This window comes from Streptomyces sp. NPDC003032 (assembly GCF_053591415.1).
The window spans coordinates 112,298-169,342 of record NZ_JBSFTT010000016.1 but is presented as its reverse complement, the minus strand read 5'-3'; the positions used below and the strand labels follow the sequence as shown (position 1 = coordinate 169,342).

The 57,045-nt window shown below is 69.9% G+C and carries 49 protein-coding genes and 1 pseudogene (2 of these 50 only partly in view); 19 read left to right on the top strand and 31 right to left on the bottom strand.

The window, feature by feature from the left end; all coding sequences use genetic code 11:
- Positions 1-773, bottom strand: the 5' end (the start) of a protein-coding gene (locus ACWDZ7_RS23370; RefSeq protein ID WP_451799447.1) for an MFS transporter. 964 nt of this gene lie to the left of the window's left edge; 773 of the gene's 1,737 nt are visible here — the first part of the coding sequence; its start codon is at positions 771-773; its stop codon lies beyond the left edge, outside the window.
- Positions 774-838: 65 nt separating this feature from the next.
- Positions 839-2,491, bottom strand: a complete 1,653-nt coding sequence (locus ACWDZ7_RS23365) for an MFS transporter (RefSeq protein WP_451799446.1) — start codon at positions 2,489-2,491, stop codon at positions 839-841.
- Positions 2,492-2,617: 126 nt separating this feature from the next.
- Here ACWDZ7_RS23365 and ACWDZ7_RS23360 point away from each other — a divergent pair, with 126 nt between their 5' ends.
- Both ACWDZ7_RS23360 and ACWDZ7_RS23355 read left to right on the top strand, forming a co-directional pair.
- Positions 2,618-3,184, top strand: a complete 567-nt coding sequence (locus ACWDZ7_RS23360) for a nitroreductase family protein (RefSeq protein ID WP_451799445.1) — start codon at positions 2,618-2,620, stop codon at positions 3,182-3,184.
- Positions 3,177-3,470, top strand: coding sequence for a DUF6092 family protein (locus ACWDZ7_RS23355; RefSeq protein ID WP_451799443.1), 294 nt, complete (start codon positions 3,177-3,179; stop codon positions 3,468-3,470). The genes ACWDZ7_RS23360 and ACWDZ7_RS23355 overlap by 8 nt, the downstream gene beginning before the upstream one ends.
- 31 nt (positions 3,471-3,501) lie before the next feature.
- Here ACWDZ7_RS23355 and ACWDZ7_RS23350 read toward each other — a convergent pair whose 3' ends face one another.
- Positions 3,502-4,614, bottom strand: a complete 1,113-nt coding sequence (locus tag ACWDZ7_RS23350) for an agmatinase family protein (protein ID WP_451799442.1) — start codon at positions 4,612-4,614, stop codon at positions 3,502-3,504.
- Positions 4,615-4,853: 239 nt separating this feature from the next.
- On the opposite strand from ACWDZ7_RS23350, the gene ACWDZ7_RS23345 reads away from it, so the two are divergent.
- Positions 4,854-6,302, top strand: coding sequence for an NAD(P)/FAD-dependent oxidoreductase (locus ACWDZ7_RS23345; protein WP_451799440.1), 1,449 nt, complete (start codon positions 4,854-4,856; stop codon positions 6,300-6,302).
- Here ACWDZ7_RS23345 and ACWDZ7_RS23340 read toward each other — a convergent pair.
- Complete coding sequence (locus ACWDZ7_RS23340; protein ID WP_451799438.1) at positions 6,271-7,560, bottom strand: hypothetical protein; 1,290 nt, start codon at positions 7,558-7,560, stop codon at positions 6,271-6,273. The genes ACWDZ7_RS23345 and ACWDZ7_RS23340 overlap by 32 nt on opposite strands.
- 106 nt (positions 7,561-7,666) lie before the next feature.
- On the bottom strand, positions 7,667-8,062 hold the full coding sequence (locus tag ACWDZ7_RS23335) for a winged helix-turn-helix transcriptional regulator (protein WP_451799436.1): 396 nt from the start codon (positions 8,060-8,062) through the stop codon (positions 7,667-7,669).
- Between the two features lie 88 nt (positions 8,063-8,150).
- On the opposite strand from ACWDZ7_RS23335, the gene ACWDZ7_RS23330 reads away from it, so the two are divergent.
- On the top strand, positions 8,151-9,632 hold the full coding sequence (locus ACWDZ7_RS23330) for an MFS transporter (protein ID WP_451799435.1): 1,482 nt from the start codon (positions 8,151-8,153) through the stop codon (positions 9,630-9,632).
- Here the strand turns inward: ACWDZ7_RS23330 and ACWDZ7_RS23325 are convergent.
- Positions 9,515-10,042 (bottom strand): ATP-binding protein, encoded by a 528-nt coding sequence (locus ACWDZ7_RS23325; protein ID WP_451799433.1) that lies wholly within the window; start codon positions 10,040-10,042, stop codon positions 9,515-9,517. The genes ACWDZ7_RS23330 and ACWDZ7_RS23325 overlap by 118 nt on opposite strands.
- A 157-nt stretch (positions 10,043-10,199) precedes the next feature.
- Between ACWDZ7_RS23325 and ACWDZ7_RS23320 the strand changes: the two genes are divergently transcribed.
- The 3 genes from ACWDZ7_RS23320 (at position 10,200) to ACWDZ7_RS23310 (ending at position 13,569) form a co-directional block, all read left to right on the top strand.
- Entirely contained in the window at positions 10,200-11,021 is an 822-nt protein-coding gene (locus ACWDZ7_RS23320) for a helix-turn-helix domain-containing protein (RefSeq protein WP_451799431.1), read from the top strand.
- Positions 11,021-11,266 (top strand): DUF397 domain-containing protein, encoded by a 246-nt coding sequence (locus ACWDZ7_RS23315; RefSeq protein WP_451799501.1) that lies wholly within the window; start codon positions 11,021-11,023, stop codon positions 11,264-11,266. Before ACWDZ7_RS23320 ends, ACWDZ7_RS23315 begins: the two co-directional genes overlap by 1 nt.
- A 101-nt stretch (positions 11,267-11,367) precedes the next feature.
- Positions 11,368-13,569, top strand: a complete 2,202-nt coding sequence (locus tag ACWDZ7_RS23310) for an alpha-N-acetylglucosaminidase (protein ID WP_451799429.1) — start codon at positions 11,368-11,370, stop codon at positions 13,567-13,569.
- 160 nt (positions 13,570-13,729) lie between these two features.
- On the opposite strand, the gene ACWDZ7_RS23305 is transcribed toward ACWDZ7_RS23310, so the two are convergent.
- Complete coding sequence (locus tag ACWDZ7_RS23305) at positions 13,730-14,377, bottom strand: DUF4360 domain-containing protein (protein WP_451517668.1); 648 nt, start codon at positions 14,375-14,377, stop codon at positions 13,730-13,732.
- A 270-nt stretch (positions 14,378-14,647) separates the two neighbouring features.
- On the opposite strand from ACWDZ7_RS23305, the gene ACWDZ7_RS23300 reads away from it, so the two are divergent.
- Together ACWDZ7_RS23300 and ACWDZ7_RS23295 are read left to right on the top strand one after the other, a co-directional pair.
- Complete coding sequence (locus ACWDZ7_RS23300; RefSeq protein WP_451799427.1) at positions 14,648-15,511, top strand: chitosanase; 864 nt, start codon at positions 14,648-14,650, stop codon at positions 15,509-15,511.
- A 165-nt stretch (positions 15,512-15,676) separates the two neighbouring features.
- Positions 15,677-16,621 carry a hypothetical protein gene (locus tag ACWDZ7_RS23295; RefSeq protein WP_451799426.1) on the top strand — a complete coding sequence of 315 codons (945 nt, stop codon included), beginning with the start codon at positions 15,677-15,679 and terminating at the stop codon, positions 16,619-16,621.
- Positions 16,622-16,643: 22 nt separating this feature from the next.
- On the opposite strand, the gene ACWDZ7_RS23290 is transcribed toward ACWDZ7_RS23295, so the two are convergent.
- The 12 genes from ACWDZ7_RS23290 to ACWDZ7_RS23235 form a co-directional block, all read right to left on the bottom strand.
- A complete protein-coding gene (locus tag ACWDZ7_RS23290) occupies positions 16,644-17,543 on the bottom strand; it encodes a transporter substrate-binding domain-containing protein (RefSeq protein ID WP_451799425.1) in 900 nt (299 codons plus the stop codon).
- A gap of 56 nt (positions 17,544-17,599) precedes the next feature.
- The gene (locus ACWDZ7_RS23285; RefSeq protein ID WP_451799424.1) at positions 17,600-18,352 is read right to left on the bottom strand and encodes a hypothetical protein; all 753 of its coding nucleotides are present in this window, start codon (positions 18,350-18,352) and stop codon (positions 17,600-17,602) included.
- The gene (locus ACWDZ7_RS23280) at positions 18,349-18,816 is read right to left on the bottom strand and encodes a hypothetical protein (RefSeq protein ID WP_451799422.1); all 468 of its coding nucleotides are present in this window, start codon (positions 18,814-18,816) and stop codon (positions 18,349-18,351) included. The genes ACWDZ7_RS23285 and ACWDZ7_RS23280 overlap by 4 nt, the downstream gene beginning before the upstream one ends.
- Positions 18,817-19,047: 231 nt before the next feature.
- Positions 19,048-20,436 (bottom strand): nucleobase:cation symporter-2 family protein, encoded by a 1,389-nt coding sequence (locus ACWDZ7_RS23275; protein ID WP_451799421.1) that lies wholly within the window; start codon positions 20,434-20,436, stop codon positions 19,048-19,050.
- A 136-nt stretch (positions 20,437-20,572) separates the two neighbouring features.
- A complete protein-coding gene (locus ACWDZ7_RS23270; protein WP_451799499.1) occupies positions 20,573-21,940 on the bottom strand; it encodes a nucleobase:cation symporter-2 family protein in 1,368 nt (455 codons plus the stop codon).
- 363 nt (positions 21,941-22,303) lie between these two features.
- Complete coding sequence (locus tag ACWDZ7_RS23265; RefSeq protein WP_451799420.1) at positions 22,304-23,686, bottom strand: 8-oxoguanine deaminase; 1,383 nt, start codon at positions 23,684-23,686, stop codon at positions 22,304-22,306.
- 77 nt (positions 23,687-23,763) lie between these two features.
- A complete protein-coding gene (locus ACWDZ7_RS23260) occupies positions 23,764-25,218 on the bottom strand; it encodes a nucleobase:cation symporter-2 family protein (RefSeq protein ID WP_451799418.1) in 1,455 nt (484 codons plus the stop codon).
- 64 nt (positions 25,219-25,282) lie between these two features.
- A complete protein-coding gene (pucL, locus tag ACWDZ7_RS23255; protein ID WP_451799417.1) occupies positions 25,283-26,215 on the bottom strand; it encodes a factor-independent urate hydroxylase in 933 nt (310 codons plus the stop codon).
- 5 nt (positions 26,216-26,220) lie between these two features.
- Positions 26,221-26,628: a hydroxyisourate hydrolase gene (gene uraH / locus ACWDZ7_RS23250; RefSeq protein ID WP_451799415.1), complete on the bottom strand. Its 408-nt coding sequence runs from the start codon at positions 26,626-26,628 to the stop codon at positions 26,221-26,223.
- Positions 26,625-27,149, bottom strand: a complete 525-nt coding sequence (uraD, locus tag ACWDZ7_RS23245; RefSeq protein ID WP_451799414.1) for a 2-oxo-4-hydroxy-4-carboxy-5-ureidoimidazoline decarboxylase — start codon at positions 27,147-27,149, stop codon at positions 26,625-26,627. The genes uraH and uraD overlap by 4 nt, the downstream gene beginning before the upstream one ends.
- A gap of 140 nt (positions 27,150-27,289) precedes the next feature.
- Positions 27,290-27,652, bottom strand: a complete 363-nt coding sequence (locus ACWDZ7_RS23240; protein WP_451799412.1) for a helix-turn-helix domain-containing protein — start codon at positions 27,650-27,652, stop codon at positions 27,290-27,292.
- Complete coding sequence (locus ACWDZ7_RS23235; RefSeq protein ID WP_451517680.1) at positions 27,649-27,927, bottom strand: hypothetical protein; 279 nt, start codon at positions 27,925-27,927, stop codon at positions 27,649-27,651. The genes ACWDZ7_RS23240 and ACWDZ7_RS23235 overlap by 4 nt, the downstream gene beginning before the upstream one ends.
- Positions 27,928-28,052: 125 nt before the next feature.
- Here ACWDZ7_RS23235 and ACWDZ7_RS23230 point away from each other — a divergent pair, with 125 nt between their 5' ends.
- The 3 genes from ACWDZ7_RS23230 to ACWDZ7_RS23220 all read left to right on the top strand — a co-directional run bounded on the left by ACWDZ7_RS23230 (position 28,053) and on the right by ACWDZ7_RS23220 (position 31,475).
- A complete protein-coding gene (locus ACWDZ7_RS23230; protein WP_451799411.1) occupies positions 28,053-28,892 on the top strand; it encodes a TIM barrel protein in 840 nt (279 codons plus the stop codon).
- Between the two features lie 53 nt (positions 28,893-28,945).
- The gene (locus tag ACWDZ7_RS23225; RefSeq protein ID WP_451799409.1) at positions 28,946-29,836 is read left to right on the top strand and encodes a 2-hydroxy-3-oxopropionate reductase; all 891 of its coding nucleotides are present in this window, start codon (positions 28,946-28,948) and stop codon (positions 29,834-29,836) included.
- Between the two features lie 181 nt (positions 29,837-30,017).
- On the top strand, positions 30,018-31,475 hold the full coding sequence (locus tag ACWDZ7_RS23220) for a catalase (protein ID WP_451799408.1): 1,458 nt from the start codon (positions 30,018-30,020) through the stop codon (positions 31,473-31,475).
- A 323-nt stretch (positions 31,476-31,798) separates the two neighbouring features.
- On the opposite strand, the gene ACWDZ7_RS23215 is transcribed toward ACWDZ7_RS23220, so the two are convergent.
- Positions 31,799-33,076, bottom strand: a complete 1,278-nt coding sequence (locus tag ACWDZ7_RS23215; protein ID WP_451799406.1) for a Shedu anti-phage system protein SduA domain-containing protein — start codon at positions 33,074-33,076, stop codon at positions 31,799-31,801.
- 112 nt (positions 33,077-33,188) lie between these two features.
- A complete protein-coding gene (gene gcl, locus ACWDZ7_RS23210) occupies positions 33,189-34,976 on the bottom strand; it encodes a glyoxylate carboligase (protein ID WP_451799497.1) in 1,788 nt (595 codons plus the stop codon).
- 399 nt (positions 34,977-35,375) lie between these two features.
- Between gcl and ACWDZ7_RS23205 the strand changes: the two genes are divergently transcribed.
- Together ACWDZ7_RS23205 and ACWDZ7_RS23200 are read left to right on the top strand one after the other, a co-directional pair.
- Entirely contained in the window at positions 35,376-36,281 is a 906-nt protein-coding gene (locus ACWDZ7_RS23205) for a hypothetical protein (protein WP_451799496.1), read from the top strand.
- Between the two features lie 59 nt (positions 36,282-36,340).
- Positions 36,341-36,970, top strand: coding sequence for an alpha-ketoglutarate-dependent dioxygenase AlkB (locus tag ACWDZ7_RS23200; RefSeq protein WP_451799405.1), 630 nt, complete (start codon positions 36,341-36,343; stop codon positions 36,968-36,970).
- Here ACWDZ7_RS23200 and ACWDZ7_RS23195 read toward each other — a convergent pair.
- Positions 36,936-38,210: an MFS transporter gene (locus ACWDZ7_RS23195; protein ID WP_451799403.1), complete on the bottom strand. Its 1,275-nt coding sequence runs from the start codon at positions 38,208-38,210 to the stop codon at positions 36,936-36,938. The two genes, ACWDZ7_RS23200 and ACWDZ7_RS23195, sit on opposite strands and share 35 nt — an antisense overlap.
- A 103-nt stretch (positions 38,211-38,313) precedes the next feature.
- On the opposite strand from ACWDZ7_RS23195, the gene ACWDZ7_RS23190 reads away from it, so the two are divergent.
- The gene (locus tag ACWDZ7_RS23190; protein ID WP_451799401.1) at positions 38,314-38,970 is read left to right on the top strand and encodes a GNAT family N-acetyltransferase; all 657 of its coding nucleotides are present in this window, start codon (positions 38,314-38,316) and stop codon (positions 38,968-38,970) included.
- Here ACWDZ7_RS23190 and ACWDZ7_RS23185 read toward each other — a convergent pair.
- Positions 38,948-40,555 carry an AMP-binding protein gene (locus tag ACWDZ7_RS23185; RefSeq protein WP_451799400.1) on the bottom strand — a complete coding sequence of 536 codons (1,608 nt, stop codon included), beginning with the start codon at positions 40,553-40,555 and terminating at the stop codon, positions 38,948-38,950. The two genes, ACWDZ7_RS23190 and ACWDZ7_RS23185, sit on opposite strands and share 23 nt — an antisense overlap.
- Before the next feature lie 190 nt (positions 40,556-40,745).
- Here ACWDZ7_RS23185 and ACWDZ7_RS23180 point away from each other — a divergent pair, with 190 nt between their 5' ends.
- Positions 40,746-41,765, top strand: coding sequence for a DUF5954 family protein (locus tag ACWDZ7_RS23180; protein WP_451799398.1), 1,020 nt, complete (start codon positions 40,746-40,748; stop codon positions 41,763-41,765).
- Positions 41,766-41,792: 27 nt separating this feature from the next.
- Here ACWDZ7_RS23180 and ACWDZ7_RS23175 read toward each other — a convergent pair whose 3' ends face one another.
- The 6 genes and pseudogenes from ACWDZ7_RS23175 to ACWDZ7_RS23150 form a co-directional block, all read right to left on the bottom strand.
- Positions 41,793-44,702 (bottom strand): NHLP bacteriocin export ABC transporter permease/ATPase subunit, encoded by a 2,910-nt coding sequence (locus ACWDZ7_RS23175; RefSeq protein WP_451799397.1) that lies wholly within the window; start codon positions 44,700-44,702, stop codon positions 41,793-41,795.
- A gap of 1 nt (position 44,703) precedes the next feature.
- Positions 44,704-47,007: an NHLP family bacteriocin export ABC transporter peptidase/permease/ATPase subunit gene (locus tag ACWDZ7_RS23170; RefSeq protein ID WP_451799396.1), complete on the bottom strand. Its 2,304-nt coding sequence runs from the start codon at positions 47,005-47,007 to the stop codon at positions 44,704-44,706.
- Complete coding sequence (locus ACWDZ7_RS23165) at positions 47,004-47,810, bottom strand: HlyD family efflux transporter periplasmic adaptor subunit (RefSeq protein WP_451799394.1); 807 nt, start codon at positions 47,808-47,810, stop codon at positions 47,004-47,006. Before ACWDZ7_RS23165 ends, ACWDZ7_RS23170 begins: the two co-directional genes overlap by 4 nt.
- Before the next feature lie 107 nt (positions 47,811-47,917).
- Positions 47,918-48,145, bottom strand: a complete 228-nt coding sequence (locus ACWDZ7_RS23160; RefSeq protein WP_451799393.1) for a type A2 lantipeptide — start codon at positions 48,143-48,145, stop codon at positions 47,918-47,920.
- 487 nt (positions 48,146-48,632) lie between these two features.
- Positions 48,633-50,174: an AMP-binding protein gene (locus tag ACWDZ7_RS23155; protein WP_451799392.1), complete on the bottom strand. Its 1,542-nt coding sequence runs from the start codon at positions 50,172-50,174 to the stop codon at positions 48,633-48,635.
- Between the two features lie 76 nt (positions 50,175-50,250).
- A pseudogene (locus ACWDZ7_RS23150) lies at positions 50,251-51,555 on the bottom strand (winged helix DNA-binding domain-containing protein).
- A 360-nt stretch (positions 51,556-51,915) separates the two neighbouring features.
- On the opposite strand from ACWDZ7_RS23150, the gene ACWDZ7_RS23145 reads away from it, so the two are divergent.
- Positions 51,916-53,685 carry a hypothetical protein gene (locus ACWDZ7_RS23145; RefSeq protein ID WP_451799391.1) on the top strand — a complete coding sequence of 590 codons (1,770 nt, stop codon included), beginning with the start codon at positions 51,916-51,918 and terminating at the stop codon, positions 53,683-53,685.
- The gene (locus ACWDZ7_RS23140; protein ID WP_451799390.1) at positions 53,675-54,034 is read left to right on the top strand and encodes a hypothetical protein; all 360 of its coding nucleotides are present in this window, start codon (positions 53,675-53,677) and stop codon (positions 54,032-54,034) included. The genes ACWDZ7_RS23145 and ACWDZ7_RS23140 overlap by 11 nt, the downstream gene beginning before the upstream one ends.
- 9 nt (positions 54,035-54,043) lie before the next feature.
- Here the strand turns inward: ACWDZ7_RS23140 and ACWDZ7_RS23135 are convergent, their stop codons facing one another.
- Positions 54,044-54,628 carry a CGNR zinc finger domain-containing protein gene (locus ACWDZ7_RS23135; RefSeq protein ID WP_451799389.1) on the bottom strand — a complete coding sequence of 195 codons (585 nt, stop codon included), beginning with the start codon at positions 54,626-54,628 and terminating at the stop codon, positions 54,044-54,046.
- Positions 54,629-54,776: 148 nt separating this feature from the next.
- On the opposite strand from ACWDZ7_RS23135, the gene ACWDZ7_RS23130 reads away from it, so the two are divergent.
- Positions 54,777-55,640: an NAD(P)-dependent oxidoreductase gene (locus ACWDZ7_RS23130; protein WP_451799388.1), complete on the top strand. Its 864-nt coding sequence runs from the start codon at positions 54,777-54,779 to the stop codon at positions 55,638-55,640.
- Positions 55,641-56,793: 1,153 nt separating this feature from the next.
- Here ACWDZ7_RS23130 and ACWDZ7_RS23125 read toward each other — a convergent pair.
- Positions 56,794-57,045, bottom strand: the 3' end of a protein-coding gene (locus tag ACWDZ7_RS23125) for a class I adenylate-forming enzyme family protein (protein WP_451799387.1). It continues 1,389 nt past the right edge of the window; 252 of the gene's 1,641 nt are visible here — the last part of the coding sequence; its start codon lies beyond the right edge, outside the window; it ends in the stop codon at positions 56,794-56,796.

Sequence of the window (57,045 nt, the reverse complement as noted above, 5' to 3'; positions counted from 1 at the left end):
GGCCGCAGAACGGGGCTGCGGAAATTCGGGGCCAGCACGGCGATTCCGACCAATGCCAGCGCCACGACCGGGACATTGATCAGAAAGACCGAGCCCCACCAGAAATGGTCGAGGAGCAGCCCCGCCAGCACCGGGCCCGCGGCCATTCCGACGCCGGCGGCTGTCGAGGAAACGGCGATCGCGGTCGCCCGCGCGGGGCCGCTGAAGGTCCACATGAGGATGGCCAGATTGGCGGGCATGATGAGCGCGCTGCCCAGTCCCATCGCGGCGCGCGCGGCTATCAGTTGGCCCGCGTCGCTCGCGTACGCCGCCCATACCGAGGACCCGGCGAAGATCACAAGGCCGGTGATGAGCACGGTCCGGTGGCCGAAGCGGTCACCCAGGGCGCCCGCGGTGAACATCAAGGTGGCGAAGGCCAGGGTGTACGAGCCTGTGGCCCATTGAAGCTCGGCCGAGTCGGCGTCCAGCCCACGGACCGGGTCCGCGAGGGTCTCCAGGGTGACGCTCAGGACGGTGTTGTCCAGCCAGATGACCAGCGAGCACAACATGAGTACGGCAAGGATCAACTGCCGTCGGAACTTCGGCAATGGTGGGGACGTGGTCACGAATACCCTCGGATACGGTCGGATACGGCGGACAGGGCCGGTGAATACCTGACGATTGAGTGGACCGTAAGCAATCGAAACGCCCCTGTCAATTCCCGAGTCGCCGTGCGCAGAATGCCGTTTCAGCCGGTATCCGGGGCACGCCGCCACACCCCCTGTCAATTCCAATTGACCCGTGAATAAACTCTGGTTTTGGCCAATAGTCGGGGCATGCCGTCATGCTTTCTGTCAATTCAAGGACCGCGCCTTCGCGCGGGGATCAGCAAGGTGGTCACGACGCCCACGATCAGCAGTCCGGCGGCGATCCAGGAGCTGAGGGCGACGCCGGTCGCCATGGCCTCGCGGGCGGCGTGGGCGACCTTCTCGGTCGCCGGGTCCGCGGCGAGCGGTGCGATGGCGGCGCCCGCGCTGTCGGTGACCGCTGCCGCGTGCCGGTCCACCTCTTCGGCGGGCAGGTGGGCGCCGGTCAGCGCGGAGCGCACCTGGTGGCTGAGCGTGGAGAAGAACACGGTGGTCAGCACGGCGATGCCGAGCGCGGAGCCGACCTGCCGGAAGGTGGACTGGATGCCGGAGCCCTGTCCGGCGGCGCTGTCGGGGACCTCGGCGAGGACGACGTTGGTGACCTGCGCCGTCGCGAAGCCCACACCGGCGCCGTAGACGAGCAGCGGGATCGCGATCGACCACCAGGGCGCGGAGGTGGTGGCGGCGACCACGCCGAGCGCGGCCAGTCCGACGGTCTCCAGGGCCAGCCCGATACGGACCAGGGCGACCGCGGACAGCTTCCCGGCGAGGCGGAAGGTGACGCCGCTGGTGAGGAAGCTGCCCACGGCGAGCGGCAGCAGCGCCGTACCGGCCTGGAGGGAGGAGTAGCCGAGGGTGAACTGGAGCCACAGCGGCAGCACCGCGATGATGCCGAACTCCCCCAGTCCGATGATCACTGTCGCGATGTTGCCGTTGCGGAAGGAGGAGATCGAGAACAGCCGCGTGTTCATCAGCGGCGCGACGCGGCCCTCGTCCCGACCCTCGTTCCAGTCCTCGTCCCGACCCCGACCCTCCTCCAGACCCTCCGCCCCACCCTCCGCCCGGCTCAGCCTCACCTGCCGCCAAACGAACCAGGCCAGCAGCACCACCGCCACGACGAGCGCCACGAAGGCCGGTGACGGTCCGCCGTTCCAGGTGGCGCCGAAGAGACGGAAGGACTTGATGCTGATCACCCAGCCGTAGGTGCGCCCCTCGACCAGCGCGAAGGCCATGGCCGCCAGACCCAGCGCCGAGAGCACCGCGCCGGGCACGTCCACCCGGCCGCTCCTGCGCGGGGACGCCGGGATGCACACCAGCGTCAGGGTCAGGATCACCACCACGAGGGGGACGTTGATCCCGAAGGCCCACCGCCAACTGGCGTGCTCCGACAGCCAGCCGCCGATCACCGGTCCCACGGCGGTGGTCGCTCCGATCGTCGACCCCCACACAGCGAACGCCTGCCCGCGAGCCTTGCCCGTGAAGATCTGGTTCAGCAGCGACAGCGACGTCGGCAGGAGCATGGCACTGGCCGCGCCCTGAAGGAAGCGCGCCAGGATGAGCACGCCCCCGCCGGGAGCCAGCCCGGCGAGCAGGCTGGTCGCGCCGAACAGGACGCAGCCCACGACGAACACGCGCCGCGCGCCCAGCAGGTCCGCGAGACGGCCGAACATCAGCAGGAGTGCCGCGAAGACGATCGCGTGGGACTCCTGGATCCACTGCGCCTGCGAGGAGTCGGTCCCCAGATCGTCGATCACCGAGGGAGTGATCACGTTCACGATCGTGATGTCCACGATGGTCATCGAGACCCCGAGCGCGATCCCGACCAGACCCCACCATCGGCGAGGACCCGCTGCCTGCGTCCGCATGGCCGCCCCTTCTCATCCATAACCATCTATGACCATCTATGGCGCCATTGGTCATCTATGACCTCTTTGGCATATTTGATGGCTTCTCAGCTGGTTGCGTATTCAAAAGGGCGTTATACCGAAGAGGTGACTGATAGCCGAAGTGACGAGGTTCTGTCGCCGGAACGTTTCGCGCAGATCGTGCGTACCCGCAGGGCTGTGCGCAGTTACACGGCTGATCCCGTCGCGGACAGTGTCGTCGAGGAGCTGCTGGACGCCATGCTCACCGCGCCCACCGGGAGCAACGCACAGGCGTGGTCCTTCGTCGTCGTGCGGGACGTGGTGGCCCTGCGGCGCTTGCGGGCGTTCTCCCCCGGGCTGGTGGGCAGGCCCTGTGTCGTGGTGGTGGCTTGCGTGGACGAGAGCCGCCTCGACCTGGCTTCACAGGACGACGCGCCGCAGTTGTGCGTGTCCATGGCCGTGAACACCCTGCTGCTGACCGCCCACGCGTACGGGCTCGGCACCTGCCCCGTCTCCAGTTTCCGGCCCGGCGTCCTGCGGGTGCTGCTGGAGCTGCCCGACCACATCGAGCCGGTGTTCATGGTGCCGATCGGCTACCCCGCGAACGAATGTCATGCCTCCCAACGCCGTCCCAGAAGTGAAGTGATCAGCTATGAGTCCTTCGGACAGCACACTCCCCCCGCCGGTGCGTGAAGATCTCGTCCTGCTCGCCGCGCACCTGCTGACCAGCGCTCGCGGGCTGCTGAAGGAGCCGAAGGACTACGGACCGCTGCGCTGCCTGAGTGCGGCCTGCCAGGTCCTTGAACTGCTGGAACAGGCGCAGGCGAGCGAACCCCGACTGGTCCACGTCCGCACGGAGATCGAGGATGTGCTCATCGGGCCGCAGAACCACCAGAATCTCGCCGGCTTCCTGGACGACCTGTGCGAGCAGGTGGCCGTGGCCGTGAAGCACCCCGTCCCGGCGCGAGCGGACGACTGAGCCCACCCTCACCGTCACGCCCGCCTCACCATCACGTCCGGTCGGGCGGTGGCCCGGCGACTCCGGGGTCCAGGTAGGCGGGGCCGGGCAAGCCCCTGCGTCGTATGGCGATGCCGGACAGCGCCTCGAAGATGGCCCGGCGGGCGTTCATCGTGGTGGTGCAGCCGGGATCGAGGTGGGGTGCCACCTCGACGACTTCCATGCCGACGACCGGCAGCTCGTGGCAGATGCGGCGGATGGCCGGCAGCAGTTCGCGGTTGGTCAGGCCGGGCGGCTCGGGGGTGCCGGTGCCGGGTGCGAAGGCCGGGTCGAGCACGTCGATGTCCAAGGACACGAAGAGGTGTTCCGGGCCGTCCAGTGCCTCTTCGACGGCCTGCTGGAGGACCGCGTCGAACCCGCGCCGGTCGATCTCCGCCATGAAGTGCGCGCGCAACCCGTTGTCGCGCATCCAGTCGAACAGTTCGTCGTCGGGTGCGATGGCGCTGCGCAGACCGATCTGGATGAAGTTGCGCCCCGGAATGTGTTCGTCCTCGATCAGCCGGCGGATCGGGGTGGCGTGCGAGGCGAGATGGCCCGACAGATCGTGGGCGCAGTCCGGGTGCGCGTCGAAGTGGATGACTCCGACCTTGCCAGGGCCGTAGACGTCGGCCATGGCGGCGGCGTCGGGCCACAGGATCGAGTGGTCGCCGCCGAGCACGATCGGGATCGCGCCGGTCTCGGCGATCTCGCGGACCAGGGCACGGATCGGCTCCATGGAGTTGTCGATGCTGAACATGTCCACCGCCGCGTCCCCGTAGTCGACGACGGTCAGCTCGTCGAAGGGCTTGACACGTGTGCTGGGGTTGACGAGCAGACGCGGGGTGTTCGGAACGCACCGCTCGTCCGCGCGGATGGCGCGCGGACCGTAGGCGGCGCCCCGGTGCCCGGTGGACATGTCCACCGGCGCTCCCAGCACCGCCACGTCGACATGGCCCGCGCGCAGGTCGTCCTGGTCGAGGCAGAGCGGCAGTCCGAACAGGGTGGCGATGCCCGCGTAGGCGGGTACGTTCTCGTACCGCTGGAGGTTGATCGGCCCGGGTTCGCGCCCCGGCTCGGACGTACGGTCGACTTTCCGTCTCCAGGCATCCGCCGGCGGGTCTTCCACGGACAGCTCCTTTTCCGTCGGACAGCTCCTTTTTCGTCGTGCCTGGATGGTGACCGGTGCCCGTGGCCGTCGGCCTTCCCGGCTCGCCGGACACGCCTCGGACGGCGTAAGCGGGTGTGCGTGCGGCTCGCCCCGTGCCGATCATTGGTGGCGCCGGACCGACCTGATCCGACGGCGCACCGTCCGACCGTCCAACCTTCCCTCCCTCCCTCCGTCCGACCCTCCGAGAGGAAACGCTGATGCGACAGCCCAGGCAGGGGAACGCGGACGTCGCGGTGGTCGGCACCGGCGTCATCGGGCTCGCCACGGCCTGGGAGGCGGTCCGCCGGGGGCTCAGCGTGCGTCTGATCGGCCCTCGCCGGGGAGAGCACCGGGGCCAGGCGTCCCGGGCGGCGGGCGCGATGCTCGCGCCGTTCAGCGAGGTGGCGGCTTCGGACAGTCCCCGACGCGTCGCGCTGGAGGTCGGTGAACGGGTCGCCGCCCGGGACCTGTACGACTCCTGGCTGCCGCTCCTGCGACAGGAGAGCGGCCGGTCCCTCACCCTGACACCGGGACTGTGGGTGGTGGCCACCACCGGCGGCCGCGGCGACGCGGCCGAACTGGACGCCATCGCCGACGCGGCACTCACCCACGGCCACCGGGCGGAGCGCCACGACCCGGGCGATGTGCCCGGCCTGTCCCCGGCCCGGTCGTGCACCGCGCGCGGCGCGCTGTGGCTGCCCGGCGAGGCGACCATCGACTCGGGTGAGCTGATGGGTGCGCTGACCGACATCCTTCAGGCGCACACGGCGGTGACGTGGACCGAGACGGAAGCCACCGGCCTGCGTCCGTCGGGCGGTGAGTCCCTGGTCATCACCTGCGCGGACGCGTCCGAGGTCAGTGCGGAGCGCACCGTCCTGACCGTGGGCGTCGGTCTCACCGGCCTCCTGGCGGGCAGTCCGGAGCTGGACCTGTCGCTGCCGCCGATGCTGGCCGGCAAAGGTGTCAGCGTGCTGTTGCGCAACGTCCCGTTCGCGCTGCCGGCCGCCGTCCGGACCCCCATGCGCGACTTCGCCTGCGGGATGCACCTGGTGCCCCGCGCCGACGGCATGCTCTACGTGGGTGCCACGAACCGGCTCTCGGCGCCGGGGACCACTCCCCACCCGTGCTACCCGTCGGTGATGGAACTGACCGACCTGCTGCGGGGCGCGGGCGAGGAACTCAACACCAAGCTGTACGAAGGGGAGATCGTCGGCACCCGTGTCGGCTACCGCCCCTTCACCCTCGACCATCTTCCTTTGGTCGGTCCCACCGCCGATCCGCGGGTCCTCATCGCCTCAGCCACCTACCGCAACGGCATTCTCCTCGCTCCCCGCCTCGCCGAGATGATCGCCGATCACCTCACGAGCGGCACACACACCGTCGCCGAGCATCCCTTCGACCCCACCCGCACGCCCGCACCGAGCGTCCTGCCGGAGACCCTTGAGCGCCATCTGTCCGATGTGGTGGACCTGCTGCTTCCCGCGCACGGGGCGGCGACCGGCAACGAGGAGCTACTGGTCGGCCTCTTGCATCACGGCCTGCGGGACCTGGCCGCCGACCCGAGCGACCCCCGTGGGGCGGCGGCCCTGCACACCTGGCAGCAGGCGCCCGTTCCCGAAGGGCTGTTCGCGGTTCTCATCGACTATCTCCGTACAGAGCGTCGATGAGGCGGAAGAGGTCTACGGAGGTACCGGCTTCGTCCACGGCGTACCGGCCGGGGTCGGTCAGATAGAGGGAGGCCGGGTGGCCGTCGGGGCGCAGCGTCTGCAGTGTCTCGGCGGCGTAGATGCCCAGGGACGACAAGTCCTCCTCCGGGTGGCCGAGTTGCTGCCGCAGCTGCCGGGCCTGGTCGAAAAGGAGTGCCTCCCCGAAGCCGTCCACGTCGATGCTCAGGATGCCTCTGCCGTCGCCGGGGAGACCGGCCGCGCGCAGGAGTTCCGCGAGGTAGCTGGCGTAGCCGAGGCCGTGGCGGTCGCGCGCCACGTCGCACTCCCCCAGCTCCTTCCAGACCGGGTCGCCGGTGCCGACCATGAGGGCGAGGAGGTCGTCGTCGCGCGGGATGCCCCCGGTGCTCACCGCTTCCCGCAGGCACTCGTCCAGCGCGTCGAGTCCGGGGGCGGTGCGCACGGTGGCGTCTGTGCGGCCCGCGGCGTCCAGCGTCCGGCGGATGTGGTCGCAGAACAGTCCCAGCACACGGGTGTGGCGGTCGTCGACCAGGCCGAACCAGTGCTGGACCAGCTCGGCGGGGACCAGGCCGCTCTGGAAGGCGTCGAGAAGGTACAGGTAGTACTGCACCCGGGGCACGTCGACGGTGACGGTCAAGGGCAGGGAGGGAGGCAGCATGGCCGCGATGTCGGCGATCACGCGTGACTGGCGCATGACGGTCTCGTACTCGTAGAGCGACAGTTCGTCCTCCACGACGATGGCCCGCAGGCGGGCGTCCGGCAGGGCGGCGTTGGGGCGCAGCAGCTCCACACTGTGGTCGTGCTCGTCGATGAAGCGCGCGTTCTGGTGGCTGAACAGGCAGACGCCGCTGACCAGTTCCGCGCGCTCGGCGTTGTCGGCGGTGCCCGCGAGCTTCCGCGCCCCCTTGATGTGGAGGCGGTGGCGGCTGCCGCAGAAGTCGGCTCCGGCGAAGACCGCCTTGTGGGCCTGGTCCCTGCGGCTCTGTACGATCAGCGCGTCGGCGCCCGCTTCGAGTTCGTCGGCGCCGAAGTACTCACCGATCGCGTGCACGCGCTGGAACGCGCGGTTGACGGCCTTGTCCCGGCCGGGCACATGGGTGGCCGCCGCCTGCCACAGGCCCTCGGCACCGGGGACGGGCCGGGAGCGCGAGTCCACGGGCGTGCCGTAGCGGCGCAGGACGGCGGGCTCTCCCGGATCTTCCGCCTGCTCGGCGACGAGCAGCTCACCCGTCTCTCGCACAGCAGAGGTCTCATGAGCACACACATTCCCATTATGGAAGCCACCACAAGACGGGCAAGTCGGGCGTTCATAGGTTCGACGCCCATGCGTTCCGCGCTCGTGCGTTCTACGCGTCCACCAGGCCCCGCTCCTCGTCATACGCCGCCCGCGACTCCGCGATCGTCACGCGGTGGCGTTCCGCCCAGCCGGTGAGCCGGAGGAGCGTGCCGTGCAGTTCGTGGGCGACCGGCGTCAGTTCGTACTCGACCTTCGGCGGCACCGTGGGGTACACGGTGCGCGTGAGGAGACCGTCGCGTTCCAGATTGCGCAGGGTCAGGGTCAGCATGCGGCGGCTGATGCCGTCGATGGCGCACTCCAGTTCCGTGAAGCGGATCGGGCCGTGGGCGGCGGCGATAAGAATCGGCACGCTCCATTTCCCGACCACCCTGTCAAGAACTTCCCGCACCGGGCACGCCTGCGCGTGCACTGCCTGCGAGGTAACACCGGTGTTCCCCTGGGACATCAAAGTGCCTCCTTCTGCCGGCCCCCATCGTCTTCGACGATGAGGGCCGTTACAAGTCGTGCACCTTTGCAGCGCAGGAGGCGTCACCATGTCCCACGTCCTGTCCGAGCCCAAGAGCACCGCCACGGCACCACAGCCGTCGGCCCGACGGCGAAACGCGTCGCCTTGGGCATCCCTCGCCATCCTCTCCTCCGGCGCCCTGATGACCATCATCGACGGCAACATCGTCACCGTCGCCATGCCCGCCATCCAGGCCGACCTCGGCTTCTCCGCCGCCGGGCTCGCCTGGGTCGTCAACGCCTACCTGATCGCCTTCGGCGGGCTCCTGCTGCTCGTCGGGCGGCTCGGTGACCTCGTCGGGCGCAAGCGGATGTTCGTGTCGGGGCTCACGCTCTTCACCGTCGCCTCCATCCTGTGCGGCGTCGCCACCGATCAGGGCGTACTCGTCGCGGCCCGTGCCCTCCAGGGCGTCGGCGGCGCGATGACCTCGGCCGTCGTACTCGGCATGCTCGTCTCCCTCTTCCCCGGGCCCCGCGAACAGGCCAGGGCCATCGCCGTGTTCAGTGCGGTCGGCGCGGCGGGCGGCGCGCTCGGCACGTTCCTCGGCGGGGCCCTGACCGAGGCCCTGAACTGGCACTGGATCTTCCTGATCAACCTGCCCATAGGCGCGGTGGCCATCGTCGCCGCCGTACGCGTCCTCGACGGCGACCGCGGGACCGGGCTCGGCCAGGGCGCCGACTATCCCGGCGCCGCCCTCATCACCGGCGCCCTCATGCTCACCGTCTACACGATCGTCACGGCCGCCGAGCACACCATCGCCGTCACCGCCTCCCTCGCCACCGGCTCCCTCCTCCTCTACGTCGCCTTCGCCGTCCGCCAGGCCCGCGCGGCCCGCCCCCTGCTGCGGCTGCGCCTCTTCCGCTCCCGCGTCCTGACCGGCGCCAACGCCGTGCAGATCCTGATGATCGCCGGAATGTACGGCTTCCAGTACATCGGCGCCCTCTACCTCCAACGCGTCCTCGGGTTCGGCGAGTTCCAGACCGGCGTCGCGTGCCTGCCCGCGCCGATCGCCATCGGCGTCCTGATGCTGGGCCTCTCCGCGAAGGTCATCGGCCGCTTCGGCACCCACCGCACACTCCTGGCGGGCCTCGCCCTGATCACGCTCGGCCTGGCACTCCTCGGCCGACTGCCCGCCGACGGTTCGTACGTCATCGACGTCCTGCCCGCCATGCTGCTGCTCGGCGCGGGCTTCGCCGCCGCGATGCCCGCCGTGACGGGGCTCGCCATGGGCGGCGCCGCCGAGGAGGACGCGGGCCTCGCGTCCGGCCTCTTCAACACCACCCAGGTCGTGGGCGGTTCGCTCGGCCTCGCCGTCCTGACCACCCTCGCGGCGAGCCGCACGGAGTCCCTCACCGGCCAGGGCACGGACGCCCTCGCCGCCACCGCCGACGGTTACCGGCTCGCCTTCTGGGTCGCCACCGGCATCGCCGCCGCGGGCCTCACGCTGGCCGCCACCGTCCTGCGCCCCGCCGCTTCCGGCAGCCCCGCCTCCTCCGGCAAGGGCAGGTGAGCCCAGACCGTCTTGCCGACCTGCCGCGCCACCACACCCCACTCCTCGGCCAGCGCCGCCACGATCACGAGCCCCCGGCCCGACTCCCCGTCGGCCTCCGGGGGTTCGGGCGTTTCCGGAGGCATGCGTTCGGTGCGCGTGTCGGTCACCTCGATACGGAGCGTGTCCACGCCAAGCGTGAGGCGGAGTTCGAAGTCACGGCCCGGCACCCGGCCGTGCGTCGCGGCGTTCGCCGCCAGCTCGGCGACGATCGCCTCCGCCGCGTCGGACAGTTCGGTGTCGTACGCGATGCCCCAGCCGTCCAGGTGATACCTGGTCAGACGCCTCGCGAGGCGGGCGCCCCGGGGCGTGGCGCTGAGCAGTTGCGTGAAGTCCCGCGTCGTGGTGGCGGGTCGGGCTTGGGTTGGCATGACGCCCACCGTGGCCTCACCCCGACCCCGTACACCAGCAACCAAACCCGTACGCTCCGTAAGCGTACGAGTACGAAGGGTAGACAAGAGGGGTAACCGTGAGTGACGATTGGGACGTTGGCGGGGACAGGAACACGAGCGTCGGGGGTTACCCGTGATGTCGTCAAGCAGCAAAGAGCCCGAAGCGTCGGACGGTCTGAAGACCTTCGGCGCCGTCCTCAAGAGCTTCCGCAAACGCGCCGGGCTCACCCAGGAAGCGCTGGCCGCCGAGGTCGGCTGCTCCACGCATTTCCTGGCCTCCATCGAACAGGGCAGGCGGTTCCCGCCACCGAGATTCGTCGACCTGTGCGAGGCGGCGCTCGACGCGTTCGGCACGTTGAGGCTGGCCGCGAATCAGCTCTCCCGGAAGCCGGGGCTGGCCACGTGGTTCCGCCAGTGGGCCCTCCTGGAGAAGGAGGCGGTGGCCCTCTACACGTACGAATGTCGGCTCATCCCGGGACTGTTGCAGACCCCTGCGTACGCCCGCACGCTCTTCGTCAACCAGCTTCCGCCGCTCAGCGATGAGCAGATCGAGGAGCAGCTGACGGCCCGCATGGAGCGGCAGCGGCTGCTCACGGAGCGGCCGAACACCGCGTACAGCTTCATCCTGGAGGAACATTTGTTCCTGCGCGACATGGGCGGGCATGAAGTCACCATGGAACTCATCGACCATGTGCTACAGCTCGCCGAGCGTAGGAACATCGAGATTCAGATCATGCCGTTGGTGCGGGAGAGCCACTCAGGGCTGGACGGGCCCATGCGGTTGCTGGAGAGCCCGGACAACAAGTGGTTCGCCTATGCCGAGGGACAGCGGAGCGGCCAGTTCATCTCCGACCCAAAAGAGATCAGCGTCCTCCAGATGCGGTATGCCAGGATGCGCGCACAGGCTCTCTCGTTCGAAGACTCGGTGAGCCTGCTAGAGCGGATGCGAGGAGCATGATGGGCACCCCCGAACTGGCATGGTTCAAAAGCAGTTACAGCGGCGGCGATGGAGACGACTGCCTGGAAGTCGCCCTCGCCTGGCGCAAGTCCAGCTACAGCGGCGGCTCCGGCGACGACTGCATAGAAGTAGCCCCCTGCCCCACCACCATCCACGTACGCGACTCCAAGAACCCCTCGGGGCCCCAACTCGCCCTGGACCCGCGTACGTGGGCGCGATTCGTAACGTACGCATCCCACGGCTGACGCCACCCGCGTACTGGGGGACGCCTCGGCGGGGGAAGAGTCACTTCGGTATGCCCCGCCAGGGCCCGCGCCCGCGTACCCTCCCGACCGACGGAGCCCGTATGCCTCTCCCCCGCCGCACTGTCCTCACCGCCCTCGCCGGCGCCACCGGTATCGCCGCTGTCGCCTGTTCCGGCACCGCCGCGGACGGCGTGCCGACCCCGCGGCGCGGCGCCGCCACCGCGGCGGCCCGGCGGCTGCTGCCCCGGCACTGGGACCAGATCACGTTCCGGACCGTCCCGCCGAAGCGGGGCGCCGAGGACTCCTTCCGGGTCACCGGGCGGCGCGGCCACATCACGGTGGAAGGCACCAGTACTGTCGCCCAACTCACCGGTCTCCGCCACTACTTGAAGCACACCACCCACTCCGACATCACCTGGGCGGGCAGCCAGACCGACCTGCCCGACCGGCTCCCCGCCCCCACAGAGCCCCTCACCGCACAGGCCAACACCCCGCACCGCTTCGTCCTCAACGACACCAACGACGGCTACACCGGCGCGTACCACGACTGGGACTACTGGGAGCGCGAACTCGACGTGCTCGCGCTGCACGGGTACAACGAAGTCCTCGTGTACGTCGGGGCGGACGCCGTGTACCACCGCGCCTTCCAGCAGTTCGGATACGGGGACGAGGAGTTGAGATCCTGGATACCCGCCCCCGCCCACCAGCCGTGGTGGCTCCTCCAGAACATGTCGTCGTTCCCGCACCCCGTCTCCCGGCAACTCATCGACGCCCGCGCCCGCCTCGGCCGCCGCATCTGCGACCGGCTGCGCGAACTGGGCATGACGCCGGTCCTGCCGGGCTACTTCGGGACCGTACCGCCCGGTTTCGAGGCCAGGAACCCGGGGGCGAGGACTGTCCCGCAGGGCGACTGGGTGGGCTTCGCGCGGCCCGACTGGCTGGATCCGCGCACCGGTGACTTCGCGCGGGTGGCCGCCACGTTCTACCGCTTGCAGGACGAGCTGTTCGGCCCGTCCACGATGTACAAGATGGACCTCCTCCACGAGGGCGGAAAGCCCGGCGACGTGCCGGTGGGCGAGGCGGCCAAGGGCGTCGAGAAGGCCCTGCGCACGGCGCACGCCGACGCCACGTGGGTGATCCTCGGCTGGCAGCACAATCCGCCGAAGGCGATCACCGACGCCGTCGACAAGAAGCGGATGCTCATCGTCGACGGCCTCTCCGACCGCTTCCCGCACATCACCGACCGCGAGGCGGACTGGGGCTCCACGCCCTACACCTTCGGCTCCATCTGGAACTTCGGCGGACACACGACGATGGGCGCCAACACGCCTGACTGGGCCGCGCTGTATGAGAGGTGGCGCACCAAGAAGGGCAGCACGCTCAGCGGGATCTCCTTGATGCCGGAGGCGGCCGACAACAACCCGGCCGCTTTCGAGCTCTTCTCCGAACTGGCATGGAGCGATGGCACCTTGGACTTGGCGTCATGGTTCGCCGCGTGGTCGACGGCGCGGTACGGGGACGCCGATCCGCATGCCGCCGCCGCGTGGGACGTGCTCCGCCGTACCGCCTACGGCACGACGCGCGCCGACAAGTGGGCCGAGGGCGCCGATGGGCTCTTCGGAGCGCGGCCCGATCTGGTGGCCACGTCGGCGGCGTCCTGGTCCCCCAAAAAAATGCGGTACGAACCGGCGGACTTCGAACCCGCCCTTGACGAACTGCTCGCGGTGCGACGCGACTTGCGGGGCTCGTCCGCGTACCGCCGCGACCTGCTCGATGTCGCCCGGCAGACGCTCTCCAACCGCAGCCGGGTCCTGCTGCCGCGCATCAAGGAGGCGTACGGCGCCGGGGACGCGGGCCGCTTCGACCGGCTCAGCCGCGAGTGGCTGGAGCTGATGGAGTTGCTCGACCGTCTCGTGGCCACGGACCCCGACCACCTTCTCGGGCGCTGGGTCGCGGACGCGCGGGCGTGGGGCGCCGACGCGGAGGAACGTGACCGACTGGCGTACGACCAGTTGTCGCTGCTCACCGTCTGGGGCAACCGCTCCGGGGCGGAGGCGGGGCTGCGGGATTACGCCAACCGTGAGTGGGCGGGGCTCGTCGGGGGGCTCTACCGGCTGCGCTGGGAACGGTACTTCGAGGAGCTGCGGGGGGCCCTCACGGAAGGCCGCGGGCCCCGGGAGATCGACTGGTTCGCCTTGGAGGACGGCTGGATCCGCGACCCGGGCCGCCTTGCGACGCGCCCTACGGGCGACACGTACGGAGTCGCGGCGCGGGTGCGGGAACGACTGGGCGCTGTGCCGTGACGGGGCCCGCCTGGTGTGCGTTGCCTGCGGGTGGCTTCTCGGCTGGTCGCGCAGTTCCCCACGCCCCTGACGGGGCCCGTGCCGCTGCCGGGAGTGCCCCGTAAGGGGCGCGGGGAACTGCGCGAGCAACCACGAACAACCCGCACACGCCGGACGGCCCCTAGCGTCGCGGGCACTCCTTCCACGCCATGTGGTACTCCGTGCTGATGTCCCCATCCGTGGAGTCCATCGTCATGAAGCTGGACTTCGCGGGATCAGACGTCCCCGCGTCCACCCGCAACTCCGTGTTGATGTTGAAGTTGCGCCGCTCCCCGCAGGGGGCCCACACCAGCTGCGCCCAGTCCGTCGTGTCGGTGGCCTGCCAGTTGTCGTGGTAGGCGCCCTTGAACTCGTGCGTGATCGACGCCGTGTTCGGCGAGCCCTGGAAGTAGTACGACGCCTTCTCGATGCCCTTGGCACCCGGCTGGAGCGAGGCGTAGCCGCGATAGTCCGCGCTGGCGATCGCGTACGTGAAGCCCTGCGGCACATGCACGATGAGGTTGAGCTGGCAGTTCTTGCGGAACGCGGTGGGAGGCGCGCCGGCGCCCGCCTGGGCGAGGTAGTCGCTGTAGGTGACCGTGAAGGCCGTGTTGTCCTCGGAGACGGCGACGGCCGCGGTGCCGAGGGGGCAGCCAGAGCCGTTCACCGTGGCGACCTCGATGACGATCTTGTCCGGGGGCGGATTCAGGATCGCGGTCGTGTCATGGGGGGAAAGCGTCGAGCCGAACAGCGCCGCGACGGCGCCGCTCAGCAGCAGTGCACCAGCCATGGTTCTCCGTTCCATTGCGAAGGAGGAGGGGGGTGATGGGAGAAGTGCGTGGTGCGTGATGCGTGGAGCCCGATGCGTGGAACGCGATGCGTGAGCGAGGGGGAGCGTACGGACCACTGGGGACCTGGGCCAGAGCGATGTCCGGCCATTCGCCGTCACCGACTCGGCGGCCACCGAACGGACTTGACGGGTATACGTCATACCGAATCTCTGGTAGGAAACCTTCCTAACAGTACGCGGAACGACGAACTCCCCCTCCTGGAGGCCCTCGTGCAAACCCCCCACTCACCGCACCGACACCCCCGCACCCTCACCTCCCGCCGCACCCTCCTCGCCTTCCTCGGCGCCTCGGCCGTGGCGGGCCCGCTCATCGCCTCGCAGACGGCGACGGCCACGGCGACTGCGACTCCCACGTCAGCCAGGGCCATCGGGCTGGACGATCCGGCGAAGAAGGAGATCGCCATGAAGCTCGTGTGCAGCGCCGAGAACTCCAGCCTCAACTGGAAGGAGTACTACCGGTACTGCGAGGACATAGACGACGGCCGCGGCTACACCGCGGGCATCATCGGCTTCTGTTCCGGCACCGGCGACATGCTGGACCTCGTCGAGCTGTACACCCGGCGCAAGCCGGACAACGTCCTCGCCAAGTACCTGCCCGCGCTGCGCGAGGTGGACGGCACCGACTCGCACGAAGGGCTCGATCCCACCTTCGTACGCGACTGGGAGAAGGCCGCCGAGGACCCGGCGTTCCAGAAGGCGCAGAACGACGAGCGCGACCGCGTCTACTTCAACCCCGCCGTCAAGCAGGGCAAGGCAGACGCCATCGGCGTACTTGGCCAGTTCTGCTACTACGACGCCATCGTGATGCACGGCGACGGCAGCGACTCCACCAGTTTCCGCAACATACGCAAGCGCGCGCTGCGTTCGGCGAAGCCGCCGGCGCAGGGCGGCAACGAGGTGACGTACCTGAACGCCTTCCTGGACGCGCGCGTCTGGGCGATGCGGCAGGAGGAGGCGCACGAGGACACCAGCCGGGTCGACACCGCGCAGCGCGTGTTCCTGAAGAAGAAGAACCTCAACCTGGACCCGCCGCTGGACTGGAAGGTCTACGGCGACCCGTACCACATCGGTTAGGGGGAAACCACCCTCACTGACCGCGGCAGTGCGCGGGACGGCGCCCATCGCGTCCCGCGCACTGCCGCGGTCACGCGCACCTCTTGCTTCCCGCCGGTGGACATGGGTACCGTCCCGGCCAACTCCCGCTCTACGCGCGTCCACCAGCTCTGAGGTGAAAGATCCATGTTTCTTCGTATATCCGTGCTGACCGCCGCCACCGCCGCGCTCGTCACGGCGGGAGCCGCCACGACTCCCGCCACGTCCCCCGCCACGGGCAGCGGCTGGCAGCGCGCCGGTGACGACATCACCTCGGGCGTCAGCGGGCTCGCGCTCACCGGCCGCGCGGACGGCGCCACGCACGCGCTGATCGTGCGCGACAACAAGAAGCCCGGCCAGAACCGGATCGCCGCGCTCACCCTCCGCCCCGGCCGTTCCGCGACCGTCGAGCCGATCACCTGGGCGGGCACCGGCGAGCCGATCGACCTGGAGGCGATCGAGGCGGTGCCCGGCACCTCCGACGAGTACGTGGCGCTCGCCAGCCGGGGCCTCCTCTACCACCTCAAGACGACGGGTTCGGCGGGTTCGGCGGTCGAGGTCGTGGACGTCTCCCCGCTGCCCGCGATCGCCGACGGCGACGACTACGAGAGCTTCGCGCTGACCTCGCACCGCGGCAAGCTGGCGGCCGTCTGGGCCGACCGGGGCGCGGGCAAGGCCGACCCCTCGACGCTGCGCGCGGCCCCCTTCTCCTTCAACAAGTACGGCGAGTCCGACTTCGGCCCGGTCACCACCGCCGCCCGCTACCGCGCCCCCTACCCGTCGGGCGACGTCCGGCACGTCTCCGACATCTCGGTCACGGCCTCGGGCCGCCTCCTGATCAGCTCGGCGTCGGACCCGGGCGACGACGGACCCTTCGACTCCGCGGTCACGGACGCGGGCAGGGTGTCGATCGACGCCCGCTCCGGGAAGGTGCGGCTCTCCGTCGCCAAGTCCCCCGACCTTCTGAGGAAGTTCGACGGGGTCAAGATCGAGGCGCTGGAGTGCGTGCCGAACTCCCGCACCGCGATCCTCGGCACGGATGACGAGAACGCGGGCGGCTCGGTCGACTCAACGGCGCTGTGCGGAAGGTGACGGCGAGTCAAGTCGGTAGCCGTCAGTCGTCCACCTTCACGTTGCCCGGCTCGTCGCGGCAGGAGCTGGTCTCGATCTCGTCGTCGGTGGGCCTGGCCTCGTTGCGCTCCAGGTCGGAGGCTCGGCGCAGATTGGCATCGAAGTCCTGGACCCAGTCGCTGCTGCGTGCGTAGTCCATGAGGGCCTGCCGGAGCTTCTTGCAGTCGTCGCGATGGCCCTTGGTCATCGCGATGCCGTAGTCGTTGATCGGGCCGAATGTCATGCCGCGTTTGACGGTGAGATCAGGGTTGGCTTCCATGAACCCGTAGAGAATCAGCTGGTCGGTGGAGACGGCATCGATATGCTCACCCTCAACATTTTCCTCGTCCTTCAATGCCGTGACGCATTGCTGAGCGTCTGTCATCTCGACGGTGCGGATCCGGTCGTACTTCGGTTTGTCCAGCTCGGCCGCGGAGGTGGTGTTTTCCCAGACGCAGACGAGCTTTCCGTTGAGGTCGCCGAGGGTCTTGTACTTTTCGGCGTCCTCTTCCCGTACGAGGATGCCCTGTCGGGTGGATGCGTAGGGGCCCACGAAGTCGAGCCCGTCACCCTTTTCCGACGTCGGCTTCATCCTGCTCTCCGTCATCGAGTAGGTGGCCGCGACGAGCTGGACGTCCCCCTCATGCAGTGCGTGCGCCCGGTTCTTGGACAGGACGCCTTCGAAATCCGGGGACTTGACCCCCACCCTGCCGAGCACCTCCCGGGCGACCGTGATGTCGAACCCGTTGAACTCGCCGTCGTGGGGTGAGTAGCTCGTGCCCGGCTGATCGCCCTTGCTGCCGACCTCGACTTTCCCGTCGGCGAACATCGACGAGGGTTCCGAGGAGCAGCCGGCCAGGGAAGCTCCCGCAAGGGCCACCACGGCGGCCCCGGTGCGGATCATGCGGGAACGGCGCCCTAATTTGCCCATGAACAGTCCTTATAGGTCGTTTCGGTTTTTCAGTCGTTGTGCAGCGTGCCGCGGGCCTGCGTAAGGCGCATGGAGCAGCCCTCATCCGGCTGCACGTGGACCTCGAACCGGACCGCTCCCGCACGCCCGCCGAGGTCGAAGTCGACGGTCGACTGGGCGGGCACCTTCGGGCTGTGCGGGGTGATGCCCGGGGTGACGGCGGTGATCATCGCCGTGGTCCTGTTGACGCAGGTGGCCGTGTTCGGATCGTTGTCCTTGATGGTCAGCGTCAGACGCAGCTTGTCCCGTACGTCGCCGGAGGCCGGCCGCGTCATCACCACGGTGAGTGTGTCGCCGGGGTCGTTCACGGGCTGGGTGCCGCGGATGGTCATCTCCACGCCGACCTCGCCGGTGCGGTCGACGTCCACCCAGGCGAGCGCGCCGCCACCGCAGCAGAGCGCGGCGGCGCCGACGAGGACGGCGCGGACCATCCGGTCGGCCGGGTACAGGGCGGCGGCGCCGGCGACCAGCAGGGCGAGGGCCGCGAGGACGTAGAACCACACGTACTGGCTCTGCGGGCCACCGGGCCACCGGGCGACGGCGAAGACGGCGAAGCCGATGGTGGCGGCGATGACGAGGCAGGCGGACACAGGGAGCCACGCGACGTGCGCCAACGGCCGCCTGAGCTCCCATTTGAACGTGGCGTTGTCACCGACCGTGCCGAACGAGGACGAGCCGACGCCGCTGGAGCTGACATTGCCGGTTTTAGGGCCCTTGTCCGCGCCGGGTCCGGCGGAGTTCACGCTCCGTCCCCGCCGTGACGAGTACCGCCGCCGAAGTGGAAGGTGGCGCCGTCCCCCACCGAGCCGATGGCGGCGGAGTTCGGGCCGTGGGCCGTGACGTGGTACGAGCGGGTGGGCGCCGGGGCCGCTGCCATGAGTTCCGCCAGGCGGGCCTCGTCCGGACGGCGGTCCCCCTGCTCGCCGAGCCACGCCGTCAGGGCCGCGGCCAGCCGCTGCCTGTCCTCGGCGGAGAGCGCGCCGAGCAGCTGGTCGGCGCGCTGCTCGCTGCGGCCCTCGGGCAGGGCGATCGGGGTGTCCTCGCCGCCGCCGCGGCGGAAGAGCCTGCGAAAGCAGCCCTGACCCGCGTCGATCGACCCGTCCGTGACCCGCTGTGCGGCACTCGCCACCATGGCGGCGCCCAAGGTCTCGGCCGCCAGCGAGAAGTAGGTGGCGAGTTCGGCGGAGATTTCAGGAAGACTGGTCATGGGCGCCCCCGTCACTGGCCTTTAGTGTGCTGTGTACCGCTTCAGCACTGTCAACGGGCCCATGCTAGAGGCTTGTTGATGTTACTGACAGGCGTGCCAGGCATGTTCTGCGTGGGTCAGGAATCCTGTTCAGATGTGTGGGCTTGGTCCGTGGCGCGTAGGGGGCGGCCGACGCGGTTGGCGCCCCATTCGGTGAACCAGCAGTCGGCGGCGGCGGAGGCCGTGGCGGAGTCAGTGCGTGACCACTGACTCCGGCTCGGCGGGAGCCGGGCTCCGTTTGCCACCCAGGTGGTTGAAGACCAGGTTGAGCGCCACCGCGAGCAGGCACCCCGTGGAGATGCCGGAGCCCAGGACGATCTGGGCCCAGGCGGGGAACGCGTCGTAGAAGCCGTCCGAGAGGGCGGGGGCGAGGCCGGCGCCGAGGGTGACGACGACGATGAGGGCGTTGTCGCCTTGGTGCAGGTCCGCCTGGAGCAGCGTCTGGATGCCGCTGACCGCGATGGAGCCGAAGAGGAAGAGGCTCACGGCGGCGAGGACCGGCATGGGGACCACGGAGATCAGGGCCGCGGCGGCGGGGCTCAGGCCGATCAGGACGAGGATCGCGCCGCTGAGCGCGACGACGAAGCGGCTGCGCACCTTGGAGATGACGACCAGGCCGATGTTCTGGGCGAACGCGCTGGCGTGGAAGGCGTTGAAGAGGGGGCTGAGGGCCGAGCCGAGGGCGTCGGCGCGCAGACCTCGGGCGATGGTCTTCTCGTCGACGTCGCGATCGACGATCTTGCCGAGGGCGATCATGTCGGCGGTGGACTCGGTGAGGATCACCAGCATGACGACGCACATCGAGATGATGGCGGGGAGGTTGAACTCCGGTGCGCCGAAACGCAGCGGGGACGGGATGCCTACCGGGTCCGCGCCGTCCAGCTTCGAGAAGTCGGCGAGGCCCATCGGTATCGCGAGCAGCGTGCCGCAGATCATCGCGAAGAGCATGCTGATCTGCTTGAGGAAACCGCGCGTGAAGCGCTGGAGCAGGAGCATGACCAGGACCGTGGCGCCTGCCAGGCCGATGCCGCGCGGCTCCGGCGTACCCGTCGCCGAGTCGTCGGCGATCCAGTCGTACGCGACGGGGATGAGCGAGACGCCGATCAGGGTGATGACGGAGCCCGTCACGACCGGCGGGAAGAAGCGGACCAGGCGTGAGAAGTACGAACTGACCAGGAAGCCGAAGACACTTGAGACGATGATCGCGCCGAAGACGATGGGCATCCCGGCCTCGACGCCGCCCTGCGTGGCGATGATCGTCAGCATCACACCGACGCCCGCGAAGGAGACGCCGTTGACGAAGGGAAGCTTCGAGCCGATGAAGTCGCCGATGCCCAGCGTCTGAAGCAGGGTCGCGATGCCCGCCATGAGCAGGCTGCCGCCCATGAGTACGGCCGTGTCCCCCGGGGACATCTTCGCCGCGACGGCCACCACGAGCGGGACGGAGACCGCGCCGGCGTACATGGAGGCGACGTGCTGGAGGCTCGCGACGAGCATGCGGCCCGGCGGGAGGATCTCGTCGACCGGGTGGACCCCAGGGGCGGCGGATCCGTCGTCGGGGGACTTCGCTTCAGAACTCATGGGTGGCGCTTCTTCCGTCGCGTGACGCCGGAAGTCGGCCCCGTTCCGTGGGAGTTCATGAGACGCGGAACGGAGCCGACATAGCCCGACTGGAAAGTAACTTCCGCCATACGGTCGGCGGCGCCACGACGGTACGTCAGTGCACCCCGGCAGCGGAAGGCCCCGTGGGCGAGGAGTGCGTGCGCTGTTCGGCGATCGCCTCGCCGCCCTCCATGGGCGCCGTGACCTCGTCGTCGTCGCGGCCCTTGCCGATGTGGTTGAAGACCAGGTTCAGGAGTACGGCCGCCACGCAGCCCGTCGAGATGCCCGAGTCCAGGATGATCTTCGCGGTCTCCGGGAACGCGTGGTAGAACTCCGGCGCCGCGATCGGGATCAGGCCGACGGCCAGCGAGACGGCCACGATCAGGACGTTGTTGTCCTTCTCCAGGTTCGCCTTGACCAGGGTCTGGATGCCGCTCGCCGCGACCGAGCCGAAGAGCACGACGCCCGCGCCGCCGAGCACCGGGCGCGGCACGACGGCGATGAGGGAGGCGGCCATCGGGCACAGGCCCATCAGGACGAGGAAGCCGCCGCCCGTGGCGACGACGTACCGGCTGCGGATCTTCGTCATCGCGACCAGGCCGATGTTCTGCGCGAAGGCGCTGCACATGAAGCCGTTGAAGAGGGGGCTGACCGCCGAGCCGAGGCAGTCCGCGCGCAGGCCCGCCGCGATGGTCTTCTCATCGGCCGGACGGTCCACGATCTCGCCGAGGGCGAGCATGTCGGCCGTCGACTCCGTCATGGAGACGACCATGACGACGCAGAGGGAGACGATGGCGGCGGCCGCGAACTGCGGGGCGCCGAAGTGGAAGGGGGTCGGGAAGCCGACGATGTCCGCGTCGCCGACCGGGCTGAAGTCCGTGACGCCGAACGGGATCGCGACGAGCGTGCCGACGACCAGGCCGAGCAGGACCGCGATCTGCTTGACGAAGCCGGTGGTGAAGCGGCGCAGCAGCAGCACGATGACGAGGGTGATGCCCGCGAGGCCGAGGTTCTTCATCGAGCCGTAGTCGTCGGCCCCGGGGACGGGTCCCTGCGCCCAGCCGAAGGCGACCGGCATCAGCGAGATGCCGATGAGGGTGATGACCGTACCGGTGACCACGGGCGGGAAGAACCGCACCATCTTCGAGAAGAACGGCGCCGCGATGAAGCCGAGCACACCGGCGACGATCACCGCGCCGAAGATGATGGGGAGCGCGTCGTCCTTGTCCTTCGTCGAGTCGACGACGGCGAGCATGGGCGCGACACCGGCGAAGGTGACGCCGTTGACGAACGGCAGGCGGGCGCCGATCTTCCAGACGCCGAGGGTCTGGAGGAAGGTGGCGAGGCCGGCGGTGAACAGACACGCGCCGGTCAGGAAGGTGAGTTCCTTCGCGGAGAGGCCGACGGCGGCACCCACGATGAGCGGCGGGGCGACGACGCCCGCGTACATGGCGGCCACGTGCTGAAGGCCGGTGGTCGCCATCTTCAGGGGTGGGAGCTTCTCGTCGACCGGGTGTATGGCCCCCTCGCCGGAGTCGGAGTCGGAGTCGGGGGTGGAGTCAGGGGTGGTGCCTTGCTTGGTGAACCTGGGCTGAGTGGCCACTGTGGCTCCTCCGGTTGTTTTCCAGTACCGGCTGGGCGCCGGCACTTTTCGCTTCTGGGAGGTGGGGGGTGGTGCGTGGTGCAAGGACTTGCTCGGTATTCGGTTGTGGAAATGCGCCCAGGTAGTACTGACCGCCCCGAGAACGTGAAGCTTTGGGCCACGTTCTCGGGGCGGCACTTGAGCAGCCCGCTCGGCTGCTCAAGTCCGGTCAAGGGCCGTCCCCCCTGACCGGAGTTATGGGGTTCAGCTCTCGGCGGCGATCCGCGCGAGGCGCTGCGCCTCGTCCCGTGTGGAGCGGGCGATGGCGTCCTCGTCGGCGTGCAGCAGACGGCCGTTCTCGACGACCGGCCTGCCGTTGACGAGGGAGAGTGTGACCGGGGCCGCCGCGCCGAAGACGACGGCGGTCACCGGGTCGGCGATCGAGGCGTGCCCGATGCCGTCGATCTTCCACAGGACGAGGTCGGCGAGCTTGCCCGCCTCCAGGGAGCCGATCTGCGTGGCCCGGCCGAGGACCTGGGCGCCGCCGTACGTGCCGAGGCGCAGGGCCTGGCGGGCGTTGAGGGCGGCTTCCTTGTGGGCCCCGAGGCGGTTGATCAGCAGGGCGTTGCGCAGCTCGGTGTGGAGTTCGCCGGACTCGTTGGAGGCGGTGCCGTCGACGCCGAGGCCGACGGGGACGCCCGCCTTCAGCATGTCGGGGACGCGGGCGATACCGGCGGCGAGGCGCGCGTTGGAGGAGGGGCAGTGGGCGACGCCCGTGCCGGTGCGGGCAAACGCGGCGATGTCGGAGTCGTTCATGTGGACGCAGTGCGCCATCCACACGTCGTCACCGAGCCAGCCGGTCGACTCGAAGTAGTCGGTGGGGCCCTTGCCGAACAGCTCGTGGCAGAACTTCTCCTCCTCGACCGTCTCGCTGCCGTGGGTGTGCAGACGTACACCCAGGCGGCGGGCCAACTCGGCGCCCTGCTTCATGAGTTCGGTCGACACGGAGAACGGCGAGCAGGGCGCGACGGCGACCTGCGTCATCGAGTCGAAGGAGGCGTCGTGGTGCTTCTTGACGGTCTCCTCGGTCGCGGCGAGCGCGCCCTCCAGAGTCTCCACGGCGAAGTCCGGCGGCAGGCCGCCGTCCTTCTCACTGCGGTCCATGGAGCCGCGGGCCAGGGTGAAGCGCACACCCATCTCGGAGGCGGCGCGGATGATCGACCCGGAGAGGTCGCCGGAGCCCCGCGGGAAGACGTAGTGGTGGTCCATGGCGGTGGTGACGCCGCCGCGGGCCATCATGCCGAGGGAGCCCTGCGCCGCCGCGTACGTCATCTGCTCGTCGATGCGCGCCCACGTCGGGTACAGCGCCACCAGCCAGTTGAAGAGGTTGTGGTCGGTGGCCAGGCCCCGGGTGATCCACTGGTAGAAGTGGTGGTGGGTGTTGACCAGGCCGGGCGTGGCGAGGTGGCCGGTGCCGTCGACACGGCGTACGACGTTCTCCAGGCCCTCGGGGGCCTTGCCCGCGCCGATGGACTCGATCTTGTTGCCCGCGACGACGATATGGCCCGAGGCGTACTCGGTGTCCTGGGCGTCGACGGTCGCGATGGCGACGTTCTCGATGACGATGCGGTCTGCCGATGCTGCCATGGTGCTTCCTTTGTGGGTGAGTGGCGTTGGGGGTCCCCCCTGCTCATGGAGAGCTTGGGGGAGGGCACGGCATGACCCTAGGAAGATTTGAGTGCCGCGGCGGCGCTCTGCGCGCTGCCACGGGTGCCGAGATGGTGGAAGAAGAGGTTGAGCGAGACCGCGACGATCGCGCCGGCGCTGATGCCGGAGCCGAGCACGGTCTGTGCCCACGCGGGGAAGTCGGCGTAGAAGGTGGGCGCGGCGAGCGGGATGATGCCCGCCCCGAGCGACACGGCCACCAGGATGATGTTGGAGCTGTCGTCGAGGCCCGCCTCGGAGAGCGTACGGATGCCGCTGACCGCGATGGAGCCGAAGAGGACGATGCCCGCGCCGCCGAGGACCGGCATGGGGACCACGTTGACGACCGCGCCGAGCACGGGGAAGGCGCCGAGGACGATGAGCGAGGCGCCCGCGACGGCGACGACGTAGCGGCTGCGGACCCGGGTCAGCGAGACGACGCCGACGTTCTGCGCGAAGGCGGAGGTCGGGAAGCCGCCGAAGACCGGTCCGACGAGTGTGGCGATGCCGTCGGTGCGCAGTCCGCGGGTGATGGTCTTCCCGTCGGTCTTGCGCTCGCAGATCTCGCCGAGGGCGAGCATTCCGGCCGAGGACTCGGTCATCAGGACCAGCATGACGATGCAGAGCGAGAGGATCGCGGCGGGCTGGAAGACGGGGGCGCCCGCGGCGAACGGCGTGGGCAGCGCGGCCAGCGGCGCCGACTGCACGGAGGTGAAGTCGGCCATCCCGAAGGGGATCGCGGCCAGCGTGCCGATGAACATGCCCGCCAGCAGGGCGACTTGCCTGAGGAAGCCGCGCCCGAAGCGCTGGAACATCAGGATGACGACGAGCGTGAACGCGGCGAGCGCGAGGTACCTCATGTCGCCGAAGGACGGGTGCGTCTCGTCGCCGCCCTGCGCCCACTTGACGGGTACGGGCATCAGCGTGACGCCGATGAGCGTGATGACGACGCCGGTGACCAGCGGCGGGAAGAAGCGCAGCAGCCTGCCGAAAAAGGGGCCGATGACGAGACAGAAGACGCCCGCGACCATCACCGCGCCGTAGATCGCGGGGAGTTGCTCGCCCTTGGCGTTGGTCTCCGCGATGGCGAGGATGGGCGCGATGCCGGCCGAGGAGGCGGCGTTCACGAAGGGCAGGCGGTTGCCGACGAAGCCCTTGACGCCGAGGGTCTGCAGGATGGTGGCGAGACCGGCGATCAGCAGACCGGCGGCGATGAGCCGGGTCTGGGCCACGGTGTCCAGGCCGCAGGCCTGGCCGATGATGAGCGGAGGGGTGACCACACCCGCGTACATGGCGGCGATGTGCTGGAGCGCGGCGGGGACCAGCCGCGAGGGGTGAAGCTTCTCATCCACCGGGTGACAGTCGGGAGTCGGTTCGTGGGCCGGCTCGGAAGCCGACTCGGGAGTTGACTCCCCGTCACCTACGGGTGGGGTGGAACACGGGCCTTCTGCCGGCCCCTTTGCAGGCTGTGCCATTGCTGTTCCCTCCGGTGTGGCGCGCCCCCGCCCGCTGCGGCGGGGCGGGGGCGCGCGTCCCGCGTCAGAGGTTGGTCATGTCGACCGGGATCTTCGGCTCGACGCCGTCCCGCAGGATGGTGGCCTCGATGAGGCCGTAGGGGCGGTCGGCGGCGTAGTAGACGGCTCCGTCCTTGGCCTCGTTGTCGAGGCCGAAGGACGAGAGGTCCTGACGGAAGTGGTGCTTGTTGGGCGCCGAGAAGCGGATCTCGTCGATCTCGCTGCGGTTGTTGATGACCCGCGAACCCATCTGGTACAGCGTCTGCTGGAGCGAGAGCGAGTAGGTCTCCACGAAGGCGTGCAGGATGTGCTTCTTCGCCTGCTCGTAGGACCGCTCCCAGGTCGGCATGCGCTGCTCGTCGCTGGTCCAGTTGTGCCGCCACCAGGTGGACAGGGAGGTGGCGAGGATACGGTCGTAATCCTCTTGCAGCGTCGTGTACTTGTCCTTGATGTAGCCCCAGAACTCGGAGTTCGTGGAGTTCATCACGGTCAGGTCCTTCAGGCCCGAGAGGACCTCGAACTGCCCGTCCTCGTACGTGATCTGGGCGAGCCGCGTCTCCTGGCCCTTGCGGACGAAGGAGTGCTTGACCTCGTCGGCGCCGATGAACTTGGCGTTGCTGTCGGAGCCGCCGATGCGCTCCCAGGAGTACTCCTCGATCCGGATCCGCGCGCGGTGGATCGAGGGCTGGCTGTCCACGAAGTGCCGGGCGAGGTGGATGCCGTACTGCTCGGCCGACTCGATGCCGTACTCCTTGGCGAACGCGAAGCAGGTGTTCTTCGTCGTGTCCGTCGGCAGGCAGTTGGCGTTCGAGCCGTTGTAGTGGACGTCGTCCAGGTCGCCGGAGAGGGCGACGGAGACGTTCAGGTCCTTGATGTGGTGGGTGTCGCCGTCCCGCGTGATCTTTACGACCCGGTTCTCAGCCTTGCCGTACTGGTTCTGTCCCAGAATGGTGGGCATGTCTGCTAGCTCCCTCGGTAAACGGAGTAGCCGAACGGGTTGAGCAGCAGCGGTACGTGGTAGTGCTCGCCCGGCGTGACGGCGAACGTGATCGCCACCTCCGGGAAGAACGCTCCGCTCGCACCGCTGTCCCGATTCGCGGGGGCGTCCTGCTGCGCCTCGGCTTGCTTGTTCTTCAGCTTCAGGAAGTACGCCTCGGTCTCGAAGTCGAGACGTACGTGGGTCACGCCTTCCGGCAGGGCCGGGAGGTCCTTGCAGCGCCCGTCCGCGTCGGTCGAGCTGCCGCCGAGCGGCTGCCACTCCGCGTCGGAGCCACCGCGGGCCGACAGGGAGATGGCGACGCCCTCCGCGGGGCGTCCGACGCTGGTGTCCAGGATGTGCGTGGACACCGACGCGGTGGTTTCCGTACTCATGCGGTCTCTTCCTCTTCCAGGTCTTCGACGAGGCGGGTCAGGCGGATGCGGTTGATCTTGCCGAGCTCGGCGCGGACGATCTCCCGCTCCTGCTCGGGCGAGTTGCCGATCCGTTCCTTGACGGCGTCCCGCATCTGCTCACCGGTGCGGCCGGTGGCGCAGATCAGGAAGACGTGGCCGAACTTCTCCTGGTACGCCAGGTTCAGTTCGAGCATCTCGGCCTTCAGCTGCTCGGAGGCGCCCGCCATGCCCCGCTGCTCGCGGGACGAGGTGGGATCCCCCGGCTTCGGGCGGCCGATCGGCGGGTGCCCCGCCATCGCCTCGGCCAGGTCCTCCGCGGTCAGCTCCGCCATGGCGGCGTCGCTCGCGGCGAAGAGGGCTTCGACGGTGGCGTAGGGGCGCTGGGAGAGCAGCTTGCTCCCCCAGGCCGAGGAGGCGCAGGCCTCGTGGAGCGCGGCGGTGGCCGCGGGCTCCGTCGAGGCGTTGAACCGGGCTAGGCCCAGGGTCGTACTCGAAGTCACGGGTACCTCCGTGGCCTTGTGCGGGTCGGGCTGCGGATAGCTAACGCCAGCCGAAACACCACGTCAACACTTTGTTGAAAACTTCGAGTAACAAAGGCCGCCTTCCGTTAACCGGATGGCGGCCTTCATGAGGACGGGGATCAGGAGGAGCGGTTCAGGTAGTTGTACACCGTGAAGCGGCTCACCCCGAGGGCGGCGGCGACCGTCTCGACGCCGTGCCGGACGGCGAAGGCACCGCGCGCCTCCAGGATCCGTACGACCTCCTGCTTCGCCTTGCGGTCCAGCTCCGCGAGCGGCCGGCCCCGCTTGCGCTCCAGGGCGAGCAGGATGTGGTCCAGGGAGTCGGCGAGCTGCGGCAGCCGTACGGCCACCACGTCCTCGCCCTCCCAGGCCAGGACCACGTCGTCGGTCCCCGCCTCGTCCGGCGGCAGCAGCCGGCCACCCATGGCGTCCACCAGCGGCTTGACCGCGGTGACGAAGGGGTCGTCCCCGAAACTGGTCACTTATCCGCCTCCCCCGGCTTCCGCGGCGCCCCGCGTTCGCCGATCACGTTGACCTGGAGCGAGACGCGGGTGGCGCCCGCCCCCAGGGTCCGGCGCAGCATCGCGTCGACGGCGGTCAGGACCGCGTCGACATCACCCTCGGCGGTGTTGCCGAACGGGCCCACGTCGACGGCGTCCAGCGGGGCACCCTGGATGACCTCACGGGCCACCAGCGCATGCGGCGGGGCCTCGTCGAGATCGAAGGGTTCGGTCGTGAACTCCACTCTCAATCGCACGCGGCCAACCTACTGCCGACGCTCGAAATTTCGGCAGCCCCCTCTTGACAGCTTCCGCGGATCAGAGGCAGTCTTCCATCAAGCAGAAATGAACTTCCGCAATACGGAAGGAGCGCGGAAGCCCCATGGGATACTCCGACCAGCGCTTCAATGTGAACCTGTCGATCCTCTTCACCGAGCTCCCGCTCCTGGAGCGCCCCGCGGCCGCCGCGAAGGCCGGCTTCGGCGCGGTAGAGCTGTGGTGGCCCTGGGTCGACGCCCCCACCCCTGAGCAGTCCGAGCTCGACGCCCTGAAAAAGGCGATCGAGGACGCGGGCGTCCAGCTGGTGGGTCTGAACTTCTACGCCGGACAGCTGCCGGGTCCCGACCGCGGCGCCCTGTCCGTCCCCGGCGAGGAGAGCGACAAGTTCCGCGCGAACCTCGCGGTGGCGGCGGACTTCGCCGAGTCGCTCGGCTGCAAGGCGCTCAACGCGCTGTACGGCAACCGCGTCGACGGCGTGGACCCGGCCGTCCAGGACGAACTCGCCCTGGAGAACCTGGTGCTCGCCGCCCGCGAGGCCGACCGCGTCGGCGCGATCCTCCTGATCGAGGCGCTGAACGCGCCCGAGTCGCCGAAGTGCCCCATCGTCAGCGCGCCCAAGGCGATCGAGATCGTCGACAAGGTGAACGCGGCGAGCGGGCTCGGCAACGCGAAGTTCCTCATGGACCTGTACCACCTGTCCATGAACGGCGAGGACCTGCCGTCGGTCATCGAGCGGTACGCCGCCAAGACCGGGCACGTGCAGATCGCGGACAACCCCGGTCGCGGGGCGCCCGGCACGGGGTCGCTGCCGCTGGAGGCGCTGCTCGATCAGCTGCGGGATGCCCGATACGACGGGTGGGTCGGCCTGGAATACAAGGCCGGCGACCGCCCGAGCGCCGAGGCCTTCGACTGGCTGCCCACCGAGGCCCGCGCCGCGCGCTGAGCGCCAACTCATCGACGTACGACAAGCTTGAGAGCAGCAGGAGAGGCACCCTCATGAGCAACCTTCCCAAGATCGCGTGGATCGGACTCGGCATCATGGGCTCCCCCATGTCCGAGAACCTGATCAAGGCGGGTTACTCCGTCACCGGCTTCACCCTGGAGCAGGACAAGCTGGACCGGCTCGCGGCCGCCGGCGGCACCGCCGCGAAGTCCATCGCGGAGGCCGTCAAGGACGCCGACGTGGTCGTCACGATGGTGCCCGCGTCGCCGCAGGTCGAGGCCATCGCGTACGGCCCGGACGGCATCCTGGAGAACGCCAGGTCGGGCGCGCTGATCGTCGACATGTCGTCGATCACCCCGCAGACCTCCGTGGACCTGGCCAAGGCCGCCAAGGAGAAGGGCCTGCGCGTCCTGGACGCCCCGGTCTCCGGCGGCGAGGCGGGCGCCATCGAGGCCGTCCTGTCCATCATGGTCGGCGGTGAGCAGGCCGACTTCGACGAGGCCAAGCCGCTCCTCGAAGCGCTCGGCAAGACCATCGTGCTGTGCGGTCCGCACGGCTCGGGCCAGACCGTGAAGGCCGCCAACCAGCTGATCGTCGCCGTGAACATCCAGGCGTGCGCCGAGGCCGTGGTCTTCCTGGAGAAGTCCGGCGTGGACCTGGGGGCCGCGCTCGACGTCCTGAACGGCGGACTGGCCGGCTCGACCGTCCTGACCCGCAAGAAGGACAACTTCCTGAACCGGGACTTCAAGCCCGGCTTCCGGATCGACCTGCACCACAAGGACATGGGCATCGTCACCGACGCCGCCCGCAATGTCGGTGCCGCCCTGCCGGTCGGCGCGGTCGTCGCCCAGCTCGTCGCCTCGCTGCGCGCGCAGGGTGACGGCGGCCTGGACCACTCCGCCCTGCTGCGCTCCGTCGAGCGCCTCTCGGGCGCCGAGCTCTAGCCGCAGCGCTGGAGAGCTCCCTTCGAACTTCCGGGCCGTGGCGGCGCTGACACCTGTCCTGTCGCGCCCAGGCGCCGCCGCGGCCCGGAACCTCATCATCAACTTCAACAAACTGTTGACGTAGCAGTTCAGGGGTCCTTACGCTCCGAACACCTCAGCAGTCACAGCACGGAAGGTCACGATGTCGAAGCGCGTGCTTACGACCGAGTCCGGCGCCCCCGTCGCCGACAATCAGAACTCCGCCACCGCCGGCGTCGGTGGCCCGATCCTGCTCCAGGACCAGCACCTCCTGGAGAAGTTGGCCCGCTTCAACCGTGAGCGCATCCCGGAGCGCGTCGTGCACGCCCGCGGCTCCGGCGCGTACGGCTACTTCGAGGTGACCGACGACGTCACCGGCTTCACCCACGCCGACTTCCTCGCCGAGATCGGCAAGCGCACCGAGGTCTTCCTGCGCTTCTCGACCGTGGCGGACAACCTGGGCGGCGCGGACGCGGTCCGCGACCCGCGTGGCTTCGCGCTGAAGTTCTACACCGAGGACGGCAACTACGACCTCGTGGGCAACAACACGCCCGTCTTCTTCATCAAGGACCCGCTGAAGTTCCCCGACTTCATCCACTCCCAGAAGCGCGACCCCTTCACGGGCAAGCAGGAGCCGGACAACGTCTGGGACTTCTGGGCGCACGCCCCCGAGGCGACGCACCAGATCACCTGGCTGATGGGCGACCGCGGCATCCCCGCCTCGTACCGCCACATGAACGGCTACGGCTCGCACACCTACCAGTGGACGAACGCCAAGGGCGAGGCCTTCTTCGTCAAGTACCACTTCAAGACGAACCAGGGCATCCGCTGCCTCTCCTCGGACCAGGCCGCCGAGATAGCGGGCAAGGACGCGAACAGCCACCAGACCGATCTCCTCCAGGCGATCGAGCGGGGCGTCAACCCGTCCTGGACGCTGCACGTGCAGATCATGCCCGCGTCCGAGGCCGCGGACTACCGCTTCAACCCGTTCGACCTCACCAAGGTGTGGCCGCACAAGGACTACCCGCTGCAGCGCGTGGGCCGCCTGGTCCTGGACCGCAACCCGGACAACGTCTTCGCGGAGGTCGAGCAGGCCGCGTTCTCCCCGAACAACTTCGTGCCGGGCATCGGCCCCTCGCCCGACAAGATGCTCCAGGGCCGCCTGTTCGCCTACGCGGACGCGCACCGCTACCGCCTGGGTGTCAACCACACCCAGCTCGCGGTGAACGCCCCCAAGGCGACGAAGGCCGACAACTACGGCCGTGACGGCCTGATGGCGTCCAACGCGTACGGCCGGGACCGCAAGAACTACGAGCCCAACTCGTACGACGGCCCCGTCGAGACCGGCCAGCCGCTGTCGGCGCCGCTCGCGATCGCCGGCTACACCGGCACGCACGCCGCCCCGACCCACACCAAGGACGACGACTTCTTCCAGGCGGGCGAGCTGTACCGCCTCATGTCGGAGGACGAGAAGTCCCGTCTGGTGGCGAACATCGCCGGCGGCCTCTCGCAGGTCTCCCGCGACGACGTCATCGAGAAGAACCTCGCCCACTTCCACGCCGCCGACGCCGACTACGGCAAGCGCGTCGAGCAGGCCGTCCGCGCCCTGCGCGAGGACTGAGCGAGCCCGCAACCCCCAGGCTGCGCCGGTGAGTTGGCGGGAGGTCATCTCACCGGCGCTGAGCCCGCACCGCCGTCACGAACCCGGATGAGGGGTGGTACGTGACGCGGGCGGGCGGGCACGGTCCGCGGCGGCTCTGCGAGCCAGTGCGGTGGTCAAGGTCCGCGGCTTCCCTCTCGACCTGAGAGAGGGAACCCCACGGCCCGTCGCACCCGCCGCGGTCCCAGCCCCACCCCGCCCCTACGGGGCCCACGAACTCCGCCCGGCAGCGCGTATGCATGTTCCGCCAGTCGCGCGCGGTCGGGCGGTCACAACGCCTTGCCTCAAGGCCAGAGCGCCGAGTACGGACGGTCCCGTACTCGGCGCTCTTCCGCGTGCGCGGGGCCGGGGCCGGGGTCGGGGTCGGCGAGTGAACGGTGGGCGTTGTCGACAAGTTCCTTGTAGGTGAGGACCTCGACACGGACGACATGTGAGTTGAACGTCCGCAGCGCATCATTGATCTCCTCCTCCGGCACGTCGGGCTGCAGGGCGGGGTGCCCGATCAGGACCAGCGCGCCCGCCCTGCGCGTCTCGATGCCGCACTCTTCGCGGATGCGGTCGCGGTGCTCGTCCAGGCCGACGAGGTAGTTGACGGCCTGGCCCACCGCGTCGTGCACCTGGGCGGTGGTCACCCAAGCGTCGCGGTGCCTCTTGACCAGAGGGTGCTTCAGGCTCATCGCACGCTTGAGCTCCACGACATGCAAGGCGCCGTCACCGCGTATCAGGGGGATGTCCAGCTCGTCGCCGGGTACGAGACGGCGCTGAACGGCCTCACCGACATAGCGCCCGCCGAAGATCCACGGCTGCCCCTGGATAGCCCGCTGCAGATCATGCTCGGACGCGCCGGGGTCCTCGACGACCGCGCGCAGCGCCTCCAGGCCGGCCGCACGCCGCCGCAACTCGGCTGCCTGCAACACAAGTTGCCCCTCGTGGTCGGCCGCGAGCAGCGCCAGCGCGTCCGGTGAGGTGACGATCTTCCGGGCGGCCTCCGCGGGGTCCTCGATGTCGATACGGTTGTCGCGCAGGACGCGCTCCAGCCAGAGGGAGAGTTCCGCGCTGCCGCGCGGAATGACGTAACGGCCGGGACGGTCGTCGGGGGCATCCAGGAACCGGGCGTCCTCGCCCTGGGCCCGGAAGTGCTCCACCACGTCGTCCGCGGTGGCGTCGGGACTGCCCTTCATGAAGTCCCGGGCGGCGCCGACCATCCACTGGTGCGTCGCCCACATCGTGCGCGCCAGGAAGTCGCGGCTGCTCTCGTCGCGCGCCCCGTCCTGGAAGAGGCGGTAGCGCTCCTCGAAGTCCGGCCTCAGGATGCGGCCCTCCGCGTAGGCCACCGAGTCGTGGAGCTGCCGCACCACCTCCCACTCCCCCGCGTGGGCAGCCGCCGCGCGAGCCCGGGTCAGCAAGCGGACGAGCTCCTTGCCGCCCCGGCGCTTGCTGCTCCGTCCACCGTGCATGTGTGCCACTACAGCGGACACCGCTTCCCGCACCCCCTCGTCGGCGATGCCTTCACTCACCTCGCGGAGCTGCCGCTCCAGTGTCATGTCGACTCGTACCACCATGTTCGGCATTGTGCCGCCCGGCACTGACAACGCCCGGTGTACGGGGAGCGGGCGCCGCACGCCGAAGGGGCGGTCCACCCCCCTCGGGTGGACCGCCCCTGTCGGGGTGGCGTCAGACCTTCAGCGGCCGGATCGCCGTGGGCGCGTGGCCCGGCTCCGTCGCGATCTCCTCGAACTCGGAGACGTCGCTGATGTCGGCGGTCTTGCTCATCGAGATGTTCGTGATGCGCTCCAGGATCGCCTCGACGACCACCGGCACGCGGTGCTCGGCCGCGAGCTTCTTGGCCCGCTCGAAGGCGTCGGCGAGGTCGGCCGGGTCGGTGACGCGGATCGCCTTGCAGCCGAGGCCCTCGGCGACCTTGACGTGGTCGACGCCGTAGACGCCCAGCTCGGGGCTGTTCTGGTTCTCGAACTCCAGGTTGACCTGGAAGTTGATGTCCAGGCCGATCTGCGCCTGGCGGATCAGGCCCAGGTAGGCGTTGTTGACGAGGACGTGGACGTACGGGATGCGGTGCTGCGCGCCGACCGCCAGTTCCTCGATCATGAACTGGAAGTCGTAGTCACCGGAGAGGGCCACGACCGGGGTCTCCGGGTCGGCCTTCGCGGCGCCGAGCGCGGCCGGGATGGTCCAGCCGAGCGGGCCGGCCTGGCCGCAGTTGATCCAGTGGCGCGGCTTGTAGACGTGCAGCATCTGGGCGCCGGCGATCTGCGAGAGGCCGATCGTCGTCACGTACCGCGTCTCGGGGCCGAAGGCCTTGTTCATCTCTTCGTAGACGCGCTGCGGCTTCATGGGGACGTTGTCGAAGTGCGTACGGCGCTGGAGGGTTTCCTTGCGCTTGAGGTGGGAGGCGACCCACTCCGAGCGGTCGGGCAGCTTGCCCGCGGCCTTCAGCTCCTTCGCCACCTCGACGAAGAGTTCGAGGGCGGCCTTGGCGTCCGACGCGATGCCGTAGTCGGGCGCGAAGATCTTGCCGATCTGGGTCGGCTCGATGTCGACGTGCACGAACTTGCGGCCCTGGGTGTACACGTCCAGCTTGTAGCCGGTGTGACGGTTGGCCCAGCGGTTGCCGATGCCGAGGACGAAGTCCGACTCCAGGAACGTCGCGTTGCCGTAGCGGTGGCCGGTCTGCTGGCCGACCATGCCGGCGTTGAGGTCGTGGTCGTCGGGGATGGTGCCCCAGCCCATCAGGGTGGGCACGACCGGCGTGTTGGTGATCTCGGCGAACTCGACGAGGAGGTCGGAGGCGTCGGCGTTGATGATGCCGCCGCCCGCGACGATCAGCGGGCGCTCCGACTCGACCAGGAACGTGATCGCCTTCTCGATCTGGGCGCGGGTCGCGGCCGGCTTGTAGACGGCCAGCGGCTCGTACGTCTCCGGGTCGAACTCGATCTCGGTCTGCTGGACGTCGATGGGCAGGTCGATGAGGACCGGGCCCGGACGGCCCGAGCGCATCAGGTGGAAGGCCTGCTGGAAGACGCCGGGGACCTGCGCGGCCTCCAGGACGGTGACGGCCATCTTGGTCACCGGCTTGGCGATCGTCGCGATGTCGACCGCCTGGAAGTCCTCCTTGTGCAGGAGGTGCGTCGGCGCCTGGCCGGTGATGCAGAGGATCGGGATGGAGTCACCGATGGCGGAGTACAGGCCGGTGATCATGTCGGTGCCCGCGGGGCCCGACGTGCCGATGCAGACGCCGATGTTGCCCGGGTTGGACCGGGTGTAGCCCTCGGCCATGTGCGAGGCGCCCTCGACGTGGCGCGCGAGGGTGTGGTCGATGCCACCGCCCTCCTTGAGCGCCTTGTAGAAGGGGTTGATCGCGGCGCCCGGCACACCGAACGCGTTGACGACACCTTCGCGCTTGAGGATCTCAACTGCCGCGCGGACAGCGGTCATACGAGCCATGGGGTTCTCCTGCTTCGACAGCTTCGACAGCTTTTCGGCTGCCGGATACGGCTGGCGGATCCGGCTCCCGTCGCGCCCCGCGGTGAGCTTCTGTTTCCGCATTATGGAAAGAATGTTCTGCTATATGGAAGCAATGTAAGCGGGTGTGCCGGAGACCGTCAAGAGACATCCGCGATCCGGGCCGCGACCGGGCGGGGCCGGCCCGCGGCTTTGCCCCAACTTGCCTTCGCCGGGCGCCGGTCGGGTGGAGTATGGCGGGGAGGCGGCGCGGGGATGGCATGACGACTGCCCCTGGAGCGCGCGGCGGGGCGGCGCGATGCGGTGCGGGCCGCCTTGGATGGACGTAGGCACAGGCAGATGCGGATGTGGCAGACGTGGCGGACGTGGGTGGTGGTGACGATGGTGGACGGTGGCGGTGGTGCTGGCGTGCCGGTGCGGTGCCCGGGTTGTCGGCGCGAGCATTTGTACGCGGCGCCGTCCCTTCCGTGCGTGTGCGGCGCCGCCGTCACCCCGCCGGTGACCCCCGGCGGACCGGCGACTCCGGTGGCCGACCGGAGCTGGGCGGAGGAGTGGGTAGCGGTCCGTTGCGGGGCCTGCGGCCGACAGGGCCAGTGGCCGCGGCCTGAGCTGGACTGCGAGTGCGGGGCGGTTCTGCGTGTACCGGTGGTTCCGGGAGTGACGGCGCCGGGGCCTGGGGGACGGGCGGCGCCCGGGGTGCGGGGAGGGGCGGCGCCGGGGTCGCAGGGGCGGTCGGCGCGAGACGCCCCGGTTCCCCCGCAGTGCCGGCCCGGCGAAGCTCCTGCCGCTCCTGCCCCCGCCCACATCCCGCAACCCGACGAAGCCCCTCCCACCCCTGCCCACATCCCGCCGTCCCGTACCGCGCCGCGTCCCCGCCCCGCCTTTCGGCCGGTGACTATCCGGGATGGGCGTGACGCCGTGACCGTGGCCGCGCTGTATCTGCGGTGGCTCGGGTACCGCAATACCCGCAGCGCCGCCCGCCGCCCGCCCTCGGGGGCGCGGATCACCGCGTGCGGGATGCTCGCCCAGGTCGACCCGGGCGCGAGGCGCACCACCGTGCGCGACGTCGAATGCCTGTGGCTGACGGCCATGACCAGCACCGCCGATACCACCGACACCACCGACACAACCCCCGTCAGCTGCGCCTTCTTCTCCCTCGCCGGGTACACGGACCAGGCCCGCGCCCGCGCGGACTCGCTCGGCATGCCGCTGTTCACCATGGACGCCACCGGCACGCCCCAGCCGGTCAACGGCGCGGCGGAAGAACTCGTCGCGACCGGCGCCTGAGGCGGGCCGCGGACCGCACTACGTACGCATGTTCGATTAAGGGGAGTACGCTGGGTCGCATGGCACGGCACCAGCTCCAAGGCTCACTCTTCGACCAGAGCGACGACACACACCTGCGCTCCCTGGACGGAATCCGCAGGACAGTCCTCGGCGACGGAGCGTGGATCGACCTGCTGCCGGGCTGGCTCACCGGTGCCGACGCCCTGTTCGAACACCTCGCCACGGACGTCCCGTGGCAGGCCGAGCGCCGGCAGATGTACGAGAGGGTCGTGGACGTACCGCGCCTGCTCGCCTTCTACCGCTCCGGTGACCCCCTGCCGCACCCCGTGCTCGACGAGGCACGCCGCGCGCTCTCCGCGTATTACGCCGCCGAACTCGGCGAGGAGTTCACGACGGCCGGCCTGTGTCACTACCGCGACGGGCGCGACAGCGTGGCGTGGCACGGCGACCGCATCGGCCGGGGCGACCGCGAGGACACGATGGTCGCCATCCTCTCCGTAGGAGCACCTCGCGACCTGCTGCTGCGCCCGCGCCGCGGCGGTGAGGTGGTCCGCCACCCGCTCGGGCACGGCGACCTGATCGTGATGGGCGGCTCCTGCCAGCGCACCTGGGAGCACGCCGTCCCCAAGTCGACCCGGGCCACCGGGGGACGCATCAGCATCCAGTTCCGCCCGCGCGGAGTGCGCTGACAGATCTCCGGTGCAGCAGATGACGTACGAGGGCCAGCGCGGCCAGCACCGCCACGAGCCCGCAGACTCCCGGCCAGCCGAAGGCGCCGTAGGCGCGCGCCCCGAGCCAGGAGCCGACGCTTCCGCCGAGGTAGGCGCACGTCATGTACGCCGTGTTGAGCCGGGAGCGCGCCTCGTCGCTCAGCGCGAAGATCCGCACCTGGTTGGCGACCATGCCCGACTGCATCGCGACGTCGAGCACCAGTGACCCCACGGCGAGCGCGATGAGCCCCGCCGCCCCACCGAGGTCACCGAGAACAAGCAGCCCAGCGGCCACCAGGACGGCGACGATGCATACGAGGTTGACCGCGTCGGACCCCCGCCGGTCCACCTGGCGTCCCGCTACCGGCGTACAGATCATGGTCCCGGCGTTGACGAGGGCGAGCAGGCCGACCGCGGAGGCGCCCAGCCCGTACGTGGGGCCCGTCAGCAGCAGCGCGACGCCGGTCCACAGCGCGGAGAACCCGCCGAAGAGCATCGCCTGGTAGAAACCGGAGCGCCGCAGCTCCGGCTCGGTGCGGAGCAGTCCGAGCGACTCGCCGAGCAGCGCGGGGTAGCTCTGCCGGGAGGGGGCGGTCGTCTTCGGCAGGGCGCGGGAGAGGACGAGCGCGATGAGCAGCGCGATGGCCGCCGTCGTCAGATACGGGGCACGCCAGCCCAGCCACTCCCCGAGGCTTCCGCCGAAGGCGCGGGACAGCAGCATGCCGCCGATCGAGCCGCTCAGCAGGGTGCCGGTGACGGCGCCGCGCCGGTCGTCGGGGACGAGCCCCGCCGCCATGGGCGCGATGATCGGCGCGATCACTGTGGTGACGCCGACGAGACCGCTCGCGACGACGAGCGGCACCAGGCCTGGCGCGAGCCCCGCACCGAGCAGCCCGAGCCCGGCCGACGAGAGCAGCGCGACGATGAGCCGCCGGTAGGGGATACGGTCACCGAGCGGTACGAGGAGAAAGATCCCGCCCGCGTAACCGAACTGGGTCGCCGTCACCACCAGGGCGGCGGTATCGGCCGATACATGCAGCCCCTCACCGACCAACGGGCTGACAGCCTGCGGAAAGTACACGTTCCCGACAGCTACCCCACACACGACGGCTAGCAGCAGAACCATGCCGCGCCCCAGAGCGGGCGGCGCGGAAGGAATCTCGGCGGTCGGCCCCGTCTCCGCGGGCCGCACGCCGCGGCCGGTCGCTTTCTCGATCACCGGCACACGATCCCCGTGCGATCCGCCGCGGCACAACCGGTTTTGGCCGGAGCGCGCACGCTTGGCGCCGCCCGTCCTGACGGCGACGGGGCATACTCGTCCCATGCTGATCCGCCCCGCCACCGCCTCCGAACTCCCCCTCCTCCAGGACATCGAACGCGCCGCGGGCGAAGCCTTCCGTGGCCTCGGTATGGTTGCCATCGCGGATGATGAGCCGCCCGCCATCCCGGAGTTGGACCGTTTCCGCCGGGCGGGGCGGGCGTGGGTCGCCGTGGGTGAGGACGGCACCCCCGTCGCGTATCTGCTCAGCGAGCCCCTCCGCGAGGCGACGGACGCAGGCGCGGGCACAGACGCGGGCACAGGCACAGACGCGGGCATGGGCACAGACGCGGGCATGGGCACGGGCACAGACGCGGGCACAGACGAGACCTGCCAGCACATCGAGCAAGTCTCCGTGCATCCCCGCGCCGCCCGCCACCGCATCGGCCGCGCCCTGATCGAGCACGCAGCCCGCCTGGCACGCGCCGAAGGCCGGACCGCGCTCACGCTGACGACGTTCACCGACGTCCCCTGGAACGCCCCGTACTACGCCCGCATCGGCTTCCACCCGCTCGCGGAGGCCCAACTCACCCCGGCCCTGAGGAAGATCCGCGCGCACGAGGCGGCGCTCGGCCTCGACCGGTGGCCCCGCCTCTGCATGCGCCGCCCCCTGACGCCGGACGTCACGGCGCCGGACGTCACTCCCCGTACCGCTCCCTGAGCTCCACCTTCCGTACCTTGCCCGAGACCGTCATCGGAAACGACTCCAGGATCCGCAGCGCGGCCGGCACCTTGTAGTGGGCCAACTGCCCCTCGCAGTAGGCCTGTAGCTCCTCCAGCGTCAGATCGTCGTCACGCCCCCGCAGGATCACGCACGCGATCGGAACCTCCCCGTACCGTTCATCAGGGACCCCCACCACCTGCACGTCGGCGATCTTCGGATGGCCGTACAGGAACTCCTCGATCTCGCGGGGGTAGATGTTCTCGCCGCCCCTGATGATCATGTCCTTGATGCGGCCGACGATCCGGACGTAGCCGTCCTCCCGCATGACCGCCAGGTCCCCCGTGTGCATCCAGCGCCCGGAGTCGATGACCTCGGCGGTCCGCTCGGGCTCGTCCCAGTAGCCGAGCATCACGCTGTAGCCGCGCGTGCACAGCTCGCCGGAGGCGCCGCGCGGCAGGGTCACGCCGGTCGCCGGGTCGACGACTTTCACCTCGATGTGCGGCAGGACGCGGCCCACCGTGCCCGTGCGCCGCTCCAGGTCGTCGTCGCGGCGCGTCTGCGTGGAGACGGGCGACGTCTCCGTCATGCCGTAGCAGATGGAGACCTCCTCCATGTGCATCTCGGCGACCACCCGCTTCATCACCTCGACGGGGCAGGGCGAGCCCGCCATGATGCCGGTGCGCAGCGAACTCAGGTCGTACGTCGGGAAGTCGGGGAGGTTCAGCTCCGCGATGAACATCGTCGGCACCCCGTACAGCGACGTGCACCGCTCGCGCTCGACGGCGTGCAGCGTGGCGGCGGGGTCGAAGGACGGCGCGGGGATGACGATGCACGCGCCGTGCGAGGTGATGCCGAGGTTTCCCATGACCATGCCGAAGCAGTGGTAGAAGGGAACGGGCAGGCAGACCCGGTCGTGTTCGGTGTAGCCGACCGTACGGCCCACCCAGTAGCCGTTGTTGAGGATGTTGTGGTGGGAGAGCGTGGCCCCCTTGGGGAAGCCGGTGGTGCCCGAGGTGTACTGGATATTCACCGGGTCGTCGCAGTTCAACTCCGCCTCGCGACAGAGCAGTTCCTCCGGGCTCACCGATGCGGCCACGTCGAGCAGCGCGTCCCACGTTCCGTCCCCGATGTAGTGGACGGCGCGCAGTTCGGGGCAGCGGGGCCGCACCTCGTCGACGAGCGCGCGGTAGTCGCTGCTCTTGTGGGCCTGCGAGGCGACCAGGACGGAGACCCCCGCCTGTTTCAGTACGAACTCCAACTCATGCGCTCTATAGGCCGGGTTGACGTTCACCATGATCGCGCCGATGCGCGCGGTGGCGTACTGCACGAGCACCCACTCGGCACAGTTCACCGCCCAGATCCCGACCCGGTCCCCCTTGGCGACGCCCGCGCCCATGAAGCCGCGCGCCAACCGCTCGACGGCGGCGCCGAATGCGGCGTACGTCCAGCGGGCACCCGCGGCGACGTCCACAAGGGCGTCGTGGTCGGGCCAGGCCGCGACGGCCCGGTCGAGGTTCCGGCCGATGGTGTCACCGAGCAGGGGCGTGCCGCTGGTCCCGTGCGCGTACGAGAGTTCACTCACCGGACGTCCTCCTCGCGGTACTCCCCGCCCGAGCCGGGCCGGTACTCCCCGCCCAAGCCGGGCCGTTCGATTTCAGGCAGCATGCCACTCAGCATGGCACTCAACACGCCGCTCAACAGGCACTCACTCGAAGCAATCGAGTTGAAGCATTCAGGCCCACCCTCCCCCTCGCGCCCATCACAATGTGCGCATGGGTGATGACTGGAAGCGACAACTCAATCAGCTTCACGCCGGCTTGTTGCGCCGCGACGATCCCGCCGAGATGGTGACCGAGGCCGACGCCGTCGAGGCGTCGTACCGCTATCCGAATCTCGCCGTGCGAGGACCCGTCTTCGGGCTCGCCATACAGGATCCCGCCGCCGGGCCGCAATGGCGGCTGCTGAAGCCGGTCGTGGACGGCATGGCCCAACAGGCGCGGGACGCGCTGAACTCGCTGCTGTGGTTCAAGGCCAAGGACGACACCGACGACCCCGCCGTGCGCCGCGATCTGCTGGCGGCGGTCGCGATCCTCGAACAGGAGCCGGTCGACGAGCTGGAGGTCCTGGGCGTGCGCTACCGCGTGGTGCGGGGCGACGAGTTCGCGCGTACCGGCCCCGACGGCCTGGAGCCGCCCCGGGCGACGGACCGGGAACCGGCCGACCGGTCGTGGGCCCGACGGCCCGACCGCCCGTCCCCGGACCTCGGTTTCGTCCTGGACCCCGACGCCGACCGGGCCGGCCTGATGTCGAGTGCCCTGAAGATGGGACTGCGGGAGTTCGCGTACACCGGGTCGCGGTTCCCCGCCGACGTACGAGCCGACTCCGAGCGCGCCGTCACCACCCATCCCGGCATCGTCCTGCTGCCCGTCGGCTTCGGCGTGGCCGAGCGCGGCGCGAAGGGGTGGAAGCCGCGGACCACCCTGATGCCCACCCCGCACGACGCCCGTCAGGTGCTGTACGACGGCATGACGGAATCCTGGCCGCTGCTCTACGAATTCGACGAGCGGGAGAAGGCCGCGCACGCGCGGGCCGCCGAGAAGTTCAAGGCCGCCCGCCACGCCAACGAAGTCCGCGTGGGTGACAGCCTGTACAGGATCTGCCGCACCGAACGGCTGGTCCGCGTCGGCCCCGACGGCCCGGAGCGGCCCCGCCCCTCGGACCTGGACTCGTACGGCCCCATGAAGATGCATCCCACCATGGACGAGGACGGCACGCTCCACTACGACGACTGAACCCCGGCCCGGCCGCCTCGCCTCACCTCACCGCATCTGCCGGCGCACCAGTTCACGCAGATGCCCGCCCACGTCCGCCAACAGCTGACCGGGCGGGCCCTGTTCGACGATCCGGCCCTCCGACATGACGACGACCCGGTCCGCGTCCATGACGGTGGAGAGGCGGTGGGCGATCACGACGCGGGTGGCGTTGAGGGCGCGGGTGCTGTCGATGACCGTGCGCTGCGTCTCGTTGTCCAGGGCGCTCGTCGCCTCGTCGAAGAAGAGGACGCGGGGGCGGAGGATCAGGGCCTGGGCGATCATCAGGCGCTGGCGCTGCCCGCCGGAGACCGCTCCGCCACCGGAGATCATCGTGTGCAGGCCCATCGGCATGCGCTTGATGTCCTCGGCGAGGCCCGCCATCGCCGCCGCCTCCCACGCCTCCTCCTGCGTGAACGACTCGGCGCCGCAGATGCACTCCAGGATGGAGCCGGTGAGCGGCTGGGCGTTCTGCAGGACCACCCCGCACTGGCGGCGTACGGCCGCCTGGTCGAGGGCGGAGAGGTCCTGACCGTCGTAGAGCACGCTGCCCGAGACCGGTTCGTCGAAGCCGATCAGGAGGCGGAGCAGCGTCGACTTGCCGCAGCCGCTCGGGCCGACGACGGCCACGAACTCGCCGGGGCGGACCGAGAGGGACACGTCGTCCAGGACCAGCGGGCCGTCGTCCGTGTAGCGGAAGGACAGGCCGCGCGCCTCGATACCGCCCTGGAGCTCGCCCGGCTGTGTGCTCCCGGCGCGCACCTCCGGCGCCTCGTCCAGGACCGGCTTGATCTGCTCGAACATCGGGAGCACCGAGGCCGCCGAGACCAGCGCGCCGGTGAGCTGCGTGACGGAGGTCAGGAGCATCGTCACGGCGGTGCTGAAGGTGAGGAACTCGCCCGCGGTCAGGCTGCCGCGGGCCGGGCCCGCGAGGAGGACGAACATGATGAGGGTGCAGAGCGGCAGGTAGATGGCGTTCAGGACCGTCGTGGTGTTCTTGATGCGGCCCGCCCGCCGCTGCAGCTCCCTGCTGCGTGCGAACTCCCCCGCCCATGCCGCGTACGCGAAGCTCTCCGCCCCGGCCACGCGGAGTTTGGGCAGGCCGCGCAGGGTGTGGAACGCCTGGTTGTTGAGCTTGTTGCCGAGCTCGACCAGGCGCCGCTGCCAGCGCAGTTCCCACAGGCCGAGGGCGAGGAACACGGCGGCGATGACGGCCAGCATCGCCAGCGCGGCGAGGGCCAGGGGCACGCTGTAGAGAAGCAGGAGGACGAGGTTCATGGCGCCGACCGTGCCCGACTGGAGGGCGACGGGGCCGATGCCCGACAGGACGCGGCGGATGGCGCTGACTCCCATGGCCGCGCTCGCCAGTTCGCCGGTGGAGCGGGCGGCGAAGAAGCGGGTGGGCAACCCCAACAGGCGGTCCCAGACGGCCGGTTGGAGCGCGCTCTCCATACGGCCCTCCATCCGCAGGATGGTGAGGTTCTGGAGCAGCATGAACGCCGCGGAGACGATGCTGGTGACCATGACGGCCAGGGACACCTGGACGATGAGGCTCTTCTCGGCGTTCGGCACGTACACGCCGAGGACCTGTCCCGTGGCGATCGGCACGAGAGCGCCGATCACGACCGTCATAAGGCCCGCGAGCACGAGGTTGCGTACGTCGCCGCCGGTGCCCCGCAGACTGAAGCGGAACAGCCGCCAAGGCGTCAACCTCCCCTCGGGGAGCGGACGGTAGAACATGACGGCCCGCGGCTCGAACTCGTCCGCGTTGGTCTTGTCGACGCGGACGCGCCGTCCGGACGTGGGGTGCACCGACTCGTAGCCGCCGCGCCGCCACAGCAGCGCGACCGGTGTGCCGCTCGCGGCGCGGTGCCCCACCAGCGGGCCCGTGTTCTCGCGCCACCAGCGGCCGTCGAGCCGGACGGCGCGGGTACGGATGCGCGAAGCCACCGCGATCCGCTCCACCGGATCGATCCGGTCGCTCACCACGCCGCTCCCTGGGCCACCGCCCATGTCACTCCTCGCGCCGCTCCTCGTGCCGCCTTCCGTCGCACCGGACAGCGTGATGCCCGCCGCGTCGGCGACCAGTCGGCAGGCCGCGTACGTGGCGTCGGCACCGCTCCGGGAATCGATACGGCGCGAACCATCCCCCCGTGTACGGCCGATGGAGGCGATCAGAGCGCGGTCGGCCTGCTCGCGGACGTTCTCGCCCGCCTTGATGCCGGCCGCCGTGCGGTCCTCGTGGGCGCGCTCCAGACGTTCGATCCACCGGTCGAGAGTCGAGAGCAGCCGGTGCTGCTGGTTGACCATGCGCTGCCACATCGCGGCGTCCACGAGCAGATCGCCCGCGGCCTCCGCGCTGTAGGCGGCCCCGTACTGCACGCTGCCCGGCGCGACCGGCATCCAGAGGATGTCGTCGTCGGTCACCACGTCGTCGCCCATGGTGCGGCTGTCGAGCGGCGCCTCGAACAGCACCTGGTGACCGCGTCCGATACCGAGCGCGAAGGCGTGCTCCAGAAGGCTCAGGGCCGCGTCCTGCGTGTCGTACCCCATGTCGTACGGCGTGGGGTACTGCTGCTCGTACGACCATGTGTCGCCGTAGTCGGGGCGGTACAGCTCGCGCAGCGGGACGCGGCGCAGCTCGCAGCCCTGGAGGGGGCGTCCGACGAGGGTGTGCTGGGGGCCTTCGACGGGGCCGAGGAGCAGGGTGCCCGGTTCGAGGCGGCCGAGGTAGTGCCAGTGGCCCTGCTGCGCGGCGTCGACCGCGAACAGGTCGAGGGCGCCGGCCACGACGAGCCACAGCACCTGCGGGCCCTCCAGGTGCACGCTGCGCAGGCCGGTGCAGTCGGCCGGTGTGCCGAGCGCGCCGAAGGCGGCGGCGACCGTGTCGTGCGCGGGGACGTACTGCTCCTGGGTCACCTCAGTGCTCCTTGACCAGGTCGGCGTAGGGACCGCCGGCGGCGACGAGGTGCTCGTGGCGTCCGCGTTCCACGATCCGGCCGTGGTCGAGTACGACGATCTCGTCGCTGTCGCGCACGGTGCTCAGGCGGTGGGCGATGACGACACAGGCACAGCCGCGGCGGCGCAGATTGTCGATGATGACCTGCTCGGTCCCGGCGTCCAGGGCGCTGGTCACCTCGTCGAGCACGAGGACGCTGGGGCGGCGGACGAGGGCCCGCGCGATCTCCAGGCGCTGGCGCTGCCCGCCGGAGAAGTTGCGCCCGTCCTGCTCGACGCGGCCGTGGATGCCGCCGGGCCTGCGGGCGACGACCTCGTACAGACAGGCGTCCTTGAGGGCGGCGGTGACGGCGTCGTCCGGGATGGAGGGGTCCCACAGGGCGACGTTGTCACGGATCGTGCCCTCGAAGAGGAAGACGTCCTGGTCGACGAAGGAGACGGAGGCGGCGAGCGCGCCGCGCGGGATGTCCTCCAGACGCTGCCCGTCGATGCGGATCGTGCCCTCCCACGGGCTGTAGAGGCCCGAGATCAGCCGGGAGACGGTCGACTTCCCGCTGCCGGACCCGCCGACGAGCGCGACCTGCTGTCCCGGCCCGACCGACAGGGAGAAGCCGGTCAGGAGCGGCTTGTCGAGGGGGCTGTAGCCGAAGGTGATGTCGTCGAGGGTGACGTGGCCCTTGAGGCGGCGGGTGCCGGCGGCCGGTTCGGGGCGTGAGTAGAGCGTGTCGACGGGGAAGTTCTCCACGTCCTTGAGGCGGGCGACGTCGGCGGCGAAGTCCTGGATGCGGCCCGCGACGCCGTTCAGGCGGGTGATCGGCGCGGTGAAGCGGGTGACGAGGGCCTGGAAGGCGACGAGCAGCCCGATCGACAGATGCCCCTCGACGGCGCGCAGGCCGCCGATCCACAGGATCAGCGCGCTGTTGAGGGTCGCCAGCGTCGGCGCGACGACACCGAGCCAGGCGCTCGGCACCCCGAGGCGCTGCTGCTCCTCCAGGGTGGTGGCGTGCTGGCCCGCCCAGCGCCGGAAGTAGCCGCTCTCGCCACCGGTGGCCTTCATGGTCTCGATCAACTGCAGGCCGGTGTACGAGGTGTTGGTGAGCCTGGCGCTGTCGGCGCGCAGCTTCTGGGTGCCGGTGGCGCGCAGCCGGATGACGACGCGCATCGCCACGATGTTGAGCAGGGCGATGCCGACGCCGACGAGGGTGAGCTGCGGATCGTACGTCCACAGCAGGGCCGCGTAGAGGAGGACGACGACGCCGTCGACCCCGGCGGCCGTGAGGTCGCGGGCCAGGGTCTCGGCGACGGCGTCGTTGGACGCGAGGCGCTGCACGAGGTCGGCGGGGCTGCGCTGGGCGTAGAACGTGACGGGCAGGCGCAGCAGATGGCGCAGGAAGCGGGCGCTGCCGAGGGTGGAGGAGATGATGCGGCCGCGCAGCAGGTTGGCCTGTTGCAGCCAGGTCAGCACGACGGTGAGCGCGACCATCGCACCCATCGAGGCGAACAGCGCGCCGAGCAGGGAGGCCTGATGGCCGATCAGGAACAGGTCGATGTACGTCCGGCTGAGCGCGGGCAGCGCCGCGCCGACCGCGACGAGCAGCAGACTGGCCAGCAGGGCCGCGAGCATCGTGCCCGTGGTGCCGCGCAGCCGCGCGGGGAGGGCTGTGAGGACGCCGGGCTTGCGGCCTCCGGGGCGGAAGTCCTCCCCCGGTTCGAGGACCAGGACGACCCCGGTGAAGCTGGTGTCGAAGTCCTCCGAGTGCACGAAGCGGCGACCCTTGTCCGGGTCGTTGATGTACACGCCCCGGCGGCCGAGGCGGCGCCCCGCGCCGTCGTAGACGACGTAGTGGTTGAACTCCCAGAAGAGGATCGCGGGCGCCTCGACCTCGGCGAGCGCGGCAGGCTCCATCTGCATGCCCTTGGCCGTCAGGCCGTAACTCCTCGCCGCCTTCAGGACGTTGCTGGCCCGCGAACCGTCACGGGAGACGCCGCACGCGATGCGCAGCTCCTCCAGTGGGACGTGCCGTCCGTGGTGGGCGAGGACCATGGCGAGGGCGGCGGCGCCGCACTCCACGGCCTCCATCTGCAGAACGGTGGGCGTACGGACGGCCCTTTGCCGCTTGCTCTTCGGCGCGGGACGCCGCGCCTGACGGCGGCGGCCGCGCTGTGGGGGTTCGGGGCGGTGCCTGCGACGGCCGCCGGGGGGTGGCAGCTGGTTCTGGTGCGCCGGGGAGGGGTTCGGACGCGGGTTCGGGTGTGGTGCGGTCACGGAAGCAGCCAATCGATCGGGCGCTGCTCGGCGAGGTGGAAGGCGCCGGTGGCCGGGGTCATGGAGTCGAGCGCGAAGGGCGGGCCTCCGGCGGTCGACCACGCGTAACCGGACTTGGTGGCGGAGGACTTTTCGAGTCGTACGAGGACGGCGACGGGCGGTCCGTCCTCCGTGAACCGTCCGGCCAGTTCCTTGTCGCCCAGGAAGCCCGTGATCTTCTGCCGGGTCTGCGCGGCCCGCCCGATCGCCTTCACGCGGCCGCGCAGCGTCCCGTACTCCCGCGTGGGCACGGACTGGACGGTGAGGTCCACCGAGGCGCCGACGGGGACGGTGGCCGCGCTGTCGGCGGGTACGTAGAGCATCGCGAGGAGCGGGTCGTCGGTGCCCGCCACGCGCTCCAGGGTCGCGACGTCGGCGCCGGTGGTGACGACGGCGCCGATCCTGGCGACGAGGCTGGTCACGCGGCCGGCGGCGATCGCGCGTACGACCTTGCCGCCCCGCTCCGTACGGACTTCGAGCACGGGCGCGCCCGCGGTGAGGCGCTCGCCCTCCTCGGCGAGGACGCCGGTCACCTGTCCGGTGACGGGGCTCTGGAGGACGTAACTGCCCTGGCCATGCGTGAGGATGCCGGGCGCGCGGAGCGTCGAGGAGACCGAGCCGGTCACGGCCCAGATGCCCGCGGCGGCCATGACGACGAGGGTGACGGCGAGGACGAGGAGGCCCTGGGGGCGGGCGTAGCGCACCGGCAGGTCGAGTTCCTCGGGCGACTGCAGCTTGGACAGGGCCTGTTGGCGGAACTGCACGGGCTTTCCTTACTGGGCCTGGGCCTGTGGCTTTGCCGGTGGCGTCCGTGAGCCCCGGAACCAGTGGTTCCGGGGCTCACGGATCATGCGTCTCGGTGAGCTGAGGCTCAGAGACCGGCGGTCAGGCCCGAGGCCAGGCCCGTGACGACGCCGGTGTTCACGCCGGTGGCGCTCTCGGCGGTGCCGACGACGCCGGCCACGACGCCGGAGACCGGGCCGATGGAGTCAACGGTGCTGGTGACGTTGCCCGTGACCTGGCCGACGAGGCCGCCGGAGACGTTGTCGAGGTCGGCGTCGGAGATTTCGAGGGTCTCGACCTGGGGGGTGTTGTTCATGTGTGAGCTGCCCTTCTCATGAATGTCGCAAAGGTGTTTTCAACACGGCGGAACACGAACGGAACACGACGGAACACGACGGAACGCGATGGAACCCGACGGAACCTGATGCGTGAATTCCGCGTCGGCCAGGATCAAAGCACGTTCGCAGCTCGTACATCCAATCGACGAAGCGCCGGTCGGGCACCGTTGCGGCATCGAATCACCGCTGCGTGCAGGCGGTTTCACCGCGCGACGGCAGCTCCTTCACAACATTCACAGAAGGAAATCAGGGGCGCGACGTTACTCCCTTCAACAAATCGGACACTTTCGCGTCGAGGAGCACGTTCCGTGGCCGTTGCACGGGAATTCACGCGGAGTGTGTGCCGAATGGCGTGACCGGACTGCGTATTCGATGTGCAGGTTTATTGGAGGCGTTGGCGGCGTTGGCGGCGTTGGCGGCATTGGCGGCATTGGCGGCATTGGATTGGAGGCATGGGAGGCGTCGTCAGTTCACGCCCCGGTCGCGCCCCGCCCAGTACGGCTCCCGCAACTTGAACTTCTGCACCTTGCCCGTGGCGGTGCGCGGGATGGCGTCGCGGAACTCGACGCTCGTCGGCGCCTTGTACCCGGCCATCCGCTGCTTGCAGTGGGCGATGATGTCCGCCTCCCGCGCCGTCGCCCCCTCCGCGAGGACCACCAGGGCCTTGATCGTCTCGCCCCACTTCTCGTCCGGCACCCCGATGACGGCGACCTCGGCGACCGCCGGATGGCTGAAGACGGTGTCCTCCACCTCGATCGACGAGACGTTCTCACCGCCCGTGATGATCACGTCCTTCTTCCGGTCGGAGATGGTCAGATGGCCGTCGGCCTCGTCGAAGGTGCCGCCGTCGCCGGTGTGGAACCAGCCGTCCTCCAGCGCCGCCTCCGTCTCCTGCGGCTTCTCCCAGTAGCTTTCGAGTACGACGTTGGAGCGGGCCAGTACCTCGCCCGCGTCGGAGACCTTCAGCTTGACCCCGAGCGCGGGCAGCCCGGCGCGGGAGAGCTTGCGGGCCCGCTCCTCGGCGGGCAGCGCCACGTCGGCGGGCGCGGCGCGGTTGAAGGTGAGCAGCGGGGACGTCTCGGTGAGCCCGTAGATCTGGGTGAACTCCCAGCCCAGCTCCGCCTCCACGCGCTGGATCATCCTGCTCGGCGGCGGGGCGCCGGCGCAGACGATCCGCACCCGGTCGCGGCCCGGCACCTCACCGCGCCAGGCCGCCGCCGCGTCCAGCACCGCGTTCCACACGGCGGGCGCGCCACACATGAGCGTGACGCCGTGCTCCTCCACCCGGCGCAGGATCTCCGCGCCGTCGACCTTGCGCAGCACCACCTGCTTCACACCAAGCCCGGCCATCACGAACGGCATGCCCCAGCCGTTGCAGTGGAACATCGGCAGCGTGTGCATGTAGACGTCCCGCTCCCACACACGGGTGTGGAGACCGAAGGTCAGCCCGTTGACCCAGATGTTGCGGTGGGTCAGCTGAACCCCCTTGGGGCGAGCGGTGGTCCCGGACGTGTAGTTGATGGTGGCGGTGGCGTCCTCGTCGGGGTTCGCCCAGGGGCGTGGTTCGACGCCGAAGCGCATCAGCTCGGCGTCGGTCCGCTCGCCGAGCACGAAGCGGTGACGTGCCTTGACGCCCGACAGCGCGTCGTCCAGTTCCGGGTCCACGAGCAGGACGGAGGCGCCGCTCTGCCGTACGACGTACTCGACCTCCTCCGGCTTGAGCCGGAAGTTGACGGGCACACAGATCCGGCCGCTCATCGGCACAGCGAACAGCAGCTCCAGGAGCCGGGCGGAATTATGGCTGACCACCGCCACGCGCTCCCCCTCCCCGACCCCCAGCGCGTCGAGCCCGGCCTGCCAGGCCCGGACCCGCTCGCCGAGACGCCCGTACGTCGACTCGGGAACGACGGGAGCGGGTTGGAGCGGCTCGTCGATCACGCCGGGGCTGGAAGCGAAACCCAGCTCCGCCCGGTCGAGGAAGTCCGTGACGGTCATCGGTGTCCGCATCGCTCTCTCTCCTGACATCTGGAACCACGGTTGTAGTTCGCGATGCGGGTCTCTCTACCCCTGCCACGCCGTGGCGTCACGCGCCGGCGCGGGGCCAGACGTCGACGACGGGGCCGAAGCGAATGTCGTACGAGGACGAGGTCTCGGCGATCCGCGTGAGCATCCGCGGCCTCCCGCGTCAGCTCCTCCCGCTCGGCACGGCCAGGCTTCCCGAACGGCTCGATGGTGAGTACGGCCCCGCCGCCCCCGCCGCCCTCCTCCAACCGCCACACACCGGCGAGGAACCCGTCCAGGAGGAAGACGCAGTAGGCGTAATTCCCCTTCCACGTACGCCCCTTGTAGGCGACGGGCACGACACGGGACCGGTCCGCGTGCGAGAGCAGAAGGTTGTCGTACTCGGGGAGGAAGCGGGGCGGAGCCGGGGTGTCCGCGTCGGGGCGCGGCGCGTCGGGCAGGTCGAACAGTTCGACGCCGTTCCCGTCGCGGAACGTCCGCAGCCGGGGACGCAGCCGCTCGAAGACCTCCCGCATCCGGGTGAGCCGCGCCCAGGTCCGCATGTCCTTGACGGAGGCGGGCCCGAAGGCGGCGAGATAGCGCAGGACGGCGGCGTCGGGCGCGGGCGTGGGCACGGCCGTTCGCGCGGACGCCGACAAGGGCGGTGGCTCGGACGGCGACTCGGAAGGCGGCTCGGCGGTGTCGCCGCGCGCGTCGGGCGTGGGCGTCAGCGTTCGCACGGCCGTTCGCGCGGACGCCGGTACGGGCGGCGGCTCGGCGGTGTCGCCGCGCCCAGCCACTGCTCGACGGTGGTGAGCGCGACCTGTCCGCCGCGTCGCCACAGGCCGCGCGGGGTCACCTGGACGAGCGGCAGCACGCAGCGGACGGCGATCGCGAGCGACTGCGGGTCGGCACCGGGCCACCGGACGAGCAGCACCTCGCGGAGCTGTCTCATCGTGCGGGGCTCCGCCTCGACGGCCTCGCGGCCTATCCGGGCGAGTTCCCGGAGGTCGACGCCGACGAGGCCGTCGCGGAACACTCCCAGCTCGCGTTCGAGCGCGTCCTGCACGAAGGGCCGCAGCGTCCGGGCGTCGTCGGCGGTGTGGAGATGGATGGTGGAGCGCATCGTGACCATACGGACCAGTTCGCGGGCTTCGAGCAGCGCGGAGAGCCCGGCCGGTTCGAAGTCCTCCAGGCGCGCGGCGAGGGCGTAGTAGGGCGGTTTGACGTTCTGCGCCTGCAGGCCGACGACATGGGCGACGGCGTCCTTGACGGAGAGATCGCGGGAGCGGCGCGGAAGGAGCTGCCGATCGAGCGTGGCACGGTTGAGCGCGTGCGTCCCCAGCACGGGGCCGGTGCCTCTCAGGGCCCTGGTCGTCTTGGTCATGGATGCACGCCAGCGGGGCTTGCGGACACGTGCGGTCCGCGATGGGCGGGGTACGCGAGACCGAACCCCGCCACACACCCCCCGCCGACACGCGGCCCCGGCGGAGCCTGCGCGCGGTGAACGCCGGCGCGGCACAGCGCAGCCGCTGCGGAGAACTCGTACAGCAGCAGCACGGCCGGCGCAGCGACTTGCGGGCTGAAATCCGTCGCGATACAACAACCGCCGGTTGTAGGGCAGTTGGCTGGTACGGCGCGGTTCGGCGGGCCCTGTCCGTCCGTCACCCTATGCTGTGCCCTCCACATGAGCCTCGTCACGCCGATTCCCCCGCGGCCGAGGCGAACCTGAGCGTGGAGGAACGTCATGAGTACCGCCCACGTACCGCCGCCGCCCCCGCCGACCACTCCACCGCCACAGGTCGTCGCCCCGTACGCGAGTGAGGCCACCCGCCTGCTCTGCGCGGGGACGTATCTGGAGGCGGAGTACAGGGACCGAGTCATCGACGAGCTGTACCTCATGGACCATCGGGTCGCGGCGCCTTCCCTCGGGTTCGATGCCGCCCGGGTCCTCGCCCACGCCCTGCGTGCCCGTCAGGTCGAGCTGGCCTGGGCCTGGAGTGTGCTGGGGCTGCTGGCGGTCGGAGCTGTGGCGTCCGGTTCGTGGTTGCTGATCCTGGTGATCCCCGGACTGCTGCTGACTCTCGGACGCCGAATACGGGGCGCTTCCGCGGACCCACCGGGGCGTCGTCGCCTGCCCTCCTTCTTGCTCCGCTGGTTCGGGCGACTTCTCCTCGCCTACCTCGTGATCACGAGTCTGGTCATCGGCTTCGGAGGGGCCGACGAAGGCAGCGCGTTCGGCGGCATGTTGGCTTCTGTACGTGACTCCCTGCCCAAGATCTTGAAGTTCCTGCTGCCGGAGAGCGGAGTCAGCGCGCCGGAGGCGTGGCTCGCGCTGGCCACTCTGCTCGCGATGGCGGGGTGTGTCGCCGGGCAGCAGGTGCATTTCACCCGCGTGCTGCGGGGCGAGCTGTCCCCGCGGCACTTCCCGGACGCGGCCAACGACCCGGCCGAGCGGATCGGCGATCGCCGGTTGCAGTTGCTCAAGTACCGCATCCGGCTTGAGCAGCACGCCCCCCTGATCATGTACGACGAGGCGCATCCGTTCTGTGGTGCCGGCACCGCGCACGACACCTGGGTCCTCGCGGTCGAGCTGCGGCCGGATCCGGCGAAGGAGAGGCAGCCGATCGGGAACGGTACGGTCCTTGCCGCGATACGTCCGTTCCTCGAGCAGTTGCGCGAAGTGCCCGAGTCGTCCGAGCGGGGGGGCCGGGTCGTAAGGGACCGGCTGCGCCAGCTGCAGATCGACGAGTGCGTGTTCCTTCCGGCGGACGGCCTGCCGCGCCGTGAGGACGCGCCGTACGACCAGTACTCGTTCAATCTGCACCGAACGCATGCGATCGAGGAGGGCGGCGAGAAGCGCCGGCACTTCCTGCGGATCAGGGTGGGCGGCTGGGAGGAGGAACTGGTCGTGACGGTCTTCGTACGTGTCCACACACAAGGCCGGATGCTGATGCTGGAGGTGGCCCCGCATGTTCTGTTCCCCGTGCGTGCGGACTTCAAGGACGCCGATCACCAGGCCTACAGGTTCGCCGACCTGAACGCCTTCGGCAAGGCGGTCCACATCCTCACCCGCACGGCCGGCGCGCCCGGACAGGCCCTCGCCACGCTCACCCGTCGCGCCGCCCGTGGCTGGAGCCGGCTCATCGGTGATTTCGGCGGTGGGCCGCCCGAAGGCCCGGCAGTCTCGGTACGCGAACTCGCCGCGGAGCCGGGCGGTTCGCTCTTCCAGTCCATGGATGTCGACCGCTACCTGAGGAGCGTGCAGGACCGCATCGCGTACGGCGTGAAGGGAGCGCTCGCGGAAGCCGGTTACCAGACGGACGAGTTCATCCAGAAGGTCGTCCACATCAGCAACGGCGGCGTCAACATCGAGTCGGTGGACGGCAGCACGTTCGCCATCGGCAACCACGCCCGGGCCACCGCCACGCGAGCCGCCACCACGGCCACGCGAGCCGCCACGACGAACGGCGGGCAGACACCGCCGCAGGGAGGACCCGTCCGAAATGACCAGTGAAGAGCCTCAGCCCCACGTCCGCATCGGCGATGTGTCCGGCAGCACGTTCGCCATCGGCAGCCACGCGGACGCCAGGAGCTACCACGGGACCGCTCCGTCGTACGACGACGGCACCGAACGGCTGCTCGCCGCCCTCCGGGAGCTGAGAGCCGACCTGTCCAGGACGCGGGCGACCGAACAGACCGCGGAGCTCGACGGGGCCCTGGCCGACGCCGAGGACGAGATCACCCGCACCGGGAGCGCGGGCGACAGCCGCCTGCGGCGCCTGCGCGAACTCCTCGCCGACGCGGCCTCCCTGACCACCGTGCTGACCTCGGCGGGAACCGTCGCCGGTCTGCTTGGCATGTGACAGCCGGGGCTACCTGTCGCGGGTCATGACGTTGTTGACGGCCGGCTCTGATCGCGGCGTTGTCGGGTCAGCTCGTGGCACGAGTCGTGACTTCTTGACCTTGTTGCCGCAGGTGTTCATGGAGCACCAACGGCGGTTGGCTCCGCGGCTGGTGTCGAGATGGAGCCCCGCGCATCCGGGGCCTTCGCAGTTCTTGATGCGGCCGCGGTCAGGGCCCCCGAGGATGTGGATGGCATCCGTGGCCAGGACGCCGAGGGCGTCACCGACAGGGGCCGTGTCCGTCAGATGCCATTTCGCGCGACCATGTTCCAGCGCAGCCTTCGCGTGTCCAGTGGCAGCGACCGTGTTGAGAGTGCGGACATCCTTGGAGTCCGACTGTTCACCTGCGGCGATCGCCGACCCGATTCGGTAGATCGCCTCGCGCAGTTCGACGGCGTCCTCCAGATCGGTCGGCGACACGTCTGTGACGTCGAGCCCTGCGGCCCGCAGCCACATCTTCAGTCGTGCGGGGTCAGTCAGCCGCTCTCTCGGCTGCGCGCCGGCTCTGTCGCTGACGGTGGCGGTGAATCGGAACGCCAGGACCTCGTTGTCCATCCGGAACACCCGCCGTACATCTTCGGTCACTTCCAACCTCCGCAGTGCGACAACACCTGTCGAACCGTCTTGGACGGTTCGACAGGATGGTAGCCCCATGACATCCTTGAACCATCTCAGGCGGTTCAGCAGAAGGGGCGGGCTCTACATGTGCAGCATCGCGGTCATCGGTATGGGCGCGATGGGCAGACCCATCGCACGCAACCTCTTGAAGGCCGGTCACGACGTCGTGGTGTGGAACCGCACCGACGCACATGCGGAGCAACTCGTTGCGGCGGGTGCCCGTCGTGCCGCCTCCATCTCGGAGGCCATGCGCTCACCGGTGGTCTTCTCGGTCCTGTCCGATGACCGGGCCGTCGCCGAGACGTTCATCGACTCCGGCGTCCTCTCCCGGATCCCAGGCGGGTCTGTTCACGTCAACCTCGCCACGGTGAGCGCCGGCCTGGCTCGCCGGGTCGGCGCAGCGCACGCTGAGTCTGGTGTCGGGTACGTCGCAGCACCGGTCTTCGGCCGTGTTCCGATCGCCGAAGCCGGGGCACTCAACATCCTTGCGGCCGGTGAGGACAAGCTGATCGACCGCGTGCAGCCGTTCTTCGACGTAATCGGCTCGCGGACGTGGCGACTCGGCGATCGTCCGGAGCAGGCCAACATCGTGAAGATCCTCGGGAACTACCTGATCGCCTGCGCGATTCAGTCACTGGGCGAGGCTGTCAGCCTGGCGGAAGGCGCCGGTGTCGACTCTGGGCAGCTCGTCGAACTGCTGACCTCAACACTCTTCCCGGGTGCCGTCTACGCGGGCTACGGGTCGATGATCGCCGAACGGATCTACCAGCCGGCCGGCTTCACGACAGTCCTGGGCCGCAAGGACCTCCACCTCGCGCTCGATGCGGCCATCGACCACAACATGCCGCTCCCGATCGGTCAGTTGCTGCGGGCTGTCTTCGATCAGGCCATCGCCGACGGTCGCGGGGCGGATGACTGGGCGGTCATCGCGGAACAGCAACCGAGGTGACCACCGCCCCCACACTTGCTGAAGTCCGTGGACGAGAAGCCGCTGCTGCTTGCTCGGTGGACCGAGACGCCGGTGGGAACGGCGCTCGCGGGGGCGCGGGTGGTGACAGACTCCCCGCGGCAGACAAGGGAGGCTCCATGGGTTTCGGTTTCCGCGTCGGTGTGCCCGGACTGAGTGTGCGTGTCTCGACAAGGGGCGTGCGGACGTCCGTCGGGCCACGGGTGGCACGCGTGAACATGGGCGGCGGGCGGACGACACTCTCGTCGTGAATGGGGCCCCTCTATGCCTCTACCGCACTGAGCAGCGGGCGCCGCCGGACCCGGCCATCACGCACTTACGGGAACTGCGGCAGCAGATGACCAGCGTGCACCTGCAGTCCTTCTCCCCTGCGCACCCACCGGCGGTACCCGGGTCCCCGCAGCTGGGGCTGCCCTGGGCACTGGCCGAGGCCAGGGCGTTCCACCTGGCGGGTCTCGGTATGTTCGCCCGCGCCGAGCGCGCCGGGCTCCGTGATGTCCGTGGTGATGCGGCAGCACGACATCGACTCTCTGCCGGACCAGACTCCCGGGGTCACCTCCAGCGGGCGCCCCGCGCTGAAGACGCTGACCAAACGGGACCGGGCCCTGTGGTGGCTGACGGCCATGGGGTCCAATGTCATCGGCACCCTCAAGGAGGGCTTCGCCGTCGCACCGGGGATCACCGCGATCGACCTCGCGGTGATCACGCGCATACCGGCCACCCAGCGGCTGTGGTTCGTGGCGTACGGCCGATGGACCCGCCAGGCCATCGAGTCAGGCCCCTGGCAGCAGCCCGAGGACGCACTGCGGTTCCTCGACATAGGCCAGGACGTCGCGCCACCGCCACCTGGACCTTCCAGCCACCCGCCGACCTCCGAGCGGTCGGGCAGGGCTGGGCCGAGGGGCTCGACGGCTTGGCCAGGGCGCACGGGGTTGACGTGGGATAGCCCGTCGCCCTGGTCCGGGCCGGCGCGCTCTTCATCTCGGACGACCTGGCCCGTTGGGGCCTCACACCCGGCATGCCTGAGATACCTGAATGGTCTTGGTTGGCGTGAAAGGCTGGGGCACGGGGTGGACGCGCCGAGCAGCGGGACCGGCTGCGGGCGGCGGCCCGGGGCCTGTGGCGGCAGCGGCACCTACGCCGTACCCGGAGCCGCGCTCACCCACGCGGCGCGCAGCGCCTTCTTGTCCACCTTGCCGACCTTGGTCGTCGGCAGCCGGCTCAGCAGTACCGTCTTCCGGGGCGTGTACAGCTCTCCCAGCTCGGCGGTCACCGCCGCGCCGACCGCGTCCGGGTCGACGGCGGCGTCCTCGGCCGTGGCCAGGAAGATCTGTACGGCCTCTCCGTACTCCTCGTCCGGCACGCCGAGCGCCGCCGCGTTGCGCAC

Excerpts from the sequence above, each read along its gene's own strand:
- ACWDZ7_RS23230 (WP_451799411.1), top strand. The coding sequence starts at position 28,053 with ATGGGATACTCCGACCAGCGCTTCAATGTGAACCTGTCGATCCTCTTC.
- ACWDZ7_RS23180 (WP_451799398.1), top strand. The coding sequence starts at position 40,746 with ATGGGTGATGACTGGAAGCGACAACTCAATCAGCTTCACGCCGGCTTG.
- ACWDZ7_RS23205 (WP_451799496.1), top strand. The coding sequence starts at position 35,376 with ATGGTGGACGGTGGCGGTGGTGCTGGCGTGCCGGTGCGGTGCCCGGGT.
- ACWDZ7_RS23325 (WP_451799433.1), bottom strand. The coding sequence starts at position 10,042 with ATGCCAACCCAAGCCCGACCCGCCACCACGACGCGGGACTTCACGCAA.
- ACWDZ7_RS23140 (WP_451799390.1), top strand. The coding sequence starts at position 53,675 with ATGACCAGTGAAGAGCCTCAGCCCCACGTCCGCATCGGCGATGTGTCC.
- ACWDZ7_RS23295 (WP_451799426.1), top strand. The coding sequence starts at position 15,677 with ATGTTTCTTCGTATATCCGTGCTGACCGCCGCCACCGCCGCGCTCGTC.
- ACWDZ7_RS23345 (WP_451799440.1), top strand. The coding sequence starts at position 4,854 with ATGCGACAGCCCAGGCAGGGGAACGCGGACGTCGCGGTGGTCGGCACC.
- ACWDZ7_RS23135 (WP_451799389.1), bottom strand. The coding sequence starts at position 54,628 with ATGGACAACGAGGTCCTGGCGTTCCGATTCACCGCCACCGTCAGCGAC.
- ACWDZ7_RS23155 (WP_451799392.1), bottom strand. The coding sequence starts at position 50,174 with ATGCGGACACCGATGACCGTCACGGACTTCCTCGACCGGGCGGAGCTG.
- ACWDZ7_RS23270 (WP_451799499.1), bottom strand. The coding sequence starts at position 21,940 with ATGGCGACCACCGGCCTTCAGCACGTGGCCGCCATGTACGCGGGCGTC.
- ACWDZ7_RS23290 (WP_451799425.1), bottom strand. The coding sequence starts at position 17,543 with ATGATCCGCACCGGGGCCGCCGTGGTGGCCCTTGCGGGAGCTTCCCTG.
- ACWDZ7_RS23190 (WP_451799401.1), top strand. The coding sequence starts at position 38,314 with ATGCTGATCCGCCCCGCCACCGCCTCCGAACTCCCCCTCCTCCAGGAC.
- ACWDZ7_RS23305 (WP_451517668.1), bottom strand. The coding sequence starts at position 14,377 with ATGGCTGGTGCACTGCTGCTGAGCGGCGCCGTCGCGGCGCTGTTCGGC.
- ACWDZ7_RS23320 (WP_451799431.1), top strand. The coding sequence starts at position 10,200 with ATGTCGTCAAGCAGCAAAGAGCCCGAAGCGTCGGACGGTCTGAAGACC.
- ACWDZ7_RS23225 (WP_451799409.1), top strand. The coding sequence starts at position 28,946 with ATGAGCAACCTTCCCAAGATCGCGTGGATCGGACTCGGCATCATGGGC.
- ACWDZ7_RS23200 (WP_451799405.1), top strand. The coding sequence starts at position 36,341 with ATGGCACGGCACCAGCTCCAAGGCTCACTCTTCGACCAGAGCGACGAC.
- ACWDZ7_RS23310 (WP_451799429.1), top strand. The coding sequence starts at position 11,368 with ATGCCTCTCCCCCGCCGCACTGTCCTCACCGCCCTCGCCGGCGCCACC.
- ACWDZ7_RS23215 (WP_451799406.1), bottom strand. The coding sequence starts at position 33,076 with ATGGTGGTACGAGTCGACATGACACTGGAGCGGCAGCTCCGCGAGGTG.
- ACWDZ7_RS23260 (WP_451799418.1), bottom strand. The coding sequence starts at position 25,218 with ATGGCACAGCCTGCAAAGGGGCCGGCAGAAGGCCCGTGTTCCACCCCA.
- pucL (WP_451799417.1), bottom strand. The coding sequence starts at position 26,215 with ATGCCCACCATTCTGGGACAGAACCAGTACGGCAAGGCTGAGAACCGG.
- ACWDZ7_RS23160 (WP_451799393.1), bottom strand. The coding sequence starts at position 48,145 with ATGAACAACACCCCCCAGGTCGAGACCCTCGAAATCTCCGACGCCGAC.
- ACWDZ7_RS23335 (WP_451799436.1), bottom strand. The coding sequence starts at position 8,062 with ATGTCCCAGGGGAACACCGGTGTTACCTCGCAGGCAGTGCACGCGCAG.
- ACWDZ7_RS23280 (WP_451799422.1), bottom strand. The coding sequence starts at position 18,816 with ATGACCAGTCTTCCTGAAATCTCCGCCGAACTCGCCACCTACTTCTCG.
- gcl (WP_451799497.1), bottom strand. The coding sequence starts at position 34,976 with ATGGCTCGTATGACCGCTGTCCGCGCGGCAGTTGAGATCCTCAAGCGC.
- ACWDZ7_RS23145 (WP_451799391.1), top strand. The coding sequence starts at position 51,916 with ATGAGTACCGCCCACGTACCGCCGCCGCCCCCGCCGACCACTCCACCG.
- ACWDZ7_RS23330 (WP_451799435.1), top strand. The coding sequence starts at position 8,151 with ATGTCCCACGTCCTGTCCGAGCCCAAGAGCACCGCCACGGCACCACAG.
- ACWDZ7_RS23220 (WP_451799408.1), top strand. The coding sequence starts at position 30,018 with ATGTCGAAGCGCGTGCTTACGACCGAGTCCGGCGCCCCCGTCGCCGAC.
- ACWDZ7_RS23130 (WP_451799388.1), top strand. The coding sequence starts at position 54,777 with ATGTGCAGCATCGCGGTCATCGGTATGGGCGCGATGGGCAGACCCATC.
- uraH (WP_451799415.1), bottom strand. The coding sequence starts at position 26,628 with ATGAGTACGGAAACCACCGCGTCGGTGTCCACGCACATCCTGGACACC.
- ACWDZ7_RS23365 (WP_451799446.1), bottom strand. The coding sequence starts at position 2,491 with ATGCGGACGCAGGCAGCGGGTCCTCGCCGATGGTGGGGTCTGGTCGGG.
- ACWDZ7_RS23265 (WP_451799420.1), bottom strand. The coding sequence starts at position 23,686 with ATGGCAGCATCGGCAGACCGCATCGTCATCGAGAACGTCGCCATCGCG.
- ACWDZ7_RS23275 (WP_451799421.1), bottom strand. The coding sequence starts at position 20,436 with ATGAGTTCTGAAGCGAAGTCCCCCGACGACGGATCCGCCGCCCCTGGG.
- ACWDZ7_RS23315 (WP_451799501.1), top strand. The coding sequence starts at position 11,021 with ATGGGCACCCCCGAACTGGCATGGTTCAAAAGCAGTTACAGCGGCGGC.